Here is a 46,625-nt window from a genome sequence, read left to right on the forward strand (position 1 = left end):
TTTTCCCGGCTCAGGCAGTCGAAGGTGAAGCAATCCATCAGCCCCTCCATTCCCGCAGGGCCGTACATGCTCTCCTTGGGCAGCCGGGAGCCGTCAGGGCGGATGTACTCCGCCCGCAGGGTCAGATCCACCGGCTCCTGGAGTTCCGCTACCAGACAGCCGCTGCCCAGGGCATGGACGGTGCCGGCGGGGATAAAATACACCTGGCCGGGCTGAATCTCTATTTTGTGGAGGCAGTCCAGCATCCCGGGGGAATCCTGTGCCTCAATCAGCGCCCGGAACCGCTCCCGGGTGACGCCGGGGCGAAAGCCCAGCCAAATGCAGGACCCCGGCCGGGCGGCCAGCACGTACCACGCCTCGTCCTTGCCGTGGCTCTGGCCGAAATATTTCTGGGCCTTTGCTCCATCGGGGTGGGTCTGAATGAGCAGCCGGTCCCGGGAGTGGAGCAGCTTCAATAAAAAGCCTAGGTCGGCCCCCCAGCGTTTGGCGTGGGCCGTTCCCAGCCAGGCCGCCGGGTCCTCCGACAGACAGTCCCGGAGAAAGCGGTCCGTCCCGGCGATGCGGGACAGACCTACGGTGGTGCCGGGACAAAGGGCGGAGGTGACCAGGGAGGCCACCCAAAGCTGGGAGCACACCTTTGCCTCCGGACCCTCCCCCAGAAACTCGTTGATCATCTCCCCGCCGGGGATGAGATAGTCCACCTTGTTGGACTCCAGCTGATAAATGTGGTCGGGAGTCAGCTTCATACGGGGTCAGAACTCCTTTCGTTGATAGATGCCCAGGGAGATTGCAAAGGAGATCAGATAGGCCGCCGCGCTTGTCAGGGCGAACGCTACCGGCAGGGCGGCTGTCAGCCAGCCGGGGAACTGGGGCAGGCGGACGCCGTGGCTGGCCAGTCCACCCAGCAGAGCGAAACCGCCGAAAATGGCCACAAAGGTGACCATGCTGATGACCCTGGCCCGCTCCGCACCGTATTTCAGCAGGAAGGGAAGCAGAACGGCATCCAGCAGCAGGGCGGCTGCGGCACAGGATGCGGTGACGGCGATCAGCTCCTGGAACGAACTGTCGGTAAGTCCCGTCAGCGAGAGCAACAGCATGATGGCGATGCCTGCCAGGCCGCTGACCAGGATGACCAGCAGGGTGAAGAGATATTTTCCTGCCACGATGCCCTTCCGTCCGGCGGGGGTGGCGGCGGCGTACCGATCCCAGTGGGAGGCGTCATCCAGAGCTACTGAGGACATGGGAATGGTGAGGCCGAACACGGCGATCAGGACGCCGATGATGGAGAAGTCGAACACCCCGGTCACGCAGAAGCCGCCGTAGACCAGGACAAAGAGCAGCAGGGTGGAGATCTGCTTTCTCAGCACCACGATATCCTTGTAGAGCAGTCCTTTCATTGGGCATCCCCCTTTCCGGTCAGGACCATGATATCCTCCAGGGTGACGGAATCCACCGTCAGGGCCGGATAGCGCCTGGCAAAGGCGCGGCGGTCCTTTACCAGAGCCTCGCAGCCGAACTGCCCGGTGCGGACGCCCCCCAGCAGGGCCTGGTCCACCTGCTCCAGCGCGCTTCTGCCGCACACCAGTTTGCCGTAGCTGTCCAGCAGCTCGTCCTTGGCCCCGGACAGGGCCACCCTGCCTTTGTGGAGGTAGGTGATGTAGTCCGCCGCCTTCTCCAGATCGCTGGTGATGTGGCTGGAGATGAGGATGGCATGGTCCTCGTCCTGGATGAAGGCCAGGAATTCGTCCAGGATCTCATCCCGCACCACCGGGTCCAAGCCGGAGGTGGCCTCGTCCAGAAGGAGCAGCCGGGGCTGGGCGGCAAAGGCGGCGGCAATGGCCAGCTTCATCTTCATGCCCCGGGAGAACTCCTTCACAGTCTTCTTCCCGGTGAGGCCGAACTTCTCCAGGTAGTGTGTAAAAAGCGCCTCGTCCCAGTTGGGATACAGGCCGGACAGGATCTTTCCCACCTGACGGGGCCGGAGCAAATCGTGGAAGAGCACCTCGTCCAGTACCACACCGATGTCCGCCTTTACCGCCCGCTCCTCCCGGAGGGTATCCCGTCCGAAGACGGTGATGGTACCCCCGTCCCGGTGGATCAGGTTCAAAATGCACTTGATGGTGGTGGATTTGCCCGCCCCATTTTCCCCGATCAGGCCCATAATGGTGCCGCCGGGTACGGTAAAGGACACATCGTCCAGCTTGAAGGAGCCGTAATCCTTGGTGAGATGGGAGATTTCCAATGCGTTATTCATGTTCGTCCTCTCCATACAGAAGTTGCAGGGTCTCGATGAGCTCGGACAGGGTGACGCCGCCGGTGCGGGCAATCTCCACCGCCTGGGACAGATGCTCCTCCGCCCGGCGGAGGGTCTCCTCCCGCACCAGCTCCAGATTCCGGGGGGCCACAAAGCATCCCTTTCCCGGCACGGTGGTGATAAATCCCTCCCGCTCCAGCTCCTCATAGGCCCGCTTGGTGGTGATGACCGAAATGCGCAGCTCCTTGGCCAGCAGCCGCATGGAGGGGAGGGCCTCCCCCTCGGCCAGCTCCCCCCGGAGGATAAGGCCCTTCATCTGCCGGGTAATCTGGTCGTAAATGGGCGTGCCGCCAGAGTTGCTGATGAGAATATCCATGGTGCACCTCTTGCTGTCATACTGTATATACTTGACATATACAGTAATAACACACATGTACATACTTGTCAAGTGCCCGGGAAAGATTTCCTTGCCATCAGGTCTGGGAGCAGGTATTATGGAGATATCCGGAGGGAAGGGGAGGAACGTGTCATGTATGCGCCTATCCTGGAGATCGACACCCGAAAGATAACGGAAAACGCACAAAAGCTCCACCGCTTTTGTGCGGAGCGGGGGGTGGAGCTGGCCTTTGTCACCAAGGGTTTTTCCGCCCGGCCGGAGGTGATTCGGGCGGCCATCGCAGGGGGCATTACCTCCTTTGCCGACAGCCGGATGAAGAATATCGTCTCCGCCAAAAAAGCCATACCCGGCCTGAAATACCTGCTTATCCGCATTCCGGCCATGACCGAGGCGGAGGAGGTGGTCCGGTGGGCGGACTGGAGCCTGCAAAGCCAGATTGAGACCATTCAGGCGGTGTCAGAGGCCGCCCTGCGCCAGGGCAAGGTCCACCCCATCATCCTGATGGTGGATGTGGGGGATCTGCGGGAGGGAGTGTTCGGCAGGGAGCAGCTGGACGAGATTGCCCCCCAGATCAAGGCCTGCCCCGGTGTGGAGCTGGTGGGGCTGGGGACCAACGTGGGCTGCTACGGCAGCGTGCTGCCCTCGGTGGAAAATACGAGGATTCTGGTAGAGCTGCGGGATTATCTCAATCAGACCTACGGCTTCCGCATCACCACCCTCTCCGGCGGCTCCACCTGCACCCTGAAGCTGCTGGAGGAGGGGATTCTCCCTGACGGGGTCAATCAGCTCCGGGTGGGGGAGGCGGTGCTCTACGGGGAGGACACCACCGGCAGCCGCTTCCTGGCGGGGTACCACCACGACGCCTTTACCTTTTATGCCCAGGTGGTGGAGCTGCGCCGCAAGCCCTCGGTCCCCATCGGAGAGCACGGCCGGGACGGCAAGGGGGATACCCCGGAGTACCCGGACCGGGGCGTGCGCCTGCGGGCCATCTGTGCCGCCGGAAAGCAGGACGTGGCATGGGCGGCCCTCACCCCCATACTGCCGGGGGCGGAGATGATCGGAGCCAGCTCCGACCACCTGATCGTGGACGTGGAGGACTGCGGCGGACAGGTGGCGGTGGGAGAGTGGATGGCCTTCCGCTGCGGATACATGGCGGTGCTGGACGCCACCACCTCCGCCTATGTGGATATTGTGATACGGTAAACCGGAACCGGGGGGCGCGTGCCTCCCGGTTCCGACGCTATTTTTCCAGAATATGGATTATACTGTCTCTGACACAGGGCGGACAAGCCCAGGCAAAGGAGACAGGAACCATGGCGACAAAGGAGAAGTGGAGGACCAGAGCGGCCCGACTGCGGGAGGAGGCCCGGGAGACGGGGCGGGTGGTGCTCCGGGCGCCGGCGCTGGTGCGGGCGGCGGAGTGTGTGATCCGGTTTCTGCTGGGGGCGCTGCTGGCGGGGGCGGAGATTTTTGGGGGATACGCCCCCTTCGGGCTGGGGCTGGTGGGGGCCTCCGGGTCGGGGCTGGACGGATTCTGCGCCCTGCTGGGGGCCTGCTTCGGCTATCTCACCATGCAGGGCCTGCCCGAAGGACTGCGGTACACGGCGGCCTGCATCCTGACCTTTTCGGTGGCATTTGCCTTTTTTGATGTGGGCGCCTACCGGAAGGCCTGGTTTATGCCTCTGGCCGCCGCAGCCATGGACGGGATTACCGGCTTTGTCTATCTCTCCGACCAGGGATGGACGGCGTCCAGCCTGATTTATTTCGGCACCGAGCTGCTGCTGTGTGGGGCGTCGGCCTACTTCTACCGCATCGCCTTCACCCCCTGGACGGAAAAGCGGGAGGAGGAGGGGCTGACCTCCCGCCAGACGGTAAGCCTGCTGATCCTGGCGGGTACCCTGCTGCTTACCCTGTCAAGCCTGATGCTGCCGGGAGAGCTGTCCGCCGGCCGGCTGGCGGGGGCCTTGGCGGTGATGGTCACCGCCAGCCGGGGCGGCATCGGCGTGGGGGCCACGGTGGGTGTGGCGGTGGGACTGGGTATGGACCTGGCCGCTGGCGGCATGCCTTTTTATGCCATGGCCTATGCCCTGTCCGGGGTGATGGCGGGGGCCTTCCACCGGCAGGGACGGTTGGCGTCGGCGGTGGCCTACGTGCTGTCCAACGCCCTGGCGGTGCTGTGGAGCTGGGGGGATGGGCTGCATATCGCCCTGCTCTATGAGGTGTTTGCCGCTTCGATACTCTTCCTGCTGCTGCCTCAGCGGGTCCTGCGGCAGGTGGAGGCTCTGGTGACCGCCCAACCCAGGCAGGACACCCGGGAGCGGGCCAGGGCCTATGTCCGCCTCAGACTGGAGGAGACCGCCGCCGCCTTCAAGGGCCTGTATGAGTCCATGCGCCTTACCTTGCGGGCGGCGCCGCCCAACGACGGCGACGCCGCCGTGGTGTTTGACCGGGCGGCGGACAAGGTGTGCAAGCACTGCTCACTCCAGAGTGCCTGCTGGCAGCGGGACTATGTATCCACCTTCAACGCCCTCAACGACGCCCTGCCCGCCATACTGGACCGGGGCAGGGGAGAGGGGGGCGATTTCCCCGCCTACTTTTCCAACCGCTGTGTCAAGTTTTCGGAGTTTCTGGCCGCCGCCAACCAGGAGGTGGCTGCCCTGCTCTGCCGCCGGCAGTACCAGAGCCGGATGCGGGAGAACCGGGCGGCGGTGTGCCGGCAATACGGGGAGCTGGCACAGGTCCTGGGGACGGCGGCGGCGGAACTGGGGGCGGAACTCATTCCCGACCCGGTACGGGAGAAGCGGCTGCGCCAGTACCTCACCGCCCAGGGAGTGGAGTGTGAGCTGGCGGCCTATTACGACGAGGCGGGCCACCTGCGTCTGGAGCTGGAGGGGGCGGGCCTGGCGCCCCTGCGACAGGAGCAGAGTGTGGAAAAGCTCTCCCGGCTGGTCAACTTCCCCCTGCGGGTGGTGGAGGGGGACCGGCGGGACCGGCTGGTGCTGGTACAGAGCGAGCCGCTGATGGCGGTGGCGGGAGCGGCCAGCCGGAAAAAAGACGGTCAGATGGTGTCGGGGGATACGGGCGCCTGGTTCAAGCATGACGACGGCGCACTCTATGTGCTGCTGTGCGACGGTATGGGCTCCGGCCGGCTGGCCCAGCGGGAGAGTACCCTGGCGGTGCGCCTGCTGGAGCAGTTTCTCCGGGCCGGGGTGCGGCCGGAGAACGCCCTGCGGACGGTGAGTGCCGCCCTGGCCCTTCGGGGGGAGGAGGAGATCGGCTTTACCACCGTTGACCTGCTGCGGGTGGATCTGTTTACCGGAGAGGCGGCCGTGTATAAGTACGGTGCCGCCCCCACCTATGTGAAGAAGGGCGGCGGGGTTAGCAGGATGACCGGCGCCGCCCTCCCCGCCGGTCTGGCGGGGGGCGAAGGGGGCCTGCCGGACGTGATTCAGCTCAGGCTGGAGGCGGGCGACTGCGTCGCCCTTATCACCGACGGGATAATTGCCGGCGGCGCAGACCAATGGCTGCGGGACCGCCTGACTGCCTTTGACGGGTCCAGCCCCAAAGAGCTGGCCCAGGCCCTGCTGGAGGAGAGTCTGGCCCAGGGCGGGACGGAGGACGACCGCACCGTGTTGGTGATCAAAATCGTCCGGCGGTAGATGAAATCCACTGCGGAAGGCGGCCGAGAAATGCGGCCGCTTTTCCCGCGCACTTGCGGCAAGGGGCGCCCCTTTTGGGGGCGCCCCTTGCCGCAAGAGAGGAAAGGAAGGAATTATTTGGTCAGATAGGAGAGCGGGTCCACAGGCGCGCCGTCTTTCTCCATACTGAAGTGGAGATGATCGGGCAGGGCGCTTTCGGCGATGGCGGTGTTGCCCACGCTGCCCAGAATGTCGCCGGAGGACAGGGCATCTCCCGCCTCCACTGTGGGTACCGAGGCCAGGTTGGCGTAGGTGGTGGTCATGCCGCCGCCGTGGTCCACCACCACGGTGGTACCCATCATCACGTCGGATGTGACGCTGGCCACCGTGCCGGCCGCCGCGGCCCGTACTTCCGTGCCGGCGCTGGCGGCGATATCAATGCCGGTGTGGGTCCGCCAGTCGGCCATGGTGGGATCGTAGGCCAGGACATCCACGCTGTAGGCGGTGAGGACATCACCCCGCACCGGCCACAGGTAGGCGGTGGGTGCGGTGGCGGGCGCGGGCGTGGCCGGCACGGTGGGGGCCGGCGTGGCCGCAGGCGCCGCGGTGGCTCTGGGAGTAGCTTCCGCCTTGGCCGTGGCCGTGGCGGGGGGTACCGCCGCCGTCACCGCCGGGGCGGCGGTCTTGGGTGTGGATGTGACGGCAATCTGAATCTGCCCGGCCACGGGGGTATTGTCCTGTTCCGGGCGGAAGGAGGAGAACAGATACCAGCCCGACACGCCGATGGCGGCTACGCAGAGGAGCAGGACGATGTAGAAGCCTTTCCCCTCAATAAAATCCCCCAAACGCTGATGAAATGGTTTTTTCATGCTCTTTAGCACCTCCAAGCCTATTGTGGACAGACTGGAGAGGGGATATACCTGAAAATATGAAAATTTTTCTTGCCCCTTTATGGGAGAGAAGAGAGATCGGGTCCGCAAACTGCCAGATTTTAAGAAAACTTTAATTCTTCCTTGATGGCGCCTTATAAAAAATTTGCTATTCTGAATGGGCGGGGGGGGATTGGAAAACGACAGCTTTCCCGCAGCCCGCCTGCTGCCGGCGGAGTTTTCGGATGGCCGCGGTTGACAGGACCGCCGGGCGGGCGTACAATCGAAATAGCCTGCCGTGCAGGCGGAATTTCCGGATTGACAGCGCGTTTAAGAGTAAAATGTTCCGAAATCCGATGGAATATCCGGCGCAGGCGCAGATCAGGAGCCCTCGGTGGGGCGCCCATCCGGGCGGCCCCGCTGTTTGAGCCACAGCAAAGAAAAGGAGAAACCAGTATGGAAGCAACCCAAACCAAACCGGCCGCCCCGTCGGCCCCACCGGCGGAACCGGAGAAGCAGGCACCGCTGTTTCAGGCACCCAAGAAGAAGCGCAAGTGGGTCAAACGCCTGGTGATTCTTCTGGTTATCGCGGCCATTCTGGCCTTTTTGCTCTCCCGGTGCGTGGGGGCGGGGCAGCAGATTCTCAGCAGCGCTTATCTGCCCTATACGGCGCAGATGCGGGACATGACCGTTTCGGTATCCGGCACCGGTACCATCGCCCCCGCCCAGTCCTACAAGGTCACCACCCTTATCAGCGGCGAGATTCTGGAGGCCCCCTTTGAGGAGGGACAGACTGTCCAGAAGGGGGATGTGCTCTTCCGCATTGACGCCCGGGACCTGGAGAGCAGCATCCAGCAGCTCCAGCTCAACGTTCGCTCCGCCCAGCTGGCCCTGGACGATTTGCTGGAGACTCAGAGCGACAACCGGAAGGACCGAAATGTGAAGGCGGAGGACGCCGGCGTAATCACCAAGCTCTATGTGGACCAGGGGGACAGCGTTACCGTGGGTACCCTGATTGCCGATGTGCTGGACCGGGACCACATGAAGCTGAAACTTCCCTTCCACTCCGCCGACGCCGCAGGCTTTTTCGTGGGTCAGGGGGCCACCGTCACCGTCAGCGGCACGGCGGAGACCATCTCTGGTACCGTGGACGAGATTGCCGCCACCGACGAGGTGGGACCCGGCGGTACCCTGGTGCGGCAGGTGACCATTCTGGTGAATAACCCCGGCGTGCTGTCCGAGACCAGCCAGGGATCGGCCAGCATAAACGGGGCGGCCTGCGCCTCCGGCGGGGCCTTTGCCTACGCCTCCTCCGCCCAAATCACCGCCAAGGCCTCCGGCGATCTGGATGTCCTCTCGGTAAAAGAGGGGGACCGGGTGTACGAAGGTCAGGTCATCGGCGTCATCTCCGAAGCGGATTTGGATACCCAGATTGAGAATGCCCGCATTGCCCTGGAGAACGCCCAGCTCTCCCTGCAGAACGCCCAGGATAAGCTGGAGGACTATACCATTACCTCCACCATTACCGGTGAGGTCATCGAGAAGAACCTGGACGTGGGAGACAACATCAGCGGCGTCACCGCGAACGGCACCACGGTCACCTACCCGGCGGTGATTTACGACCGTTCTGAGCTCACCTTTGACATGAGCATTGACGAGCGGGACATCAGCAAGATCCGGGTGGGGCAGAAGGTGGAGATTACCGCCAATGCCCTGGACGGCCAGAGCTTTACCGGCGTGGTGGACAAGGTGAACATCAACGGCACCACCGTCAACGGCAACACCAGCTATCCCGTGACCGTCAAGGTGGACGGGGCTCCGGAGGAACTCTACCCCGGCATGAACGTATCCGCCAAGATCATCGTGGAGGAGGCGGGCAGCGTCCTGTCCCTGCCGGTGGAGGCGGTGGAGCGGGGCGACACCGTGCTGGTGGCTCTGCCCGGCTGTCTGGACGAGAACGGGCTGGTTGCCGACCTCTCCGCCACCGAGCAGCGGCAGATTACTCTGGGCCGCAACGACGACAACTACATCGAAATTGTAGACGGTCTGGAGGAGGGCGAGACAGTGGTGGCCCTCAGCCCCCAGGGCTCCAGCATGATGGATATGATTGCGGCGGAGATGGGGTAAGCCATGGGACATCTCATTGAACTCAGAGACGTATATAAAATTTACCAGATGGGGGATGAGGCGGTCCACGCCCTGGACGGTGTTACCCTGACAGTGGACGAGGGAGAGTTCGTGGCCATTGTGGGCCAGTCCGGCTGCGGCAAGTCCACCGCCATGAACATTATCGGCTGCCTGGATGTCCCCACCTGCGGCAGCTACCATCTGGGCGGCGTGGACGTGTCCACTATGGACGACGACCAGCAGGCGGAAATCCGCAACAAGATGCTGGGCTTTATCTTCCAGCAGTATAACCTGATTCCCAAACTCAATGTACTGGAGAATGTGGAGCTGCCTCTGCTTTACGCCGGGCTGTCCTCCAGCCAGCGGCGGGCGCGGGCCATGGCCGCCCTGGAGCGGGTGGGCCTGGCGGCCAAGCACAGGAACCTGCCCAGCCAGCTCTCCGGCGGCCAGCAGCAGCGGGTATCCATTGCCCGGGCTCTGGCGGGCAATCCCTCGGTGATTCTGGCCGACGAGCCCACCGGCGCCCTGGATTCCCGCACCGGCCGGGAGGTGCTCTCCTTTCTCCAGAAGCTCAATGCCGAGGGAAATACCGTGGTGCTCATCACCCACGACAATACCATTGCCGTAAAGGCTAGGCGCATTGTCCGCCTCCAGGACGGGAAAATCATCTATGACGGGGACGCCAGGGACCCCAAGGCCCTAGTGCAGCCCGCCGAGGAGGAAGGGGAGGTGGGCGTATGAAGATGGGCCAGTCCTTCCGCTTGGCCATCAAAAGCCTGCTGACCAGCAAAATGCGGGCCCTGCTCACCATGCTGGGCATCATCATCGGCGTGGCGGCGGTGATTATCATCGTCTCCCTGGGCAACGGCATGGAGCAGTACATGAACGCCCAGTTTGAACAGGTGGGGGTCAACCTCATCCAGGTGATGGTCTTTCCCACCGGCACCAGCCGGGAGGTGGAGGCCGACGACTTCTATGACCTGGCGGAGAAGTATCCCCAGTATCTGGATTCTGTGTCCCCCTACCTGTCCGCCACCGCCGCTGTGCGGCAGGGGGCGGACGAGTATGAGCGCACCAGTGTCTACGGCGTCAGTGAGACCTTCTACAACGGTGAAAAAAACCAGACCGTCAACGGCGAGTCGGTGGCCCAGGGCCGCTTTCTCAGCTACGTGGATGTGGAGCGGGAGCAGAAGGTGTGTGTCATCGGCGCCTATCTGGACCAGGCTATGTTTCAGGGGAAGGGCCTGGGAGGCACCCTTACCATCGGCGGGTCTCCCTATACCGTAATCGGCGTGCTGAAGGAAAAGGCCGATTCCACAGAGGGCAGCGGGGATGATGTCATTTACCTGCCCTACGGCCTGGCCGGCCAGTTGGGAGCCGGTGTGGGGATGCAGAACTACTTGGTGACCAGCACCAGCCAGGAGACCTCCTCCGCCGCCAAGGGCGTCATTGAGAGAATGCTCTATCGCATTTATCAGGATGAGGGCGCGTACATGGTAATGACCATGGCCGAGATGATGGAGATGATGGATTCCATGCTGGGCGTGCTGATGACCATCCTGGTGATCATCGCCGCCATTTCCCTGGTGGTGGGTGGTATCGGCATTATGAACATCATGCTGGTCTCCGTCACCGAGCGCACCCGGGAAATTGGCATCCGCAAGTCCCTGGGGGCCAAGGGTCGGGACATCCGCGGCCAGTTTATCATTGAGGCGGCCACCACCTCCGCCATCGGCGGGATCATCGGCATCCTTCTGGGTATCCTGCTGGCCAATCTGTTCACGGTGCTGGCCGGTGTTCTGGTCAGCGGGGCGGAGGGCTTTGCGGCCATTCCCACCCCGGGCGGTATCGCCGTGTCCTTCGGCGTGTCGGTGGGCATCGGGGTTCTCTTCGGCTATCTGCCTGCCAACAAGGCCGCCAAGCTCAATCCCATTGACGCGCTGCGGTATGAATAGCTTGCCTGACGGGGACGGTTGGTATATGATTAAGGGACAGGGACGGGTCCCGGACCCGTCCACAGGTTCCATTTCCGTGAGAAGGAGAAAAAAGATGAAACAACGACTGTTATCCGGCCTGCTGGCCGTGGTGCTGCTGCTGGGTCTGGCGCCCGCAGCTCTGGCCGCCGCCCCGGCGGAGGAGGCCGCCCAGGTGCTGGCGGCCCTGGACATCATGGTTGGGGACGAGAACGGAGATCTGGCCCTGGACCGCACCCTCACCCGGGCGGAGTTTGCCAAGCTGGCGGTGGCCGCCTCCACCAGCCGGGACACCGTGGGGGACACGGTGGCGGTGAAACCCTATCCCGACGTACCCCAGACCCATTGGGCCGCCCCGTACATCAAGGCGGCGGTGGACCTGGGCCTGGTGCAGGGGGATTTGCGGGGCTACTTCAACCCCGACCGCACCATCACCCTGGCGGAGGGGGTGACGGTGATCCTCCGGCTGCTGGGCTATGAAGACAGCACGTTTACCGGAGTCTGGCCCTCCGGCCAGATGGCCCAGTACCGGGCGCTGAAGCTCAATGAGGGGATCTCCCTGGGGCAGAACGACAGCATGACCCGGCGGGATGCCATGTACCTCTTCTACAACCTGCTGCTCACCAAAAATCTCTCCGGCACCTACTACCTCAACGTGCTGGAGCCCACCCTGAGCCTGGTGAACGCCGCCGGGGAGCTGGATCTGGTGGCCCTCATCAACTCCGCCATGGAGGGGCCGGTGGTGGCCGGTTCCGGCTGGCAGAGCCAGCTGTCCTTTGCATCCTCCGCCGCCAAGGTTTACCGCAACGGCAGCCAGTCCAGCCTGGACCGGATTCAGGACCAGGATGTGGTCTACTGGTCGGAGTCCATGCGCACCGTGTGGGCCTATGGCGACAAGGTGACCGGCACCTATGAGGCGGCCTCTCCTTCCATTACCGCCCCCACCTCCGTTACGGTGGCGGGCAAGACCTATGCCATTGAGACCGCTTCCGCCGCCTATGCCCTGTCTGATCTGGGGGGCTGGCAGCTGGGCGACACTGTGACCCTGCTGCTGGGCCGCGCCGGCGGCGTGGCGGCGGTAGGCGATACCCAGGCTGCCGGTACCGTGGTGTACGGGGTAGTCACCAAGGCGGAAAACACCGCCTACAGCGATGGAAAGGGCGGCACCTACACCGCCCGCACTGTGACGGTGTCCGCCACCAACGGCGGCAGCTACCGCTACCAGACCACCAACACTACCCTGGACGTGGGCGACCTGGTGCAGGTGGATACCGCCGGGACGGGTTCCGTCACCCGCCTGTCCGAGCTGCGCCTCACCGGCAAAATGAGCAGCGACGGCACCAAGCTGGGCAGTGAGCCTTTGGCCGACGACGTGCAGATCATCGACACCTATGAGGCGCGCACGCCTCTACGGGTCTACCCCCAGCGGCTGGCGGGAGTGAGCTTTACCGACGATATGGTGCGCTACTATGTGCGCAACGGCCAGGGGGAGATCACCCATTTGATCCTCAACAATGTCACCGGCGACCTGCACCAGTACGGTGTGGTCACCAAGGCGGAGGAGGTGGACGTGACCATCCCGGGCGGCGGTTTTATGGTCAGCTCCTCCTATACCTACGACGTGGGCGGACAGGAGCAGGTCTTCGGCTCCTCCGATTCGGTGTTCAACGTGAAGGTGGGTCCCTGCCAGATAAAGCTGGACGGGGACGCCAGCATTGAGCGGCTGGTGGGTCTGAACCAGCTCCGCCTGTCCGGGGTCAGCGGCAGCGTGGCCATCGGCGCCGACAACCGACAGTACGCTCTGTCTGAGACGGTGGCATATTATGTATTGGTGAATGGGGACTATCAACTCACCACCCTGTCCCGAATTCAGAACGGGGACTACAGCCTCACCGGCTGGTACGACAAGGCCGAGAGCGCCGGCGGGCGCATCCGGGTGATTGTGGCCCAGTAAACCCAGACAAGAGAAAAGCGCCTTGGAGCGGAAAAACCGCTCCAAGGCGCTTTTTGCATGCCCGTCAGGGCAGATCCTCCGGCGTGTGGTGGGCCAGACCGTCGTTGAAGTACCGCTGATAGGGTACCTCATCCTGGTATTCCGGCGCAATGGCGGGGACGTAGGCGATGCCCAGCCCCATGTAGGGGGAGGGATCTACCCCGTCGAACACCCAGTCGGCCACCAGTTCATCCCAGTAGGATTGGGTGTAGAGAATCCGGTATACCGGTTGGAGATAGGGCTGGCCCGGGGTGATATCGTACTCCAGGCAGACGAACAGGATCTGGGCCTGGTCCGGATAAGCGGTGGTGCAGCCCCCCCAGTAATCCCCGGCCCGAAAGGCGGCCTGAGCGTCGTCGGGGGAGCGGAGGGGATAGACGGTTCCGCTGTCGGCGGGGGGAAGATAGATGGTGAGCTGGCTCTGAGTAAGCTCCATCCGCCAAAAGCTATAGGAATAGAGGCGGTCGGCCACGGAGGCGTCGGGGGTGGTCAGAAAGGTGACCTGGGTGGTTTGCGCCTCACCATCAAAATTGTAGGTGGTCAGGCTCTCTTCCGCCAGCTCCGGCGTGCCGGTGGTATCGGAGGCGCCGTTCCGGAGCAGGATAAGCTTCACGCTTTCCGCCACGGCGGACAGGTCGGGCGCGTCGTAGATGGCCAGAGTGCTCAGACCTGTCAGCTGGAGTCGGGTGCCGTCGGTACATGTGGCCTCCAGAACGGGATCTCTGCCCATGGTACTCTCCCCGCTGCTGGTCCGCCAGGTGTAGGAGTCGGGACCGGAGATGGTATAACCCAGCTCCGCCGCCCACCGCTGGATCGCCGCCCGCTGGTCCCGCTCGGTGGGGAGGGGATTTGTGTACACCGGCAGCTGGGTCAGCTCATAGGTGTGTCCGGCGGTGGGATTGCTGCCTAGTTGCTGGGCCAGGTCGGCCACCAGAAGGAAGCTCTCCCCCCAGCCGGCGGAGGGTTGGGTGGTGGGGGTAGGGGTCACTGCCGGCTCCGGGGTCTGGGCCACGCCGGGACCGTCAGGGTCCGGCTCCATCCGGCTGGACCACCAGACGCCGCCGGTAATGCCCAGGACCAGCACCGCCGCAGCGGCGGCAAAGGTGAGGGGACGGCGGAGAGAAGGCCGCTTCCGCCGGGTCTGAGCCGCCTGCATGGCCTCCAGCGTCTCCTTCTGCCAGGCGGGGGAGGGAGTCATCCCCCCCAGGGTACTGCGATAGCGCTGCTCGCTGTTCATGACCATTCCTCCTTCAGCGCATCCTTCAGCTTGGCTCTGGCCCGGCTCAGCCGGGAGAGCACCGTGTTCCGGGGGCAGCCCAGCAGCTGGCCGATTTCACCGGCGGTATACCCCTCGATGTAGTGGAGGTATACCGGCCAGCGGTATTTGCCGGGGAGGGCGGCCACCGCCTCCAGCACGCCGGAGCCGTCAGAGGGCGGGGAGGCGGCGTCCCGGAACGTATCCAGGGGGACGGTGCGCTTCCGCCAGGGGGACCGGCCCCAGCTTTTGCAGCGGTTGGCGGTGGCCCGAATCAGCCAGGCGCGCAGGTGGGTGTCGTCGGTAAAGGTGGGGTCACTCTGGATCAGGCTCACAAAGACCTCCTGGGCCACGTCCTCCCCATCAGAGCGGTTGCCGGTACCCTGGATGGCCATGCGGTAGACCAGCGGGCCGTAACGGCCCAAAATCTCCTCACAGGAGAGGGGAAGACCGTTGAGACTGGGCATACCATTCACTCCCTTCTGCCAAGAAAGCGCCGGAATGGGGAAAATGATTGCAGGCTGGATAAAAAAGCGGGCGGCTTTTTGCAAGCCGCCCGCAGCAGGGGTAGAAGTTTACTTGATCTCCCGCACAGGGACGTTCCAGATGCCCTTGGCGTAGTCACTGATGGAGCGGTCGGCGGCAAAGATGCCGGACCGGGCAATATTCAGCAGAGACATTTTGTTCCACGCCTTGGGGTCCTGATAGGCCCGGCCCGCCCGGACATGAGCATCCCGGTAGCTCTCAAAGTCGGCCAGCAGCAGGTACTCGTCGGCAGTGCCGCCGTCCCCGAAGAGCAGCCGGCGGGCAATATCGTCATAGGCTACCCCGTCGCCGAAGCCCACGTTGAGCTGGTCCACCACGGAGCGCAGATCGGGGTTGTGGACATAGTACTCGTAGGACTTGTAGCCCTTCTGCTTCAGCTCCGCCACCTCGTGTGCCTTCAGACCGAAGAGGAAGATGTTCTCGTCTCCCAGCACCTGGTGCATCTCCACATTGGCGCCGTCCAGGGTGCCGATGGTCACCGCGCCGTTCATCATGAACTTCATGTTGCCGGTGCCGCTGGCCTCCTTGCCGGCGGTGGAGATCTGCTCGGAGAGCTCGCTGGCGGGCATCAGCTTCTCCGCCAGACTCACCCGGTAGTTCTCCAAAAAGACCACCTGGAGCCGGTCCTTGCAGATGGGATCCTTGGCAATCATGTCGGATACCGAGTTGATCAGCCGGATGATCCGCTTGGCCACGGCGTAGCCGGGGGCCGCTTTGGCCCCGAACAGATAGGTGCGGGGGGCAAAGTCGAAGTGAGGATCGTTCTTCATGTGTTGATACAGGTAGATGATGTGCAGCACATTGAGCAGCTGACGCTTGTACTCGTGCAGCCGCTTCACCTGGACGTCAAACATGGCGTCGGTATTGAGTACAATGCCATGCTCACGCTGTACCCAGGCGGCAAAGGCCTTCTTGTTCTCCGCCTTGATCTCGCCCAGGCGGGTAAGCACACCGGCGTCGTCCTGGAATTTCTCCAGCTCCTTCAGAGCCTCGGGCTGGAGCAGGTATTTGTCCTTGCCGCAGCACTCCCGGATCAGCGCATCCAGCTTGGGGTTGCTCTCCGCCAGCCAGCGGCGATGGTCAATGCCGTTGGTGACGTTGGTAAACTTGTCGGGGGTGCGGGTGTAGGCGTCATGGAAGACGTCTTTTTTCAGAATGTCGGAGTGGAGGGCGGACACGCCGTTGACCTTGAAGCAGGCGCACACGCACAGGTTGGCCATACGTACCTCGCCCCCCCAGATGATGGCCATGGGAGCCACCTTGGACAGATCCCCGTGGAAGAAGGCGGTGAGGGCCTCCTGATACCGCTTGGAGATCTCCACCAGAATCTGCCAGATCCGGGGCAGCAGAGACTCGATGAGCTGCTGGGGCCAGCGCTCCAGGGCCTCGGCCATGACGGTGTGGTTGGTGTAGGCGATGGTATGGGTGGTGATATACCAGGCCTCCTCCCAGCCGTAGCCCTCCTCGTCCAGCAGAATGCGCATCAGCTCGGGGATGGCCAGGGTGGGATGGGTGTCGTTGATCTGAATGACGTGCTTGAGGTGGAAGTTGCGCAGGGTGCCGTACTCCGCCCGGTGCTTGCGCACGATGGACTGGATGGTGGCGGAGACGAAGAAATATTGCTGCTTGAGCCGCAGGGACTTGCCCTCGTAGTGATTGTCCTCGGGATAGAGCACCTTGGAGATGGACTCGGCCATGGCCTGCTGCTCCACCGCCCGCAGATACTGGCCGGAGGAGAACAGGTTCATGTCCACCGGGGTGGGACTCTTGGCGTCCCACAGCCGGAGCAGGTTGCCGTGCTCAGTGTGGTAGCCGGAGATCTCCATGTCCTTGGGTACCGCCAGCACCGTGTCATAGCCGGTGTGCTTGATCCGGTGGCGGCCCTGGTCGTCCCATTCATCCTCCACCTTGCCTCCAAAGTGGACCTCCTCCACCTCGTCCATTTTGGGGATAAGCCAGGCGTCGCCCAGGCCCAGCCAGTTGTCGGGCAGCTCCACCTGCTGGCCGTCCACAATCTTCTGCTTGAAAATGCCAAGCTCGTAGCAGATGGAGTAGCCGGTGGCGGGGATCTCCAGGGTGGTCATGGAGTCCAGGTAGCAGGCGGCCAGACGTCCCAGACCGCCGTTGCCCAGGCCGGCGTCCGGCTCGGCCTCAAACAGGTCGGAGGCGGAAAAGCCCAGGGCCTCAATGGCGCCCTTCAGCTGCTCCAGCACCCCCAGGTTGTAGGCGTTCTTCATCAGGGAACGGCCCATAAGAAACTCCAGGGACAGATAGTGAACCTGCCTCTGGTGCTTCTCCGCTACCTGATCGGCGGTTTTCATCTGCCGCTCGGACATGATATCCCGCAGTACCATGGCGCAGGCCTTGAACATATGCAGACTGGTGGCCTCTTCCACATCCCGGCCGAAATTGCGGCGCAATTTGCCGGTAATGAGGGTCATCAGCTCTTTTTTGGTATAATTGTGCAACGCAGACATCTCCTATTCTGTCAGGATCGCATCAAAGCACTCCGCAGGGGGAAAAATCCCCCTGCGGAGCGGAATTTTATCACAATCGTATGGACCTTGTCAAGGGAAGGGCCGCAAACTTTACTTGCCGGTGACCCAGCCGTAGATCTGGCAATATTCCTGGGCGGACTTATCCCAGGAGAAATCCGCCGTCATGGCGTTTTTCTGGATGCCCTTCCAGGCCTTCTTGTCGTCGTGATAGAGGTTGACCGCCTCTGCCAGCACGCCGGTCATCTCCTTGGCGTTGATGTTGGCGAAGGAGAAGCCGGTCCCCTCTCCGGTGTACTTGTTGTAGGGGATGACGGAGTCCCGCAGTCCGCCGGTCTCCCGCACCACGGGGATGGTGCCGTAGCGCATGGCGATCATCTGGCTCAGCCCGCAGGGCTCGGAGATGGAGGGCATGAGGAAGATGTCGGCGCCGCCGTAGATGGCGGTGGACAGGTTGGGGGAGTACATCAGGTGGGCGGCAAACCGGCCGGGATATTGGTTCTGAGCCTGGCGGAAGGACTCCTCAAAGTTCCAGTCCCCGGTACCCAGCACGATCATCTGGGTGTCCATGCCCATAATATCGTGGATGGCGGCATTCACCAGATCAAAGCCCTTGTGCTTGACCAGCCGGGAGACGCAGGCGATGATGGGAGTGTCGGGGTTTTCCCGCAGGCCGCACATCTGCTGGAGGGCGGCCTTGCAGGCCTTCTTGCCCGCAAGCTGCCGCCAGGAGAAGAGCTTGGTCAGGCCCTTGTCGTGCCAGGGATCATAAATTTCCGTGTCAATGCCGTTGAGAATGCCCTTGAGCTTGTGCCGGTTGTCGGAGATAACCCCCTCCAGTCCGTGGGCATAGAAGCTGTATTGCAGCTCGTCGGCGTAAGTGGGAGACACCGTGGTGACGTAATCGGCGGCGTAGATGGCACCCTTCATCAGGTTGACATCCCCGTGGTACTCCAGCATATGCTCGTTGAAGTATCCGGCGTTCAGTCCGAACAGATCCTTCAGCGTCTGGCTGCCGTAGCGGCCCTGATACTCAATGTTGTGAATAGTGAACACGCTCTTGGTGTCAGCCAGCTGGGCAATGCGGTGGCGCTCCTCCAGCAGGTAGATGGGGACCAGGGCGGTCTGCCAGTCGTTGCAGTGGAGCACATCGGGATGCCAATCCAGATAGCCCATCGCCTCCACCACAGCCCGGGAGAAGTAGGCGAACCGCTCCCCGTCGTCATAGTGGCCGTAGATGTTGGCCCGCTTGAAGTAATACTCGTTGTCCACGAACCAGTAGGTCACCCCGTCCTGCTTCAGCTCGAGGATGCCGCAGTAGGGGGTGCGCCAGGCCACGGTGATGTGGAAGCACTGCAGGAAGGTCATCTGGCTGCGCCATTCCTGGCCGATGCCCTCATACAGGGGCAGGATGACCCGCACATCGTGACCCAGCTTGGCCAGCGCCTTGGGCAGCGCGCCGGCCACATCCGCCAGACCGCCGGTCTTGATAAAAGGGGCGCACTCTGAGGTGGCAAACAAAATATTCATATTACTCTCCAATCAAATTGATAGATACGCACAGGACAGGCGGGCCGGCCCTGAGCCGGCCCGCCAAGCGCTGGTCAGACGATCTCGTTCTTGGCGATGGCCAGAGGATAGGTGCTGTGGCCCATCAGCATCCGGCCGGGGTTGACCCGTACATTCTTGTCGGTAATGGCGTACTTGAGCACCGCACCGGCCTGAATGGTGGTACCCTGCATCAGCACGCAGCCGGAGACCCGGGCGCCCTTCTCTACCCGCACCCCGCGGAACAGGATGGAGTTTTCCACCTCGCCCTCAATGATGCACCCGTCGGCCACCAGAGAGTTGGTGGACTTGGAGTCGGGTCCGTAATAGGTGGACGGATCGGAGCGGTCCTTGGTGCGCACCGGCCGGTCAGGCACGAACAGCTGCTTGCGGATGTTGGGGTCCAGCAGCTCCATGCTCCGGGCGAAATAGCCCGCTACAGACTGGAGCCGGGCGGCGTAGCCGTCGTACACATAGGGGCAGATCTTCAGCTGGCCCGCCATGGCCTGGAGTACGCCGATGCTGAAGGAGGGAATGTTGTGGGCGGCGCAGTGATCCACCAGAGAGAGCAGCAACTCCTTGGAGAGCACATACACCTCCAGAGACTCGCAGCCCTGGGCGATGGAGGGGTGTACCGACACGTCGGTTACCCGGCCGCCGGAGCCGATGGAGAAGTAGTCCGAGTCCTTGGGGTCACCCATGGGGTGGCTGGTACATACGGCGGTGATGTCGGCGTCGTTGCGGATGTGGGCGTCAAAGATGTCCCGCAGGGGCAGATTCACCGCCACGTCGCCGCCGGCCAGCACCACGTAGTCCTGACGGATATTTTGCAGGTAGGACCGCACACCGGCCAGGGCGTCCATCCGGCCCCGGTAGGCGCCCTCCCGCTTGCCGGAGTAGCTGAACGGAGGCAGAATGCGCAGGCCGCCGTGCTTACGGCTCAGATCCCAGTCCTTGCCGGAACCCACGTGGTCCAGCAGGGACTGATAGTTGGCGTGGACGATCATGCCCACGTCGCAAATACCGGCGTTGACCATGCTGGAGAGCATGAAGTCGATGACCCGGTACCGGCCCCCGTAGGGGATGGAGCAGGTGTTCCGGTTTTGAGTCAGTTCCCGCAGATCGGGATTGGAAAGGTAGGAAAAAATGATGCCGTGCAGCTTGTTCATCATTTTACCCCACCTCCTTTCACGTTACGAGTGATCATGGCCTTGGGCGAAACCACCGCGTCGGCGCCGATGGTGAGATGCTGGGCCACCACGGCCACGCCCCAGTCCTCGCTGCCGTCGGGAGAGGCGCCCACCTTGGCCCGCTCGCCGATGACGCTGTTTTCCGCCACAATGGCATATTCCACCACGGCGCCCGCCTTCACCACGGTGCCGGGCATCAGGATGGAGTAGCGCACCACCGCGCCCTCCTCCACGGTGACCGAGTGGAAGAGCACCGAGTTCTCTACCGTGCCGTACACCTCGCAGCCGCCGGTGACCATGGAGTGATCCACCTTGGCATCCTTGCCCATGAAGTGGGGGGGCTTGGTGGGCGTGCGGGCGAAAATAGGCCACTCGGAGTCGTACAGATCAATGCCGTTGTCGGGAGAAAGCATATCCATGTTGGCGTCCCACAGGGAGTCGATGGTACCCACGTCCTTCCAGTAGCCCTGGAAGCGATAGGCCGTCATCTTTTCCCCGTTGTCCAGCATGGCGGGAATGATGTTCTTGCCGAAGTCGTTGGAGCTCTTTTCGTTCTCCTCGTCGGCGATCAGGTACTCCCGCAGCTTTTTCCAGGTGAAGATATAGATACCCATGGAGGCCAGATTGCTTTTGGGCTTCTTGGGCTTCTCCTCAAACTCGTAGATGTCGTCGTTCTCATCCACGTTCATAATGCCGAAGCGGGGCGCCTCCTCCATGGGAACCTCCAGCACGGCGATGGTGCAGGCCGCCCCCACCTCCTTGTGGCGGCGGAGCATCTGGGCGTAGTCCATCTTGTACACGTGATCGCCGGACAGGATGAGCACATACTCCGGATCATAGGTCTCCAGGAAGTTGATATTCTGGTAGATGGCGTTGGCCGTGCCTTTGTACCAGGTACCCTTCTCACCCTCCCGCATGTAGGGGGGCAGGATGTGGACGCCGCCGTAGGAGCGGTCCAGATCCCAGGGTTCGCCGTTGCCGATGTAGGCGTTGAGCTCCATGGGGCGGTACTGGGTGAGCACACCCACTGTGTCGATGCCGGAGTTGATGCAGTTGGACAGGGGGAAGTCGATGATGCGATACTTTCCGCCAAAGGGGACCGCGGGCTTGGCCACATGGCTGGTGAGAGCGTGCAGGCGGCTGCCTTGCCCTCCTGCCAGCAACATGGCGACACATTCCTTTTTCATTCTATCACCTCAGTCATTGAACTGGATCCTTGCGATCGTTGGGATACGGATAGCGGATGGTTCTGTGTGGCTGTCAGAATGGCCGGAAAGCGCCCCGTGGACACGTGGCCCGCGGACCTTTCCTCTCCTTCCGGCTCCGGATCAGAGCTTATTTCTCTTCTTTCTCTGCCTTTGCTTTTCTGCCCGGCCGCTTGGCGGCGGGGGCTTTCTCCTTGATGGCCGGCGCGGCGGCCTTTTTCTTTACTGCGGGAGCAGATACCTTCTCTTTCACGGCGGGAGCGGGAGCTTTCTCCTTCACAGCGGGGGCGGGAGCCTTCTCTTTCACGGCGGGGGCCGTGGCCTTGGCCTTCACGGCGGGCTTGGCGGCCTTCTCCTTCACGGCGGGAGCGGCGGCCTTCTCCTTGGCTGCGGATTTGACGGCGGCCTTTTTCCCGACCTTGGGGGCCTCCCCCTTCTTGCGCCGGACAGGGAACTTGCGGGTGCAGCGGTAGATAGCGGCGCTCATGGCGGGCAGGTGCAGGGTAATGGACTGCTCCCGGCCCTGGCTCTCATTGTACTGGCTCTTTACCGGCTCGGTATCCCCCAGACCCTTGCCGCCGAAAGCGGGGTCGTCGGTGGAGAAGATGCAGGTATAGGCGCCGGGTACCGGCACGCCCACAGTGTAACCCGTCCGGTCCACCGGGGAGAAGTTGCACACGATAACCAGCGCGTCCCCCTTGGCGTCCTTCCGGAGGAAGGCCACGGTGTTGGCCTGGTTGTCGTTGGCCTCAATCCACTCGAAGCCCTCCCAGGAGAAGTCCAGCTCCCACAGCTCGGGGTGGGCCAGGTAGAAAGCGTTGGCCTGCTTGAAGAACTGCTGGAGCTGGCGGTGGGGCTTGGCCCACTCCTCGTCGGGACTGAGCAGGTGCCAGTCCAGGGAGTGCTCGTAGTGCCACTCGTTCCACTGGCCGAACTCACTGCCCATCATCAGCAGCTTTTTGCCGGGATGGGTGAGCATGTAGGTGTAGAAAGCCCGCACGCCGGCAAACTTTTCCTCATTGGTACCGGGCATCTTGTTGATGAGGGAGCCCTTCATGTGTACCACCTCGTCGTGGGACAGGGGGAGCACGAAGTTCTCCGAAAAGGCGTACATCAGGGAGAAGGTGATATCCTTGTGGTTGAACTGGCGGAAATAGGGGTCCAGCTTGATATAGTGGAGGATGTCGTTCATCCAGCCCATGTTCCACTTCAGGTTGAAGCCCAGACCGCCCTCCAGGCCGCCCTCCCCCACCGGATGGGACACCCGGGGCCAGGCGGTGGATTCCTCGGCGATCATCATCACGTCGGGATGGGCCATGAAGATGTGGCCGTTGAGGGCCTGGAGGAAGTCCACCGCCTCCAGATTCTCATGGCCGCCGAACATATTGGGGGTCCACTCCCCGCCCTGCCGGCCGTAGTCCAGGTAAAGCATGGAGGCCACCGCGTCCACCCGCAGTCCGTCAATGTGGTACTGCTCCAGCCAGAACATGGCGGAGGAGAACAGGAAGGAGCGAACCTCATGCCGGGCATAGTCGAATACCCGGGTTCCCCAGTCGGCATGCTCCCCCTTCCGAGGGTCGGCATACTCATAGCAGGGCTGACCGTCAAACTCGTACAGGCCGAAGGCGTCCTTGGGGAAATGGGCGGGAACCCAGTCCAGAATCACGCCGATGCCCGCCTGGTGGAGCTGGTCCACCAGCCACATGAAGTCGTGGGGGGTGCCGTACCGGCTGGTAGCGGCAAAGTAGCCGGTACACTGATAGCCCCAGGAGGCGTCCAGGGGGTGCTCGGTCACCGGCAGCAGCTCCACATGGGTGAAACCCATCTCCTTCACGTAGGGGACCAGATACTTGCCGATGTCCTGGTAGGAGAGCATCTGGTCGTCGCCGGTGCGCCGCCAGGAACCCAGATGGACCTCGTAAATGTTCAGGGGCTTTTGATAGATGGGGCTGCTCTTCCGGTAGTCCATCCAGCTCTGATCCCCCCACTGGTAGCCGGAGAGATCATACAGCTTGGAGGCGTTGCCCGGCCGGGTTTCGGCGTGGAAGGCATAGGGATCGGACTTGGCCAGCATCCGCCCGTCGGCGGTCTGGATGGAATACTTGTAGTTGTCGTACTGCTTGAGGCCGGGAACAAAACCCTCCCACACGCCGTCGCACAGCAGCTCCAGGGGGTTTGCCCCGTCCTTCCAGTCGTTGAAGTCGCCCATAACGGATACGGACTTGGCGTGGGGCGCCCACACCCGGAAGGTCCAGCCGGCCTGGCCGTCTTTGACGGATGGGTGGGAACCAAAAAACTCCTGCGCCCGGACGCTGTTGCCTTCGGAGAAAGCCGTCAGAGCGGGATCAGTGGTATGAAAAGACATAGGTATCCTCTCCTTGTTGGTAGAAATCCCCAAACAAAGGGGCTGTAAACCAAAGAATCTTGTCATTGGTGATAAATAAGCTCCAAATAAATCTGGACTTATTTGTAGAAATTATACAACGATCTCCTGAGATAGTCAAGACACCTATGTGAAAGAACACGTAAAATTTCATAAAGTAGGGAGATAAACTTTTGGGAAGAATGTGCACAAGCCGGAAACGGAAGGTCCGTCTCCGGCTTGTGGGGAAATTATTGGGCCATAAAAAGGGATCTGAGCAGCCGGGCGAAGATGCCGGGAACGGTGAGCCGCTCCACGGCGCTGCCGGCCACGATGGGAATGGTTTGCAGGGGTTCCTCCCCGGAGAGGACCGTCATCTCTCCCAACTTCTGCCCCGCCTCCACCGGAGCCTCCACGTCCTGACACAGATCCAGCTGGGTGGTGACCTGGTTGACCATGGACTTTTCCACCAGAATACGGCTGGAGGCGGAGAGCACCGGCTGGACGGTCTCCATCTCGCCCAGCAGCACGTCCACTGGGGGCAGGGCCTGGGCGGGGTAGACATCCATCAGGGTGTAGTTGGCAAAGCCGTAGTTTAAGAGAGAGGACGCCGCGGCGGTGCGGGCGTCGCTGGTGGGAGCCTTCAAAATAACGGCGATCAGCTCCATACCGTCCCGCTCCGCCGTGGCGGACAGGCAGTAACCGGCGGCGTCGGTGGAGCCGGTTTTCAGGCCGGTGGCCCCCTCATAAAAGCGGATGAGCTTGTTGGTGTTGGCCAGCTGGAACTGGCCGTCGCGGAGAGAGTCCATCCAGATGGTGGTGTAGTCCCGAATGGAGGGGTGGTTTAAAATCAGCTCCCGGCTCATCAGGGCGATGTCGTAGGCGGAGGTGAGGTGTCCCGCCGCGGGCAGGCCGGTGCAGTTGACAAAGCAGGTGTCCGCCATGCCAAGCTGGGCGGCCCGCTGGTTCATCCGGGAGACAAAGGCCTCTTCACTTCCCGCCAGGTGCTCGGCCAGGGCCACTGAGGCGTCGTTGCCCGAGGCCACCGCCACCGCCTTGAGCAGATCGTCCACCGTCATCTGCTCCCCTTCCTTTAAATACACCTGGGAGCCGCCCATGGAGGCGGCCCGGGCGGATACCGTCACCACATCCTCTCTGGACAGACTGCCGCTGTCAATGGCCTCCATCACCAGCAGCAGGGTCATTACCTTGGTGACGCTGGCGGGTTCCAGCTTGTCGTGGGCGTTTTGCTGGCACAGAACTGTACCCGTCTCCTTTTCCACCAGCACCGCAGCCGCCGCGTCCACCGACGGCGAGCTGTCGGCGGCCCGGGCGGGAAGGGCCAGCAGCAGGGCGGCCATCAGGGCCGCGGCCAGTTTTTTCATCGCGTGTCAAGCCTCCAATGTTCCTGAATTCTGGTTCACAGGATATGGAATGGCCGCATGTTCTATACAGATTTTGACGCGGGTAAATTTTTCTGTTACACTGGGCCGGAGAGGGGGAGGGAGAGGAAAATGGAGACGGCGGCGGTGATTCTGACGGGGGGGCGGTCCTCCCGCATGGGCCGGGACAAGGCGGCTCTCACCCTGGGTGGGGAGGCGCTGCTGACCCGGCTGATCGCCCGTTTTCGGGGGAGCTTTCAGCGGGTCTGGGTATCCGGCCCGGGGGGCCTGCCCGACCTGCGGCCGGGACTGGGTCCCCTGGCGGGGCTGGAGAGCGCCCTGGCCTGTACCGGGGCGGAGCGGATATTTCTTACCGCCGTGGACCTGCCCTTTGCCGACCCTGCCCTGGCCCGGCTGCTGGTGGAGCGGCTGGGAGAGGCCGATGCCTGCCTCATCCGCCGGCGGGACGGGCGGGCGGAACCCCTGTTTGCCGCTTACCGGGCCACCTGCCTGCCCCGGGTCCGGGCCTGCCTGGATCAGGACCGCCGCGCCATGGGCGCCCTGCTGGACCAGCTGGACTGCCGCTTCGTGGCGGAAGAAGCGCTGCCCGGCTTTGACCTGGAACGGATTCTGCTCAATGTGAATACCCCGGCGGACTGGTGCCGGGCGGAGAAAATTTTAAATTCCTCTTTACAATGATGCTTTAGTGTGGTAACATACGAAAGCAATCACGACATATTTGGTTTGGAGGAATGTACATGAAACGCAGACTGACCGCTCTGGCCCTTGCGCTGGGCCTGACCCTGTCTCTGGCCGCCTGCGGCAGCGGCACCGCCGGCAGCGCCCAGACCCCCGCCGGCGGCAATTCCGAGACGCCCGCCCCGGCGGAGTCCAGCACCCCCGCCGCCGAGAGCGATATGGCCTATGTCCAGGAGAAGGGTACCCTCATTGTGGGTATGACCGACTTTGCTCCCATGGACTACAAAGACGACAGCGGCGAGTGGATCGGCTTTGACGCCGACATGGCCAAGGCTTTTGCCGAGAGCCTGGGCGTGGATGTGGAGTTTTTGGAAATCAACTGGGACAACAAGCTGATGGAGCTGGATACCAAGGGCATTGACGTCATCTGGAACGGCATGACCATCACCGAAGAGGTTACCGCCGGCGCTTCCGTGTCCGAGGCCTACTGCAACAACGGCCAGGTGGTGGTGCTCCCCGCCGATAAGGCGGAGGACTACCAGACCGTGGAGAGCCTGTCCGGCCTGAACTTCGCCGCGGAGAACGGCTCCGCCGGCGCCGAGCAGCTGGATGCCCTGGGCCTGGAGTATGTGGCCAAGACCACCCAGGCCGACGCCCTGATGGAGGTGGCCTCCGGCGCCTCCGATGCCTGCGTCATCGACCTGCTGATGGCGGGCGCCATGATCGGCGAGGGAACCAGCTATCCCGACCTGACCTATACCGTGCAGCTCAACAGCGAGGAGTACGGCGTGGCCTTCCGCAAGGGGTCCGATCTGACCGAGGCCTTCAACGCCTTCTGGAAAGAGGCCTATGACGACGGCACGGTAATGGAGATGGCCACCACCTACGGCGTGCAGGAGTCCGTCATCGCCAAGTAAGAAAGAAATTCAGAGGGAACAGGCAGAGAACCTTCGGGTTCTCTGCCTTTCCCCGGTCATGGAGAGGAAACGCCTATGCTGCTGTCTGTATCCCTCACCCTGCTGGAGGGACTTGTCGTCACTCTGGAGCTGTTCGCCCTCACCCTGCTCTTTGCCCTGCCCCTGGGGCTGGTGATCTCCTTCGGCTCCATGAGCCGGTGTACCCCTCTGCGGGCGGTGGTCAAGACCATCGTGTGGATCATCCGGGGTACCCCCCTGATGCTTCAGATTATGGTGGTGTTCTACGGCCCGGGCCTGATGTTTGATTTGCCCCTGCTGCCCCGGTTCACCGCGGCGGTGGTGACCTTTGTCATCAACTACGCCTGCTACTTCTCCGAAATCTACCGGGGGGGCATCCAGGGAGTGCCGGTGGGCCAGCGGGAGGCCGGCCTGGTGCTGGGCATGACCCGCAGCCAGATCTTCTTCAAGGTCACCCTCATCCAGGTCATTAAGCGCATTGTGCCGCCCATGGGCAACGAATTTATCACCCTGGTGAAGGACACTGCCCTGGTGCGTGTCATCTCCGTGTATGAGATCATCTGGATGGGGGAGTCTTACATCAAGAAGGGCATGATTTGGCCCCTGTTCTACACCGCCGTGTTTTACCTGGCCATCAGTGGCATCCTAACCCTGCTGCTGAACTGGTTTGAGCGGAAGATGGACTATTTCAAATAAGGAGGCGCGCCCCATGCCCATTTTGGATGTACAGAACATTGAAAAGCACTTTGGGGCTACCCGGGTGCTGGAGGACATCAGCTTCTCCCTGGAACAGGGCCAGGCCCTGGCCATTATCGGCTCCTCCGGCTCGGGGAAAACCACCCTGCTGCGGTGTCTCAACTTCCTGGAGACCCCCAACCAGGGAAAGATCTTGGTCAACGGAGAGACCCTCTTTGACGCCGACGACCCCGCCACCCAGCGGGAGAGCGAGGTGCGGAAGAAGCGGCTCCACTTTGGTCTGGTGTTCCAGTCCTTCAACCTCTTTCCCCAGTATACCGCTCTGGAGAACGTCACCCTGGCCCCTCAGCTGCTGGTCCAGGAGCGGCCCGATTACAAGCAGAATAAGAAGAGCTTGCTGGAGGAAATTCAGCGGGAGGGCCGGGAGCTGCTGGGGAAAATGGGCCTCAGCGACCGGGCCGACCACTACCCCCACCAGCTCTCCGGCGGCCAGCAGCAGCGGGTGGCCATCGCCCGGGCCTTGGCCCTGAAGCCGGACATCCTCTGCTTTGACGAACCCACGTCCGCCCTGGATCCGGAGCTCACCGGGGAGGTACTGAAGGTCATTCGCGCCCTGGCCCAGCAGAAGACCACCATGATCATCGTCACCCATGAGATGGCCTTTGCCCGGGATGTGGCCGACCAGGTGATCTTCATGGACGAAGGGGTGATTGTGGAGCAGGGACCCGCCCGGCAGGTCATTGAAGCCCCCCGGGAGGAGCGGACCCGGCAGTTTTTGTCCCGCTATTCCGAGAATTGAAAATTTGCAGGGAGCGTGGTATCATACAGGGGATGCCACGCTCCTATGTTGAAGCAGGAAGGAACAAAACCCATGGAAGAAGAACTGTTTTTGCCCGTGCTCTCCCATTTTGAGAACGGGAACTTCTGGACGGCCAGCGGCGGCCGGATGCGCTACCGGGTGGACCCGGTGAAAGAGGGGGACGCCTGGACGGCCCTGACGGCCCAGGTATGGGAGGGACCCTGGAACCTGACGGACAGCACCGTGGAGGAGAGTGTCTCCTTCCCCCTGTCGGAGGAGGGGCTGAACGCCCTGAGGGCCTGGGCGCTGGACTGGCAGGGGCGGATCAACGCCCGTCCCGCCCGGACCCTGGCGGAGGCCATTGCGGCCAGAGACGCCCGCAGGGCGGAAAAAGAGGCAGAAACACCCGCGCCCCGGAGCACGTAGCTCCGGGGCGCGGGTGTTTCTGCCTGTGGCAAAAGACGCCTGTCGGTTCCATTAAAAGGCCGCCAGGATTTCTACGAGGAGACTTCTCGGGCTAACCGGCGTCGGTGAGGGTGAGATTCACCATCTCCGGGACCCAGTCGCCGTCCATCAAAAAGAGCTTCAGGGTGACCGCCTGGCCGTACCGGGAGAAATCCAGGCTGGCAGTGAATATCCCCTGGTCAAAGGTCACCGGCACCACCGCGAAATCCAGGGGAGCGCCGTCGGCCCCGTAGATGGCACCCAGCAGGCACCGGGTTTCCGTCCCCTGGCCCACCAGAGTGACCTCCACCGCCTCCCCGGAGCGCAGGCCGGTGAGCACCGCTTCCGCCCCGCTGCCCGAGCCTGCGGTGTACACCGCCGCCGCCCCCGGGCCGGCCGCCGGGCCGCCCACCGGCTCCACCTGCTCCACGGCAAAGCCGAACAGGGGGACACCGGAGCCGGCAGCGCCGGCCAGCTCCGCCGTCAGGGTGTCTCCCTGGACCCGTACCGTCTGCCCGGCCAGGTCATCCGGGGCATAGCTCCGGCCGTTGAGGGTCAGGGCCACATCCGTGTAGGGGGAGAAGGTCACGTCCAGGGCCTGGGCCTCGGGATAGGTGTAGGTGTAGGTCAGAGGCCCATCCAGACTGCTGAAGTCGTGGACGCTCTCCAGCAGGTAGTCCGGCAGAGGCACCTCCTCCTCCGGCAGGCCGCTGTCCGGCGCATCCGGGTTCTGGGGGAAGACGCCCTGGTCCAGCCGCCCGAAGCCGTACAGGCCGTTGGACTCGTCCCGGTAGACAAAGCGGCCGTCGGAGGTGAGGTTGGAGGCCAGCACCGGCAGCCACCCAAGACATTGGCCGGTCTGCCAGTCCACATAGTAGGTCTCATACCCCGTCCCGGTCTTGACCCGGAAGGGGAGTACCGCGCCCTTATACCCGTCCTCCCGGGCGGGAAGAGTCTCATAGGTGTAGCTGTTCCACTCGAAGGCGTCGTAATCGTCAAAGATATACATATTTTCCAGAGACTGGGGAATCACCTCCCGCCCGGTGACATCCAGCACCAGCGATCCGCCGCTGTCGTTTACCGCCTCCAGGAAATTCCGGTTGAAGATGCGCAGCTCCCGGTACTGCGCTGGGATGGGAAAGGCGCCCGTACCGTCCACCACGCCGAAATAGGCACCGTCGTATATCCGGTAGTCATCCTCCCCCAGATAGGTCATCTCGCGGAACTGGGGGGCAAAGACCTCCTGGCCGTCGGCGGTGTAGAGGCCCTGCAAAGTAGCCCACTGGTTTTCCGGGTCCCGGTCAACCACCTTCACATAGTCCAGGCTTCCGCTGTCGAGAAGCATATAGAACTGGTTGGGTACCAGCACATTGCCGTCCTCGTCCATGGTGCCGTACTTCTCCCCGTCCAGGGTGAAGGCCAAATCCCGGAAGTAGGTCTCGGTGGTTACCCCCCGATCCGTCCACCGCCTGACCTCCGCCCCCGTGCTCAGATCATACAGCTGGGACAGGCAGTTCTCCCCGCTCCATGTCTGTACCGCTAGTTTGCCGCTGGGGCTCACCCCACCCACCCGGGAATAGGCGCCCATGGGGATGATTACCCGGCCATAGGGGTCCACCACGCAGCTGCTCCCGTAGTCCTCGCCCTGGCCCTGGAAGTAGGGGGTCTCCCCCACATAGCCCAGCAGCTTCAGGGAGCTGTATGCCCCAATGGGCAGGGTGGGCTGAAAGTCGCTGCCCAGTATCGCCATGCCGTCGTAGCCGTAGGCCAGGTAGAAGCCCCCCGCCAACTGGAGTACATAGTAGTATCCTTCCACTTCCAGGTAGGAGTTGTCCCCATAGTAATCCGCCTCGTCGGCGGGCTGCATGTCCTCGGTGTAGTAGGTCTCGGATATGCCGTCCTCACTCCAGCTCCAGCAGTGGAGGATGTTGTTGCGGGTGCTGATGGACTGCTTCGCCAGAGGGACAACGAACTGGCCGGAGCAGTCCATAATGCCCTGCTGGCTGCCTTGGGTCACCACAAAGTAGCCGCCGCCGGTGGCCTCCAGATAATCGTACTGAAAGGGTACCCGTACCGCGCCGGTGACGTCGATAAGTCCGTAATGGTCCCGGACGTCCGAAGCCGCCACCACCCCGTCCTGGAACAGCAGGGTCCGGGAGTAGACGGTCACCGCGATGTCATAATAGTTGGCTGGTTCATAGCTGGCCGAGAGCTCCGCCGCCGCGGCCCCGGGCAGCAGCCCGGTGAGCAGCAGCGCCGTCAGCAGCAGACTGGCCAGCAGCTGCCGGTTCAAACGCATGTCATTCCCTCATTTCTTCCAAATCATTGAGCCGCTGGAGCACTGCCGGGGCAAAGGAAAAATCGGGCCGGTCCGCGATGCGCCAGGCCAGGAGACTGGTGCGGTCCATCACCTCCTCCAGCCGGCGCCGCGTCGCCTCCGCCAGCGTCTGATAGATGTCCGTATGCTCCGAATCCTGCCGGCAGGCGGTCTCCAGCAAAGTGGCCATGCCCTCGTAGACCTCCGACCGGTAGGGGTTGAGCAGCAGGTAGTTGTACCGGTACGATGTCATGGATGGGTAGTCAACCTCCACCGCCGCCTGGGCGTATTTGCAGTCCCAGGCCAGCATGGACAGACTGGTGTCCGTCAGAATGGCGTCGGCCACCGCCCCCGCCTCCTCCAGTTCGGCGCAGCTCTGGAGCCGCGCCTCCGCCAGGGACAGGTCGGCGGGCCACAGGGTCCAGGCCGGGCCGCTCTGCCCCCAAAAGGCCAGACCGTAGGGGAGGGAGAACCAGGCCAGCGCCGCCGTCAGCACTCCGGCACCCGCCAGCGCGCCCCGGCGGGGGAGAGGAACGGCCCTTTTCTCCTCCCCCAGCCCGCACAGCAGCAGCACCAGCAACAGGGCGAAGAACTGGAAGTCGAAATCAATGGCGGCGTGGAGGGCCAGCAGGGCCGCCGCGCCCCGCTGCCGCAGGGGCAGGCCCCGGCGGAACACGCACAGCCCCGCCAGCACCGCCAGCAGCACGCCGGCGGCCGGGCCGCCGTCCAGAGCGGCCTGGAGGTACTCGTTGTGGATGGATTTTAAAATATAGGGGCCGGTCTGGATAAGCGGCTGGACGTAGAGATAGCCTCCCCGGCCCACCCCCATGGGCCGCTCCCCCAGCAGGCGCAGCCCGTCCAGGTAGTAGAGCAGCCGGCCGTTGAGGCTGGAGGACTCCAGCGTGATGGCCCCCAGCCGGTCCAGCAGAAGCCCGCCGCTGAGGGCCGCGGCCAAAGTGCCCAGGCCGACCAGGGCGGCCAGCGCCAGAACCACCGGCAGCGCCCGCCGACGGCGGAGCAGCTGCCAGAGGCTCCACACCAGCACTCCGGCCCCCAGCAGCAGCAGCGCCCCCCGGGAGCCGGTGAGGGCCACCCCCAGCAGGAGCACGGCCATGGCGGGCCAGTCCCACCGGGAGCGCTTCTCCTTCCCCGCCAGCAAAGCCAGACAGACCAGCAGGAACAGGGCGTAGGAGTTGGCATATTGGAAAAAGCCGTCCATCCGCCCGTTGGCGTCGCTCCCGCCGGACAGCAGGAAGAAGACGGTGGATACCCCCGCCATCCCCGCCCCCAGGGCGGCCAGACCGTCCAGCGCCAGCGCCCGCTCACCGGCGGTGTAGCAGGCGGCATACAGGCAGAACAGCAGGGCAACCAGCCACCGCAGCACCCCCGTGAGGGCCATGCCGGGGCTGACGGCAAAGGGGAGGGTGACTGCGGCGCACAGCGCCAGCCCCGCCAGGGGCCAGATCAGCGGGGGGAGGGGCAGCGTTCCACGCCGCCGGAGCTCCAGGGGCAGCAGAACCCCCAGCAGCGCCCCCGCCGGGAAAACCATGGCGTCATAGTATCCCCCGAACAGCAGCAGCAGAGCGGCGGTAAGGAAAAAGAGAGGGGTGTTTACCCGGAGGGCGGTCTTGCGCGCCGCCCGGGGCCTCGCCTTGCCCGCCATTACGCCTCACCCCCCAGCACCAAATCCAGCAGTTGCTCCGTCTCGAAAAAGCGCAGGGTTTCGCTGGCGCTGTCCAGCAGCACGATGTAGCAGCTCTCCTCCCCCCGCCGGGCGTAAGTCACCAGATTGTTTCCCCCAATGGGGCTGGTACCCGTTTTCAGCCCCAGCACCCGGGGATCGGTTCCCGCCAGACGGTTCAGATTGCGGAAGCGCAGCCCGTCCAGCTCCAGAGCGGCCTGGGAGGAGTAGTCCAGGTAGAGAGGATGATCCTCCACCAGACGCCGGGCCAGTACCCCCAGATCCCGGGCGGTCATGTAGTGCTCCGCCGCGTCCAGGCCCGTGGCGTTGACAAAATGGGAGCCGGTGAGGCCCAGCTCTGCCGCCGCCTGGTTCATCCGCTCCACAAAGGCCGCCTCGCTCCCCGCCGACAGTGTGGCCAGGGTGAGTACGCAGTCACAGCCGCTGTTGAGAATGGACCCGGCCAGCAGCTGCTCCACCGTCACCTCCTGGCCGGGATACAGCCCGTATTTGGAACCGGTGGTGTTGGCTGCCTCCAGCGGTACCCGCACCCGTTCCTCCAGAGCCAGCTTCCCGTTCTCCACGTCCTCCAGAATCAGATAGAGGGAGAGCAGCTTGGTCAGACTGGAGGGGGAGCGGGGCAGGTCCGCCTCCCGCTGGGCCAGCACGCCGCCCGCCCCGTCCAGCACCAGCACGCTGGTGGCGGTAAGCTCCTCCGGCAGGGCCACCGTCCGCCGCCAGGGCCGCCAGAGAGCCAGCGCCGCCGCCAACGCCAGACACACCGCCGCCAGGACCCAGCGCCTGCCCCGGCGGCGAACCTGCCGCCGGTCCGCTCCGCGCTTGTCCCGCTTTCCGCGTCCCATGGCCGTTCCCTCCCCCGAATTTTTCCCGTTACCATGCTATCTTACCAGAATTTTAAAGAGAATGCAACGGAGGGATATCCCTGCCCAGTATCGCGCGCCTGCGCGGCAAAGGCGGAGAAAAAGGAGTAAACCCTTGCGTTCAGCGGCGGATGGTGCTATCATGTTTTTCGGCAATTTGAGAGAAAGGCGGCGGGAGCTATGACCTGGGGAACCTATTATTTTTTCTATGAATGTCCAAACTGCGGAAAGAAATACCGCTATGAGCTGGAGGGCGCCTCGGAGGAGAGCTTTGGCCTGTGTCCCGACTGCAAGGTGATGGGGACCTTTGTGGGGGAGACCAAGGACAACAAGCAGGGCGAAGACCGGTTTGTGGATTACGAGTTCGTATAAGGCGGCAAAAAAGCCTGCCGGAGAGGGAAAGCACCTCTCCGGCAGGCTTTTTCAGCGGATCAGGCGGGCAGGATGCCCACATAGTTGAGCAGGGAGCAGGTAAGGGCGGCGGCCTCCTCCCGGGTGGTGGCGGCGGTGGGGGCAATCTCCTCCGCCGGCGCCCACAGCAGGTTGATGATGTTGCCCAGCAGCCCCTGCTGACTGAGGGCCAGCAGCCACACCGACTCCCTGGCCCAGCCGGCGTAGCCGGACAGGGCGGGGTCGGACAGGGCGTCCTGAGGCATCTCATCCGCAGTCAGATCCAAAAAAAGGTTGAGCATCCGGGCCAGGCGGCCCATGATGGTGATAAACTGCTGGTGGTCCACCGGGGCGTCGGGGTTGAACCGGCCGCCGCCCACTCCCTCCACCAGCCCCAGGCTGGCCAGGGTATTGACGGCACCGGCGTACCAGCTGTCCGCCGCCACGTCGGAAAAGCGGCTGGTGCCGCTGTAGGAGTTGTAGGCCAGGACCTGGGCCAGCAGGGCGCACAGCTGCGCCCGGGTCAGCTCCTCCTCCGGCCGGAAGGCCCCCGTCCCGTCCCCCTCCACCATGCCGTAGACTGCCAGCTGCCGGATCTGTTGGCGATAGGGGGAGGCGTCGATGTCGGAAAAGGTTCTGGCCTGGTACTCCGACAGGCCGTACTGCTCCGCGACGTCCCCGGCGGTGGTGTCCGCCCAGCCGTCGGCTCCGCCGGTCCCCTCCAGAATGCGGGCGGTGTCGGGCAGCGCCTCCAGCAGCGCCACAAAGACGGGCCGGTAGGCTTCGCTCAGGGCGGTGTCCAGGTCCACATACCACCGCCAGCCGAAGTCAATGCGCAGGGTACCCTGGGTGGATTCCGCCGGGCTGGTTCCGCTGAGCAGCACCGCCACATCGGAGGCGATGGCGGGATCTACCAACAGGTGGGGCAGTATGCCGATGACGTTGGCGGTGGTGCCGCTGGCGGCATAGAGCCGGTAGGTGGTAACTTTCAGCGCGTCCCCGTCGGGGAAGTAATCGGGATAGCTTTCCTGATCAAATACCTGTTGAGCCACGCCCTTGCCGAAGGTGCGCCCGCCTACCAGGATGCCGGCGTTGTTGTCCCGGATGGCGGCGGCAAACAGCTCGGAGGCGCTGGCGGTCTCCCCGTTGGTGAGGACGATGGCAGGATAGATAGTCTGACTCTCCAGCTGGCTGCCGTAGGAGGTCACCTCCCCGGCGCCGTCCAGAAAATAGGTCATCAGGGCGGGGCCGGTAAAGCAGGCGGCGGCGGACATGGCGGCGTTGATGCTTCCGCCGCCGTTGTCCTGCAGATCCACAATGTAGTGGTCCGCCTGGCCGTCATAGGTCTCCAGTCCGTCCAGAAAGTGTTCCAGGGTGCTGTCGCCAAAGGTGTCGCAGTCAATATAGCCGATATGGCCGTCCCACAGTTCGGTGTAGGTGGCGGGGATGGTGATGGCCCGGCGGGTGAGGGTGACGGTATGCTCCGCCCCCTCCCGCAGGTAGGTTACCTTCACCTGGGTTCCCTCCTCCCCCTGGAGCCAGGAAGAGGCCGAAAGGACATTGTCGCCGGTGGTGGACTTGCCGTCAATCTCCACAATCAAATCCCCGGGCAGCAGCCCGCTCTCGGCGGCGGGTGTGTCCGAAAACACCCGAAGGATCAGCAGCCCGTCCTGCGTGGTCAGGGCGGAGACACCGGTACCCACTATGGGGATATCCTCCATGGAACTCAGAAACTGACCATATTCCTCGGCGGTGAAATATTGGGTGTAGGGGTCCCCCAGCGCCTCCACCATCTGCTGGACGGTGGGCTGCTCCAGTACGGACTGGGGGACGTCGTCAATATAGTAATCCTCCAACAGCGCCACGGCCTGGTCTGTGGTGAGCGCCCGGGCGGCGGGAGTGAGCGCCAGGGTCAGCGCGAGCAGTAGAGCGGGCAGGCGGGCAGGACGCTTCCAAGTCATAAAATGTCCTCCTCTTGGATTATGTAACCTGATTGTACGCCAAAGTGGGGGCGGGCGCAAGACCCGTCCCCACTTTGTAGCAATTTGTCATTTCTTTTTCAGCCGTCGCCCAGGATGCGCACGGCGGTGCCGTAGGCGGTGACCTCAGCGGCCCCCTGCATCACGGCGGAGGAGGTGTAGCGCACGTTGAGTACGGCGTCGGCACCCAGGGATCTGGCGTCGCTCTCCAGCCGTTCAGTGGCAATCTGCCGGGCTTCCGCCAGCATCTCGGTGTAGCCCACGATTTCGCCGCCCACCAGGGTCTTCATCCCGGCCATAAAATCCTTACCGAAGTGCTTGGACTGGACCACGCTGCCCTTGACAAGGCCCAGAGGCTCGATCTTCTTTCCAGGGATATAATCAATATTCAGCAGCAGCATCATATTTCCTCCTTATTTAGTAGGTGGTATGTTCAGGGTATACCCTATCATAGACGGGTTGTCAAGAGAAAAAGTTGGGGGTACCCCGCAGCCCGCTCCCTGGGGTTGCAAAGAGGAGGGGACTTTGCTAAAATAAAGCCGTATGGCGTTAAAATGAACCGGATATGCGACCGAATGGTAGCATTTTGCTTGGGTGATACTATGTATTTTCGCCGTATTTTCGATTTGCGTACAGACAGCGACATGACCCAACGCGGGGTGGCGGACTATCTGAATATGAATTTGGAGGTCTACCGCCGTTATGAGAAAGGCATCCGTGAGATCCCGGTGTGGGCGGTGCTGAAATTGGCGGAGCTTTACCACACCAGTACCGATTATATCCTGGGCCTGACCGACGACCCCGCGCCCCGTGCGTAAGCTGGCTTGGTTTGCCGGCGCCTATGCGGCGGCGGTGTTTCTGGGGGTCTATCTGCTGCCGGAGGGGTTTCTTCTTCCGGTGGGGGCTGTTTGCGCGCTGGCCGGGCTGAGCGGCCTGCTTCTGCGGGAAGACCGCCGTCTGCGGCTGCTCCTGTTGGGTTTCGGCCTGGGTGCGGGCCTGCTGTGGACGGGGATGTATACCGCCCTGTTCCACACCCCCGCCCGGCTGCTGTCTGGCACGGAGGGTGCCGTCACCGCCCAGGTGACGAACTGGCCGGAGGAGGACTCCCGCTGGGTGGAGGTCAGATTCCGCCGGGAGGAAGGGGGCTGGCTGAAGGCCCTGCTGTGGCTGGAAGCCGTGCCGGAGGACCTGCGGCCCGGGGACGAGCTGACGGTGACCGCCGCCTTTGAACTGGCCGACGCCATGTATGGGGAGCGCAGCGGCTACTATTATGCCAAGGGCGTCACCCTCTGGGCCTATGCCAAGGGCGAGGCGGAGGTGACCCGTCCGGACCGGGTACCGGTGCGGTACTGGCCGGTGTATGTGTCCCGTGCCATCCGCCAGAGCGCCCAGCGGGCCTTTCCGGATTCCGTCGGGCCGCTGGTCTCCGCTCTCCTCACCGGCGACACCTCCGGCCTGGAGGGCGGCTTCTACTCCGCCCTGCGCCGGACGGGTACCGCCCACGTGGTGGCGGTGTCCGGCCTCCACGTCTCCTTCCTGGCCGGACTGATTACCACCCTGCTGGGGCGGCGGCGCCGGCTGTCCGCCGGGGTGGGCATCGCCCTGATGTTTTTCTTTGCCGCGGTGGCGGGGAATACGCCCTCGGTGCTCCGGGCGGCCTTTATGCAGTCCATGCTGCTGCTGGCCCCGCTGCTGGATAGGGAGGATGACCGGGCCACCTCCCTGTGTACCATTTTGATGCTGCTGCTCATTCAGAATCCCTATACCGCTGCCAGCGTCTCCCTCCAGCTCTCCTTCGCCGCGGTGGCGGGGATCTACCTGTTCACCGGCCCCCTGTGCCGCCGGTGGCAGCGCTGGCTGCCCGCCCGGCCCAAGGGCTTTTGGCCCGGACTGGGCTGCCTGACGTTCCGGTTTGTCTCCGCCAGTCTGGCGGTTACCCTGGGGGCCATCGCCTTTACCACACCGCTGACGGCCTACTACTTCAACACCGTCGCCCTCATCTCGCCCCTGGCCAATCTGCTCACCCTGTGGGCGGTGTCCGACCTGTTTTTGGGCGGACTGGTGACGGCGGTGATCGGCCTGGTTCTGCCCGGCCTGGGGACGCTGCTGGCCCTGCCGGTATCCCTGGTGGGGAAATACCTGCTGTGGATGATACCGGAGCTGGCTGCCCTTCCCTTTGCGGCGGTATCCACCCGGTCGGTGTACATCCGGGCCTGGCTGGTACTGATCTACGCCCTGCTGCTGACCGGCCTGTGCCTGCGGCGGGGCGGCCTGCGGCTCCCCTTCAGCCTGGGTGCCGCGGGCCTGTGCTGGGCGCTGCTCCTCCACGCCGGAAGCCATACCGTGGGCAGGATGACGGTGTCGGTACTGGACGTGGGCCAGGGCCTGTCCACCGCCATCTATGCCCAGGGCGCCTCCGCCCTGGTGGACTGCGGGGGCAGCGGCGCGGACAGCGCCGGGGACGTGGCGGCGGACTACTTCCAGGACCTGGGCCTGACGGGCATTGATGTGGTGGTGCTTACCCACTTCCACGATGACCATGCCAACGGCGTGGTGCGTCTGCTGGAGCGGATGGAGGTGGGCCTGCTGGTGCTCCCCGACGTGGAGCCGGAGGACCCTCTGCGCCGGAGCATTTTGGACGCGACGGCGGAGCGGGACGTGGAGACTCTGCTGCTCACCGATTCCGCCCGGCTTACCCTGGGGGAGGGGAGCCTGACAATTTACCCGCCCCTGGGCGCGGGAGACGCCAATGAGGAGGGGCTGAGCGTGCTGTGTACCGCCGGCACGTTTGACGCCCTGGTGACCGGAGACATGGACGAAATTATTGAAAGACGCCTGTTGAAGTACGGAAACTTGCCCGATATTGAGCTGCTGGTGGTGGGACACCACGGCTCCAAATACGCCGCCTCGGAGGAGCTGCTGCTGGCCACCGGACCGGAGCTGGCGGTGATCTCCGTGGGCTACAACACCTACGGCCACCCCGCGGAGGAGACCCTGGAGCGGCTGGCCGCCGCAGGGTGCGAGATCTACCGCACCGACTGGTCGGGGACGGTTACCATCACCGCGCAGTAAAGGAGAATTGCCATGCCACCCAAGAAAAAGCCGGACGACGGGGCCTATCAGCTGCTGAAAAAACAGATCAAGTCGGGGGAGATCGGCTCCCTTTACGTCTTCCACGGGGAGGAGGCCTACCTCCGGGACTACTACCTGGGCCAGATGAAGCAAAAGCTCCTCCCCGCCGGTATGGAGGAGTTTAACCTGCATACCATCAGCGGGAAGGAGTTTGACGTAAAGACCCTGGGCCAGCTGGTGGATTGTCTGCCCATGATGAGCCAGCGCACCCTGATTGTGGTCAGCGATTACGATCTGTACAAAGGTGACAAGGACGGTCTGGCTGCGGTGCTGAAGGACCTGCCCGATTACGTGTGCCTGGTGTTCGTCTACGACCTGATCGCCTACAAGGCCGACGCCCGCACCAAGCTGGCGGGTCTGCTGAAGGAGAAGGGAAGCGTGGTGGCCTTCAACCGGCAGGAGCAGGGGGATTTGGTGGACTGGATTGCCCGGCGCTTCAAGGCCCTGGACCACGACATCGGCACCGAGGACGCCCGCTACCTGATCTTCCTGTGCGGGGATCTGATGAATAACCTGATCTCCGAGATCGGAAAGATCGGGGCCTATGCCTCCCACCGCCGGGTCACCAGGGCGGACATCGACGCGGTGGCCACCCCCCAGCTGGACGCGGTGGTGTTCCAGATGACCGACGCCATCTCCGCCGGAGACTTTGACAAGGCGGCGGCGGTGCTGGGGGACCTGCTCCATATGCAGGAGCCGCCTGTCAAGCTCCTCTCCGTGCTGGGCAGGCAGCTGCGGCAGCTCTACACCGCCCGCCTGGCCCTGGAGGAAAAGAAGGGGAGCAAGTACCTGATGGAGCTGTGGAGCATGCGCTCGGCCTACCCGGCGGAGCGGCTGATGCAGTCGGCCAGGCGATTCTCCCTGGCCTGGTGCCGCCGGGCGGTGATCCGCTGCGGGGAGACCGACCTTGCCATGAAATCCACCGGCGCCGACGGAGAGGAACTGCTCATCGCCCTGCTGATGGAGCTGGCCGTGAAGAAAGGAGCTTGAACGATGAAGAAATCCACAATGATCAAAACGGCGGCCGCGGCCGCCGTGGGAATGGCGGGCTGGTACCTGACCGGAAACAGCCGGAAAGGACAGGTGGAACGGGTCCGGCGGGAGGTCCACCGGCTGCTGAATGTCCGCCGGGATGAGCTGGAGGCCGTCCGGACCGCCGCCCAGTCCGGAGAGCTGGCCGCCGACGCCCTGGGTCCCGTCCCCCTGGACGGGGCGGCGCTGGACGCTGTTCGGGTGGAGAACGGCGCAGCGGTGCTGGTCCTCCGGGGCGGCCGGGCGGCGGCCTGGCTGTCCAGCAAGCCCCTGGAGCACCTGGCCGGAGTGCGCTGCCAGCCCTGGCGGGGCAGCGCCCGGCCCGGGGTGCTGTATACCGAGCACCTGGGAGACGGCTGGTACGCGGGCTACGCCTGCCTGGGGTGGAACTGAGGTGCTCCGCATCCGGGAGGCCATTGTGGTGGAAGGCCGATATGACAAAAACACCCTGGCCCAGCTGGTGGATACCGTGATTCTGGAGACCTCCGGCTTTAGAATCTTTCAGGACAGAGAGCGGTTGGCCCTTTTCCGCCGCCTGGCGGAGGAGCGGGGGCTTATTATCCTCACCGATCCGGACGGAGCGGGGTTCGTCATCCGCAGCTTCCTCAAGGGCAGCATCCCGCCGGAGCGGGTCAAGCACGCCTATGTGCCGGACATTCTGGGCAAGGAGCGGCGCAAGCGCACCCCAGGCAAAGAGGGCAAGCTGGGGGTGGAGGGGATGCGCCCCCAGGTGCTGGAGCAAGCCCTCCGTCGGGCGGGCGCCACCTTCCTGGAGGAGGTGCCGGACCAATCCCCACGCCGACCCATCACCAAGGCCCATCTGTTCGCCCTGGGCCTGTCCGGTGTGCCGGGGGCGGAGGAGCGGCGGAAAGCCCTGCTCAGGCAGCTCGCCCTGCCGGAACACCTCTCCCCCAACGCCATGCTGGAGGTGCTCAACGCCCTGTATTCCTATGAAGAGCTGGCCGCTCTGCTGACCCCGTAAAAAATCTTTTGGAAAATGAAAAAAACACTTGACGGGAAAGTTAAGTTGTGCTATCTTAATATCAGAAATGATAATCATTACTGATTAGCACTTCCGCTAAGCCAAGATGAATATGAAAAAATGAATGATTTTAGGAGGCAATCAAGATGAAAAAGTGGGTTTGCTCTGTCTGCGGTTATGTTCATGAGGGGGATTCCGCCCCTGATTTCTGCCCCATCTGCAAGGCCCCCAAGGAGAAGTTTGTGCTCCAGGGCGGCGACCGCACCTGGGCTGCCGAGCATGTGGTGGGCGTGGCCAAGGGCGCTCCCGAGGAGATCATCCAGGGCCTGCGTGAGAACTTCCAGGGCGAGTGCTCCGAGGTTGGTATGTACCTGGCCATGAGCCGCGTGGCTCACCGCGAGGGTTATCCTGAGATCGGCCTGTACTGGGAGAAGGCCGCTCTGGAGGAGGCCGAGCACGCCGCCAAGTTCGCCGAGCTGCTGGGCGAGGTCCTGACCGACTCCACCAAGAAGAACCTGGAGATGCGCGTGGACGCCGAGAACGGCGCTACCGCCGGCAAGTTCGAGCTGGCCAAGAAGGCCAAGGAGCTCAACCTGGACGCCATCCACGACACCGTCCACGAGATGGCCCGCGACGAGGCCCGTCACGGCAAGGCTTTCGAGGGCCTGCTGAAGCGCTACTTCGGCTAAGAAAAAGCCAGGATTTCAACCAGAAATCGTCATCCGAGAGGGTGGGCAGAAATGCCCGCCCTCTTTTTTGTGGAAAAAAGGTGGAACTTCCGCCGCGCTGTTAGAGCTAAATGAAGCAAAGTGGAATTTGAAAAAGTGGAAATATGAGCAGCGGTTTCCCGCGTTACTCCATGAACTGAATTTTGTGGTTTTCTTCCTCCTAACATCAAAAATCAGAAGAAAATGGCGATTTTTAAGTAGTTTTTGCTTGCTTTCGATCAGAAATAGGTGAATTTCGAGAAGTATCAAGCAAATTTTATCATCTTTGAAGAACTTTTGCCATTACTTTTGCGTTTTCGCGGCCTTTCGAGGCCGCTTTTTATTTTCTTTTATTATATCACATGGTTTGTTTATGTGCCAGCCCCTCTTTTTCATCTCTGCTATAATTAAGGCACAAAGAGGGACAGAGAACAAGAAAAAAACAAAGCCCCTCAAAACAAAAAATAAAATGAAAAAGGAGATTACCACCATGAAAAAGAACGCTATCATCTACATCGACGATACCCACGCCCAGGTCACCAAGGCTTTTGAAAAGCAGGCCCGTATCTTCGGCACTCCCGAATACAGAGAGTGGAGAGCCTACCGCCAGGACTTCCCCAGCGCCCAGATGGTGACCAAGACCATCAAGAAGAACGCCAGCAAGCGCACCTACAAGAATTTGACCTATGCCAACATGGAGCGCTTCTTGACCATGCAGCCCACCAGCAAGGAGCTTATCAAGGAGTTCAACGACCAGAAGGCTATCGCCGCCATTCAGCAGAACCCCTACCGCGCCGTACTGGCCTGGTTCCTCTCCAAGTTCCCCAAGTATGACGAATACAAGGAGTTCTTCGCGGCCACCGCCGCCGAGGAAACCGCCCCCGCCAGCGAAGCCGCCGCCGATCTCAAACTCGCTGCTAATCTGTAAGCACTACTTGAAGTGTATTTTTCAAAAATCAGAAAAGGAGCTTGATACTATGGAATTCACCCGTAACTACATGATTGGCTATCTGTTGCTCTTCTGCACCACCGAGGAAGAGTACGAGAAAGAGGAAGAGCGCTTGCCTGGCCTGACCGATGAAGCGCTGGAAGCGGAGTTCACAGCCCAATACAACAGTCTGCAAGGTGCCCGCCCCAGCCATCCCCTCTGCGAAGGCGATACCCCCGACCTCTACCTGGACTTTTAAGACAACTCAACATTCAAATTCAGAATTTTAAGGAGGAAAATACCATGAAGAACACTTACAAGATTGATTTTGTGAACAACACCCTGACCATGAGCAAGGCTTTCGAGGAAGCCCTCAACAATCCCAACTCCGAGGAATACAAGCTGTTTCTGCAACTCCGCGCCGACTTCCCCGGCCTGACCATTATCCGCAAGACCCGCCGCGCCCCCAAGAAGGCCCGTCCCAACAAGAACCTGACCTACAAGCACATGGAGCAGTACATGAGCGTGTTTCAGAACGCTGACGAGCTGCTGGCCCAGTTCGACGCGGTTAAGAGATGTTCCCTGGGACAGTCCAATCCTTACATGTATGTGCTGGATTGGTTCAAGAAGCAGTTCCCCAAGTACAAGGAGCTGCCCGACTTCGGAAACAATGCCACCAAGGTGATTGACCTTGCGGCCTTCCAGAAGAAGCAGGAAGAGAAGAAGGCCCAGGCCGAGCAACTGGAAAAGAAGGACGCTTGATAACAATGGAATACAAAATGCGAGAGGACGGTACTGCTGGTGTACCGTCCTCTCTTGCTTTAAGATTTAACGAATAGTATAAACAGCGTCAACAGTACTTCCGTCACCATTTGGTATGGATACTGTTATTTTTAAGGGAGCAGCGGTGTTACTCTCCACCTCGGAAGGCACCCTCATGTAGCCGCGCCCCTCTCCCTGAGGGTCAAGCGGATGTAAAATAGTCGTTCCGTCAATAGAAATATAATCGCTCCACAGATATGCGTCTGATGCAATTTCAAAAGTATAGCCATCATCATACACGGCAGAAATTCCCATGGCGGTTTCAACTTCAATCTCTTCTTTGCCTGTGTAATTCAGAGTATATGAATAGGAAAGTAACTTGTAGCCGTCATCAGCTTCAAAGGTATAAGAGGTATTTGTCTGCGGTTCATCAATAGGAAGAAGATACTCTTGGTCTGGTGTTTGGCCGCTTATAAATTGTGCATATTTCAATCGGTCTGCAAATTCAACGCGGGTCAATGTGAATTCCATAATATCGGTAGTGATAGTATCGCTAATAGACAATTCTTCGGATGCCTCGGTATCCCCGCCCCCACAAGCCGCCAGGGATACTATGAACGCTGCTGAAAGCATAAGTGCCAGTATTTTTTTCATCTTGTTCCCCCTTCTTTAAGACTATATTTTTATAGTCTATTTTGACTACAATATTATAATATATAAAAACTAATGCTGTCAAGGTAAACTAAAACTACAAATGAGGTGGCAGCATGGAAAAGGAAATCAAAATCACAAAGAAGGCCGCCCGCAGAGGCGACGATGGCTATAAAGTCGTATCTGTACGCATGAAAGAAGAAATGATTGAGCAGTTAGACGAACTTTCTTCCAAGACAAACAGGTCACGTAATGAGCTTATCAATCTTTTGCTGGACGCAGCTATAAAGATTGTAAAAGTAGAAGAGTAAAAACAGGGACAGCCGGAGCTGTCCCTGTTGCTATTTTCGTCGTTTCCGTTCCCGGTCGTGTTCTCCGTAATTTATCAGCGGTCGGGAAAACACCCGGAAAAAGCCGCCGCCAGAAATTACAACTGTATTTTCCCGGAACCATCCCCCGCTGCCGCGAGGCGTTTCCCTGTTCTGCTCCACCTGGGGTACTCCCAGCCTACCCTTTAACCTTCTTGTAAGGGAAATTCCTTCACCCGCTCGCAATCAGGGTTCCGCTCCAAATTGAAAATGCGCTTTCAAAAACGGATCTCCACGCGCAAGAATTCAACTTGTGAGAAAAACCGACAACTCCGAAACAACTTTTGAGAAGTAGCGGCAACTTCTAATTATCCAGCAACAACTTTTAGAGTAAAGGCAACAACTTTGTTGCAGAATGAGGCAAATTTTAGGCCGAAACCGTTTCTTTGACACAAAAAAATTTTTATGTTATAATATTTACAGAAAAAGGAAAAAGAGAATTGTAATTCATCATTCCCTTTGTAGGCTTAAACAAGCAGTAGGATGAAGGCGTTGCGGCCTTCCATCTTGTAGAGCGCTTCCGTTCTATGCTTCCGGGCAGCAACGCCAAGTGCTGGCAACACGCTTCCTACTGTTTGCTTAAATCTACAAAGAAAGGAAGCCAAAAGATGGAAAATTAGAACCTGCCGCCATCAGGGGATAGCATGACCTATGAGGATAAAATCACTCGCCTTAATCCAGAAGAGTTCTTTTCCCTGTTTGAAGACCTTCATGCAGAACCACGATGGGTAAATAGCAGAGGTAAACAGTCTATTCAAGTTTTGGGCCTTTGTCACCACGGCGAAAATCATTCAGCACTGTTTGACCCTACCACGCTAAAGGTCAACTGTTTCAGTGAGTGCGGCGGCGGTATGTTGCTCCACACATGGGTAAAGCGAACATTGGATTTGCCTGACCCTGACCGCGCAAAACAATACATCGAAGATTGGATTGATGGAGAGCGGCATCAACCTGGAAAACGCAGAAAACCGATTGACTTATCAAATCGGCGTCCAGCCAAAGTGGATTTTGATTACAAAGAGCGGCCTTTTGAACTGGAACACATTGAGCCGGTTTGTGGTATTCCTCAAGACATTGTTGCTGATCTTTACAGAGATTTTCAGTACACACCAGATATTCTTGAACGCCTCAAATGGCACACGGAAGATGGCATTTCAGTTGAAATGCTCCAAAAATACCAAGTAGCTTATTACCCGGAGAACGGTTCCATTGTTTTTCCACACCACAATATCAACGGCGAAATTGTCGGCCTGTATGAACGAAGTTTCCGAATGCTGCGGAAAGAGTTTCGCAAGCTCTACCCAGAGATTGACTACAAACAAACTCTATTTTTCCCAACAGCTAAATATCTTCCACTTTTGATTGCCGATAAATACAAGGATAGAATTCCAGGAAAAAATAGATGGAGCTTCCCCAATAGCCTAAACCTCTACGGCTTACACATCGCCGCTCCATACATCAAGGAAAGCGGCGAGGCGATTATTTTTGAGGGCGCAAAGAGTGTTATGCTGGCCCACCAATGGGGCATTAAGAACACCGTGGCGTCGCACACCTTTGGCTGCAATCTTAACCACATTAACATGCTCTATGAGTGCGGAGCCAGAAAGATATATTTTGCATTTGACAAACAATATCAAGAGCAATCAGAATATGACCACGATTGGTATTTGTATGATAAGAGAACCAAGGGAATGGCCGAAAAAATCAGGGATATTGGCGGAATGGAAATCCGCCGTATCATTGATTTGCCAAACACCGGGGTTCCGCTCGACCACAAGGACGCGCCCGTGGACAAGGGGAAGGAAAAGTTTCTGGCCCTCTATGAAGCTGCAAAAGCCTCTCCGCCCCTTTGGGTTCCAGAGGTAAAGTCAGAAGAGCCACAAGTCCCGCTACCGCTCGAAGAGGATACTTCCGCCGCGCTGGAAGAAGCTGCCGCCGAGCCAACCTTCCGCGACCTTCCGATTGCCTGGGAGAATGTGACAACAGAAGAGAACGGCAAGCAGAGAAC

General features: G+C 61.6%; 42 protein-coding genes. 23 read left to right on the forward strand and 19 right to left on the reverse strand.

Annotated features, from left to right (window positions below):
• The 4 genes from Q0J74_RS00595 to Q0J74_RS00610 all read right to left on the reverse strand — a co-directional run.
• Nucleotides 1-746, reverse strand: a 746-nt coding sequence (locus Q0J74_RS00595; RefSeq protein ID WP_297209010.1) for a type I phosphomannose isomerase catalytic subunit, incomplete at its 3' end; no start/stop codon positions are given.
• A gap of 6 nt (nt 747-752) precedes the next feature.
• Entirely contained in the window at nt 753-1,397 is a 645-nt protein-coding gene (locus Q0J74_RS00600; RefSeq protein WP_297209013.1) for an ABC-2 transporter permease, read from the reverse strand.
• Nucleotides 1,394-2,254, reverse strand: coding sequence for an ABC transporter ATP-binding protein (locus Q0J74_RS00605; RefSeq protein ID WP_297209016.1), 861 nt, complete (start codon nt 2,252-2,254; stop codon nt 1,394-1,396). Before Q0J74_RS00605 ends, Q0J74_RS00600 begins: the two co-directional genes overlap by 4 nt.
• Nucleotides 2,247-2,630 carry a GntR family transcriptional regulator gene (locus Q0J74_RS00610; RefSeq protein ID WP_297209019.1) on the reverse strand — a complete coding sequence of 128 codons (384 nt, stop codon included), beginning with the start codon at nt 2,628-2,630 and terminating at the stop codon, nt 2,247-2,249. Before Q0J74_RS00610 ends, Q0J74_RS00605 begins: the two co-directional genes overlap by 8 nt.
• 153 nt (nt 2,631-2,783) lie before the next feature.
• Here Q0J74_RS00610 and Q0J74_RS00615 point away from each other — a divergent pair, with 153 nt between their 5' ends.
• Both Q0J74_RS00615 and Q0J74_RS00620 read left to right on the forward strand, forming a co-directional pair.
• A complete protein-coding gene (locus tag Q0J74_RS00615) occupies nt 2,784-3,854 on the forward strand; it encodes an alanine/ornithine racemase family PLP-dependent enzyme (RefSeq protein WP_297209023.1) in 1,071 nt (356 codons plus the stop codon).
• Between the two features lie 110 nt (nt 3,855-3,964).
• Nucleotides 3,965-6,310 (forward strand): SpoIIE family protein phosphatase, encoded by a 2,346-nt coding sequence (locus tag Q0J74_RS00620; protein ID WP_297209026.1) that lies wholly within the window; start codon nt 3,965-3,967, stop codon nt 6,308-6,310.
• 113 nt (nt 6,311-6,423) lie between these two features.
• On the opposite strand, the gene Q0J74_RS00625 is transcribed toward Q0J74_RS00620, so the two are convergent.
• Nucleotides 6,424-7,158, reverse strand: coding sequence for a M23 family metallopeptidase (locus Q0J74_RS00625; protein WP_297209029.1), 735 nt, complete (start codon nt 7,156-7,158; stop codon nt 6,424-6,426).
• 456 nt (nt 7,159-7,614) lie between these two features.
• Here Q0J74_RS00625 and Q0J74_RS00630 point away from each other — a divergent pair, with 456 nt between their 5' ends.
• The 4 genes from Q0J74_RS00630 (at nt 7,615) to Q0J74_RS00645 (ending at nt 13,212) form a co-directional block, all read left to right on the forward strand.
• Nucleotides 7,615-9,285, forward strand: a complete 1,671-nt coding sequence (locus Q0J74_RS00630) for an HlyD family efflux transporter periplasmic adaptor subunit (protein ID WP_297209032.1) — start codon at nt 7,615-7,617, stop codon at nt 9,283-9,285.
• A gap of 3 nt (nt 9,286-9,288) precedes the next feature.
• Nucleotides 9,289-10,026: an ABC transporter ATP-binding protein gene (locus Q0J74_RS00635; RefSeq protein ID WP_297209034.1), complete on the forward strand. Its 738-nt coding sequence runs from the start codon at nt 9,289-9,291 to the stop codon at nt 10,024-10,026.
• Nucleotides 10,023-11,240 carry an ABC transporter permease gene (locus Q0J74_RS00640; protein WP_297209037.1) on the forward strand — a complete coding sequence of 406 codons (1,218 nt, stop codon included), beginning with the start codon at nt 10,023-10,025 and terminating at the stop codon, nt 11,238-11,240. The genes Q0J74_RS00635 and Q0J74_RS00640 overlap by 4 nt, the downstream gene beginning before the upstream one ends.
• 94 nt (nt 11,241-11,334) lie before the next feature.
• Entirely contained in the window at nt 11,335-13,212 is a 1,878-nt protein-coding gene (locus Q0J74_RS00645) for an S-layer homology domain-containing protein (protein WP_297209040.1), read from the forward strand.
• A gap of 64 nt (nt 13,213-13,276) precedes the next feature.
• Here the strand turns inward: Q0J74_RS00645 and Q0J74_RS00650 are convergent, their stop codons facing one another.
• The 8 genes from Q0J74_RS00650 to Q0J74_RS00685 all read right to left on the reverse strand — a co-directional run bounded on the left by Q0J74_RS00650 (nt 13,277) and on the right by Q0J74_RS00685 (nt 25,237).
• Nucleotides 13,277-14,488, reverse strand: a complete 1,212-nt coding sequence (locus tag Q0J74_RS00650) for a hypothetical protein (RefSeq protein WP_297209043.1) — start codon at nt 14,486-14,488, stop codon at nt 13,277-13,279.
• The gene (locus Q0J74_RS00655) at nt 14,485-14,973 is read right to left on the reverse strand and encodes an RNA polymerase sigma factor (RefSeq protein WP_297209047.1); all 489 of its coding nucleotides are present in this window, start codon (nt 14,971-14,973) and stop codon (nt 14,485-14,487) included. Before Q0J74_RS00655 ends, Q0J74_RS00650 begins: the two co-directional genes overlap by 4 nt.
• 108 nt (nt 14,974-15,081) lie before the next feature.
• Entirely contained in the window at nt 15,082-17,529 is a 2,448-nt protein-coding gene (locus Q0J74_RS00660) for a glycogen/starch/alpha-glucan phosphorylase (RefSeq protein WP_297209050.1), read from the reverse strand.
• A gap of 111 nt (nt 17,530-17,640) precedes the next feature.
• Entirely contained in the window at nt 17,641-19,077 is a 1,437-nt protein-coding gene (glgA, locus tag Q0J74_RS00665) for a glycogen synthase GlgA (protein WP_297209052.1), read from the reverse strand.
• A 74-nt stretch (nt 19,078-19,151) separates the two neighbouring features.
• On the reverse strand, nt 19,152-20,267 hold the full coding sequence (gene glgD, locus Q0J74_RS00670) for a glucose-1-phosphate adenylyltransferase subunit GlgD (RefSeq protein WP_297209055.1): 1,116 nt from the start codon (nt 20,265-20,267) through the stop codon (nt 19,152-19,154).
• Nucleotides 20,264-21,472, reverse strand: a complete 1,209-nt coding sequence (locus Q0J74_RS00675) for a glucose-1-phosphate adenylyltransferase (protein ID WP_297209058.1) — start codon at nt 21,470-21,472, stop codon at nt 20,264-20,266. The genes glgD and Q0J74_RS00675 overlap by 4 nt, the downstream gene beginning before the upstream one ends.
• A gap of 148 nt (nt 21,473-21,620) precedes the next feature.
• Entirely contained in the window at nt 21,621-23,855 is a 2,235-nt protein-coding gene (gene glgB / locus Q0J74_RS00680; protein ID WP_297209061.1) for a 1,4-alpha-glucan branching protein GlgB, read from the reverse strand.
• 248 nt (nt 23,856-24,103) lie between these two features.
• Nucleotides 24,104-25,237: a D-alanyl-D-alanine carboxypeptidase family protein gene (locus Q0J74_RS00685; protein WP_297209064.1), complete on the reverse strand. Its 1,134-nt coding sequence runs from the start codon at nt 25,235-25,237 to the stop codon at nt 24,104-24,106.
• Nucleotides 25,238-25,366: 129 nt separating this feature from the next.
• Here Q0J74_RS00685 and Q0J74_RS00690 point away from each other — a divergent pair, with 129 nt between their 5' ends.
• The 5 genes from Q0J74_RS00690 to Q0J74_RS00710 all read left to right on the forward strand — a co-directional run bounded on the left by Q0J74_RS00690 (nt 25,367) and on the right by Q0J74_RS00710 (nt 28,789).
• Nucleotides 25,367-25,933 (forward strand): molybdenum cofactor guanylyltransferase, encoded by a 567-nt coding sequence (locus Q0J74_RS00690; protein ID WP_297209067.1) that lies wholly within the window; start codon nt 25,367-25,369, stop codon nt 25,931-25,933.
• 59 nt (nt 25,934-25,992) lie between these two features.
• Nucleotides 25,993-26,850, forward strand: coding sequence for a transporter substrate-binding domain-containing protein (locus Q0J74_RS00695; RefSeq protein WP_297209071.1), 858 nt, complete (start codon nt 25,993-25,995; stop codon nt 26,848-26,850).
• A gap of 75 nt (nt 26,851-26,925) precedes the next feature.
• The gene (locus tag Q0J74_RS00700) at nt 26,926-27,564 is read left to right on the forward strand and encodes an amino acid ABC transporter permease (RefSeq protein WP_297209074.1); all 639 of its coding nucleotides are present in this window, start codon (nt 26,926-26,928) and stop codon (nt 27,562-27,564) included.
• 13 nt (nt 27,565-27,577) lie between these two features.
• On the forward strand, nt 27,578-28,363 hold the full coding sequence (locus Q0J74_RS00705) for an amino acid ABC transporter ATP-binding protein (RefSeq protein ID WP_297209077.1): 786 nt from the start codon (nt 27,578-27,580) through the stop codon (nt 28,361-28,363).
• A 72-nt stretch (nt 28,364-28,435) separates the two neighbouring features.
• Nucleotides 28,436-28,789: a hypothetical protein gene (locus Q0J74_RS00710; RefSeq protein WP_297209080.1), complete on the forward strand. Its 354-nt coding sequence runs from the start codon at nt 28,436-28,438 to the stop codon at nt 28,787-28,789.
• A gap of 91 nt (nt 28,790-28,880) precedes the next feature.
• Here Q0J74_RS00710 and Q0J74_RS00715 read toward each other — a convergent pair whose 3' ends face one another.
• The 3 genes from Q0J74_RS00715 to Q0J74_RS00725 are packed head-to-tail and all read right to left on the reverse strand — an operon-like array spanning nt 28,881 to nt 33,668.
• Entirely contained in the window at nt 28,881-31,106 is a 2,226-nt protein-coding gene (locus Q0J74_RS00715) for a WG repeat-containing protein (RefSeq protein ID WP_297209083.1), read from the reverse strand.
• 1 nt (nt 31,107) lies between these two features.
• Complete coding sequence (locus tag Q0J74_RS00720; protein ID WP_297209086.1) at nt 31,108-32,787, reverse strand: O-antigen ligase family protein; 1,680 nt, start codon at nt 32,785-32,787, stop codon at nt 31,108-31,110.
• Complete coding sequence (locus Q0J74_RS00725; protein ID WP_297209089.1) at nt 32,787-33,668, reverse strand: D-alanyl-D-alanine carboxypeptidase family protein; 882 nt, start codon at nt 33,666-33,668, stop codon at nt 32,787-32,789. Before Q0J74_RS00725 ends, Q0J74_RS00720 begins: the two co-directional genes overlap by 1 nt.
• A 198-nt stretch (nt 33,669-33,866) precedes the next feature.
• Here Q0J74_RS00725 and Q0J74_RS00730 point away from each other — a divergent pair, with 198 nt between their 5' ends.
• The gene (locus Q0J74_RS00730) at nt 33,867-34,058 is read left to right on the forward strand and encodes a hypothetical protein (RefSeq protein WP_297209092.1); all 192 of its coding nucleotides are present in this window, start codon (nt 33,867-33,869) and stop codon (nt 34,056-34,058) included.
• Between the two features lie 59 nt (nt 34,059-34,117).
• On the opposite strand, the gene Q0J74_RS00735 is transcribed toward Q0J74_RS00730, so the two are convergent.
• Together Q0J74_RS00735 and Q0J74_RS00740 are read right to left on the reverse strand one after the other, a co-directional pair.
• Nucleotides 34,118-36,037 carry a S41 family peptidase gene (locus Q0J74_RS00735; protein WP_297209095.1) on the reverse strand — a complete coding sequence of 640 codons (1,920 nt, stop codon included), beginning with the start codon at nt 36,035-36,037 and terminating at the stop codon, nt 34,118-34,120.
• Nucleotides 36,038-36,135: 98 nt separating this feature from the next.
• Nucleotides 36,136-36,456: a YbjQ family protein gene (locus Q0J74_RS00740; protein ID WP_297209097.1), complete on the reverse strand. Its 321-nt coding sequence runs from the start codon at nt 36,454-36,456 to the stop codon at nt 36,136-36,138.
• A gap of 201 nt (nt 36,457-36,657) precedes the next feature.
• Here Q0J74_RS00740 and Q0J74_RS00745 point away from each other — a divergent pair, with 201 nt between their 5' ends.
• From Q0J74_RS00745 to Q0J74_RS00785, 9 genes are all read left to right on the forward strand, one after another.
• The gene (locus Q0J74_RS00745) at nt 36,658-36,873 is read left to right on the forward strand and encodes a helix-turn-helix domain-containing protein (protein ID WP_297209129.1); all 216 of its coding nucleotides are present in this window, start codon (nt 36,658-36,660) and stop codon (nt 36,871-36,873) included.
• Nucleotides 36,866-39,127 carry a DNA internalization-related competence protein ComEC/Rec2 gene (locus Q0J74_RS00750; protein WP_297209100.1) on the forward strand — a complete coding sequence of 754 codons (2,262 nt, stop codon included), beginning with the start codon at nt 36,866-36,868 and terminating at the stop codon, nt 39,125-39,127. Before Q0J74_RS00745 ends, Q0J74_RS00750 begins: the two co-directional genes overlap by 8 nt.
• A gap of 12 nt (nt 39,128-39,139) precedes the next feature.
• The gene (holA, locus tag Q0J74_RS00755; RefSeq protein WP_297209102.1) at nt 39,140-40,177 is read left to right on the forward strand and encodes a DNA polymerase III subunit delta; all 1,038 of its coding nucleotides are present in this window, start codon (nt 39,140-39,142) and stop codon (nt 40,175-40,177) included.
• Nucleotides 40,178-40,180: 3 nt separating this feature from the next.
• Nucleotides 40,181-40,612 carry a toxin-antitoxin system antitoxin subunit gene (locus Q0J74_RS00760; protein ID WP_297209104.1) on the forward strand — a complete coding sequence of 144 codons (432 nt, stop codon included), beginning with the start codon at nt 40,181-40,183 and terminating at the stop codon, nt 40,610-40,612.
• A gap of 1 nt (nt 40,613) precedes the next feature.
• On the forward strand, nt 40,614-41,201 hold the full coding sequence (locus Q0J74_RS00765; RefSeq protein ID WP_297209107.1) for a toprim domain-containing protein: 588 nt from the start codon (nt 40,614-40,616) through the stop codon (nt 41,199-41,201).
• A 146-nt stretch (nt 41,202-41,347) separates the two neighbouring features.
• A complete protein-coding gene (locus Q0J74_RS00770; RefSeq protein ID WP_297209110.1) occupies nt 41,348-41,890 on the forward strand; it encodes an NADH peroxidase in 543 nt (180 codons plus the stop codon).
• A gap of 508 nt (nt 41,891-42,398) precedes the next feature.
• A complete protein-coding gene (locus Q0J74_RS00775) occupies nt 42,399-42,836 on the forward strand; it encodes a hypothetical protein (protein WP_297209113.1) in 438 nt (145 codons plus the stop codon).
• Between the two features lie 49 nt (nt 42,837-42,885).
• Nucleotides 42,886-43,095, forward strand: a complete 210-nt coding sequence (locus Q0J74_RS00780; RefSeq protein WP_297209115.1) for a hypothetical protein — start codon at nt 42,886-42,888, stop codon at nt 43,093-43,095.
• Nucleotides 43,096-43,139: 44 nt separating this feature from the next.
• Entirely contained in the window at nt 43,140-43,598 is a 459-nt protein-coding gene (locus Q0J74_RS00785) for a hypothetical protein (RefSeq protein ID WP_297209118.1), read from the forward strand.
• 66 nt (nt 43,599-43,664) lie between these two features.
• Here the strand turns inward: Q0J74_RS00785 and Q0J74_RS00790 are convergent, their stop codons facing one another.
• Complete coding sequence (locus Q0J74_RS00790) at nt 43,665-44,252, reverse strand: hypothetical protein (protein WP_297209121.1); 588 nt, start codon at nt 44,250-44,252, stop codon at nt 43,665-43,667.
• Between the two features lie 113 nt (nt 44,253-44,365).
• Between Q0J74_RS00790 and Q0J74_RS00795 the strand changes: the two genes are divergently transcribed.
• Both Q0J74_RS00795 and Q0J74_RS00800 read left to right on the forward strand, forming a co-directional pair.
• Nucleotides 44,366-44,560, forward strand: coding sequence for a ribbon-helix-helix protein, CopG family (locus tag Q0J74_RS00795; protein WP_297209124.1), 195 nt, complete (start codon nt 44,366-44,368; stop codon nt 44,558-44,560).
• Nucleotides 44,561-45,261: 701 nt separating this feature from the next.
• Nucleotides 45,262-46,625 (forward strand): hypothetical protein (locus Q0J74_RS00800; protein WP_297209126.1); only part of this gene is annotated, 1,364 nt, incomplete at its 3' end.

The sequence above is a fragment of the uncultured Flavonifractor sp. genome, from assembly GCF_944387675.1.
In the GTDB taxonomy this organism is placed as follows: domain Bacteria; phylum Bacillota; class Clostridia; order Oscillospirales; family Oscillospiraceae; genus Flavonifractor.

Bases quoted from the DNA above. Each gene is read 5' to 3' on its own strand.
- Q0J74_RS00685 (WP_297209064.1), bottom strand. From the start codon at position 25,237: ATGAAAAAACTGGCCGCGGCCCTGATGGCCGCCCTGCTGCTGGCCCTT.
- glgA (WP_297209052.1), bottom strand. From the start codon at position 19,077: ATGAATATTTTGTTTGCCACCTCAGAGTGCGCCCCTTTTATCAAGACC.
- Q0J74_RS00675 (WP_297209058.1), bottom strand. From the start codon at position 21,472: ATGAAAAAGGAATGTGTCGCCATGTTGCTGGCAGGAGGGCAAGGCAGC.
- Q0J74_RS00740 (WP_297209097.1), bottom strand. From the start codon at position 36,456: ATGCTGCTGCTGAATATTGATTATATCCCTGGAAAGAAGATCGAGCCT.
- Q0J74_RS00715 (WP_297209083.1), bottom strand. From the start codon at position 31,106: ATGCGTTTGAACCGGCAGCTGCTGGCCAGTCTGCTGCTGACGGCGCTG.
- Q0J74_RS00690 (WP_297209067.1), top strand. From the start codon at position 25,367: ATGGAGACGGCGGCGGTGATTCTGACGGGGGGGCGGTCCTCCCGCATG.
- Q0J74_RS00775 (WP_297209113.1), top strand. From the start codon at position 42,399: ATGAAAAAGAACGCTATCATCTACATCGACGATACCCACGCCCAGGTC.
- Q0J74_RS00795 (WP_297209124.1), top strand. From the start codon at position 44,366: ATGGAAAAGGAAATCAAAATCACAAAGAAGGCCGCCCGCAGAGGCGAC.
- Q0J74_RS00700 (WP_297209074.1), top strand. From the start codon at position 26,926: ATGCTGCTGTCTGTATCCCTCACCCTGCTGGAGGGACTTGTCGTCACT.
- Q0J74_RS00600 (WP_297209013.1), bottom strand. From the start codon at position 1,397: ATGAAAGGACTGCTCTACAAGGATATCGTGGTGCTGAGAAAGCAGATC.
- Q0J74_RS00745 (WP_297209129.1), top strand. From the start codon at position 36,658: ATGTATTTTCGCCGTATTTTCGATTTGCGTACAGACAGCGACATGACC.
- Q0J74_RS00615 (WP_297209023.1), top strand. From the start codon at position 2,784: ATGTATGCGCCTATCCTGGAGATCGACACCCGAAAGATAACGGAAAAC.
- Q0J74_RS00735 (WP_297209095.1), bottom strand. From the start codon at position 36,037: ATGACTTGGAAGCGTCCTGCCCGCCTGCCCGCTCTACTGCTCGCGCTG.
- Q0J74_RS00640 (WP_297209037.1), top strand. From the start codon at position 10,023: ATGAAGATGGGCCAGTCCTTCCGCTTGGCCATCAAAAGCCTGCTGACC.
- Q0J74_RS00625 (WP_297209029.1), bottom strand. From the start codon at position 7,158: ATGAAAAAACCATTTCATCAGCGTTTGGGGGATTTTATTGAGGGGAAA.
- Q0J74_RS00730 (WP_297209092.1), top strand. From the start codon at position 33,867: ATGACCTGGGGAACCTATTATTTTTTCTATGAATGTCCAAACTGCGGA.
- glgB (WP_297209061.1), bottom strand. From the start codon at position 23,855: ATGTCTTTTCATACCACTGATCCCGCTCTGACGGCTTTCTCCGAAGGC.
- Q0J74_RS00780 (WP_297209115.1), top strand. From the start codon at position 42,886: ATGGAATTCACCCGTAACTACATGATTGGCTATCTGTTGCTCTTCTGC.
- Q0J74_RS00720 (WP_297209086.1), bottom strand. From the start codon at position 32,787: ATGGCGGGCAAGGCGAGGCCCCGGGCGGCGCGCAAGACCGCCCTCCGG.
- Q0J74_RS00785 (WP_297209118.1), top strand. From the start codon at position 43,140: ATGAAGAACACTTACAAGATTGATTTTGTGAACAACACCCTGACCATG.
- holA (WP_297209102.1), top strand. From the start codon at position 39,140: ATGCCACCCAAGAAAAAGCCGGACGACGGGGCCTATCAGCTGCTGAAA.
- Q0J74_RS00790 (WP_297209121.1), bottom strand. From the start codon at position 44,252: ATGAAAAAAATACTGGCACTTATGCTTTCAGCAGCGTTCATAGTATCC.
- Q0J74_RS00725 (WP_297209089.1), bottom strand. From the start codon at position 33,668: ATGGGACGCGGAAAGCGGGACAAGCGCGGAGCGGACCGGCGGCAGGTT.
- Q0J74_RS00635 (WP_297209034.1), top strand. From the start codon at position 9,289: ATGGGACATCTCATTGAACTCAGAGACGTATATAAAATTTACCAGATG.
- Q0J74_RS00650 (WP_297209043.1), bottom strand. From the start codon at position 14,488: ATGAACAGCGAGCAGCGCTATCGCAGTACCCTGGGGGGGATGACTCCC.
- Q0J74_RS00605 (WP_297209016.1), bottom strand. From the start codon at position 2,254: ATGAATAACGCATTGGAAATCTCCCATCTCACCAAGGATTACGGCTCC.
- Q0J74_RS00630 (WP_297209032.1), top strand. From the start codon at position 7,615: ATGGAAGCAACCCAAACCAAACCGGCCGCCCCGTCGGCCCCACCGGCG.
- Q0J74_RS00710 (WP_297209080.1), top strand. From the start codon at position 28,436: ATGGAAGAAGAACTGTTTTTGCCCGTGCTCTCCCATTTTGAGAACGGG.
- Q0J74_RS00655 (WP_297209047.1), bottom strand. From the start codon at position 14,973: ATGCCCAGTCTCAACGGTCTTCCCCTCTCCTGTGAGGAGATTTTGGGC.
- Q0J74_RS00695 (WP_297209071.1), top strand. From the start codon at position 25,993: ATGAAACGCAGACTGACCGCTCTGGCCCTTGCGCTGGGCCTGACCCTG.
- Q0J74_RS00760 (WP_297209104.1), top strand. From the start codon at position 40,181: ATGAAGAAATCCACAATGATCAAAACGGCGGCCGCGGCCGCCGTGGGA.
- Q0J74_RS00610 (WP_297209019.1), bottom strand. From the start codon at position 2,630: ATGGATATTCTCATCAGCAACTCTGGCGGCACGCCCATTTACGACCAG.
- Q0J74_RS00770 (WP_297209110.1), top strand. From the start codon at position 41,348: ATGAAAAAGTGGGTTTGCTCTGTCTGCGGTTATGTTCATGAGGGGGAT.
- Q0J74_RS00660 (WP_297209050.1), bottom strand. From the start codon at position 17,529: ATGTCTGCGTTGCACAATTATACCAAAAAAGAGCTGATGACCCTCATT.
- Q0J74_RS00645 (WP_297209040.1), top strand. From the start codon at position 11,335: ATGAAACAACGACTGTTATCCGGCCTGCTGGCCGTGGTGCTGCTGCTG.
- Q0J74_RS00620 (WP_297209026.1), top strand. From the start codon at position 3,965: ATGGCGACAAAGGAGAAGTGGAGGACCAGAGCGGCCCGACTGCGGGAG.
- glgD (WP_297209055.1), bottom strand. From the start codon at position 20,267: ATGATGAACAAGCTGCACGGCATCATTTTTTCCTACCTTTCCAATCCC.
- Q0J74_RS00705 (WP_297209077.1), top strand. From the start codon at position 27,578: ATGCCCATTTTGGATGTACAGAACATTGAAAAGCACTTTGGGGCTACC.